Origin of the sequence: Rhodopseudomonas sp. BR0G17, from assembly GCF_010907025.1 — a bacterium.
Taxonomy (GTDB): Bacteria; Pseudomonadota; Alphaproteobacteria; order Rhizobiales; family Xanthobacteraceae; genus Rhodopseudomonas; species Rhodopseudomonas palustris_H.
Genome location: NZ_QUML01000018.1, coordinates 1 through 57,671, shown reverse-complemented (window position 1 = coordinate 57,671; position 57,671 = coordinate 1). Strand labels below are relative to the sequence as shown.

General features: G+C 65.4%; 50 protein-coding genes, 1 tRNA gene, 1 pseudogene and 1 riboswitch. Of the genes and pseudogenes, 35 read left to right on the top strand and 17 right to left on the bottom strand.

Going from position 1 to position 57,671, the window contains the following annotated elements; all coding sequences use genetic code 11:
- The first annotated feature begins 174 nt into the window (after positions 1-174).
- Entirely contained in the window at positions 175-594 is a 420-nt protein-coding gene (locus DY467_RS15230; RefSeq protein ID WP_011156011.1) for a helix-turn-helix domain-containing protein, read from the top strand.
- Positions 595-820: 226 nt separating this feature from the next.
- Positions 821-1,501, top strand: coding sequence for a tRNA (guanine(46)-N(7))-methyltransferase TrmB (locus DY467_RS15225; protein WP_234820199.1), 681 nt, complete (start codon positions 821-823; stop codon positions 1,499-1,501).
- A gap of 12 nt (positions 1,502-1,513) precedes the next feature.
- Here the strand turns inward: DY467_RS15225 and DY467_RS15220 are convergent, their stop codons facing one another.
- Both DY467_RS15220 and DY467_RS15215 read right to left on the bottom strand, forming a co-directional pair.
- A complete protein-coding gene (locus DY467_RS15220; protein WP_164637190.1) occupies positions 1,514-2,359 on the bottom strand; it encodes a phytanoyl-CoA dioxygenase family protein in 846 nt (281 codons plus the stop codon).
- A gap of 122 nt (positions 2,360-2,481) precedes the next feature.
- The gene (locus DY467_RS15215; RefSeq protein ID WP_107342661.1) at positions 2,482-3,567 is read right to left on the bottom strand and encodes a DUF2336 domain-containing protein; all 1,086 of its coding nucleotides are present in this window, start codon (positions 3,565-3,567) and stop codon (positions 2,482-2,484) included.
- A gap of 339 nt (positions 3,568-3,906) precedes the next feature.
- On the opposite strand from DY467_RS15215, the gene rimP reads away from it, so the two are divergent.
- From rimP to DY467_RS15170, 9 genes are all read left to right on the top strand, one after another.
- On the top strand, positions 3,907-4,686 hold the full coding sequence (rimP, locus tag DY467_RS15210) for a ribosome maturation factor RimP (RefSeq protein ID WP_107342660.1): 780 nt from the start codon (positions 3,907-3,909) through the stop codon (positions 4,684-4,686).
- Between the two features lie 2 nt (positions 4,687-4,688).
- Positions 4,689-6,302, top strand: coding sequence for a transcription termination factor NusA (gene nusA, locus DY467_RS15205; RefSeq protein ID WP_107342659.1), 1,614 nt, complete (start codon positions 4,689-4,691; stop codon positions 6,300-6,302).
- A gap of 61 nt (positions 6,303-6,363) precedes the next feature.
- Positions 6,364-7,143, top strand: a complete 780-nt coding sequence (locus DY467_RS15200; protein WP_107342658.1) for an RNA-binding protein — start codon at positions 6,364-6,366, stop codon at positions 7,141-7,143.
- Positions 7,136-9,790, top strand: a complete 2,655-nt coding sequence (gene infB, locus DY467_RS15195; RefSeq protein WP_164637188.1) for a translation initiation factor IF-2 — start codon at positions 7,136-7,138, stop codon at positions 9,788-9,790. Before DY467_RS15200 ends, infB begins: the two co-directional genes overlap by 8 nt.
- A gap of 174 nt (positions 9,791-9,964) precedes the next feature.
- Positions 9,965-10,378: a 30S ribosome-binding factor RbfA gene (gene rbfA, locus DY467_RS15190; RefSeq protein ID WP_107342656.1), complete on the top strand. Its 414-nt coding sequence runs from the start codon at positions 9,965-9,967 to the stop codon at positions 10,376-10,378.
- Positions 10,378-11,478 (top strand): tRNA pseudouridine(55) synthase TruB, encoded by a 1,101-nt coding sequence (truB, locus tag DY467_RS15185; RefSeq protein WP_164637186.1) that lies wholly within the window; start codon positions 10,378-10,380, stop codon positions 11,476-11,478. Before rbfA ends, truB begins: the two co-directional genes overlap by 1 nt.
- 2 nt (positions 11,479-11,480) lie before the next feature.
- Positions 11,481-11,750: a 30S ribosomal protein S15 gene (gene rpsO / locus DY467_RS15180; RefSeq protein WP_107342654.1), complete on the top strand. Its 270-nt coding sequence runs from the start codon at positions 11,481-11,483 to the stop codon at positions 11,748-11,750.
- 340 nt (positions 11,751-12,090) lie between these two features.
- Complete coding sequence (gene pnp / locus DY467_RS15175) at positions 12,091-14,259, top strand: polyribonucleotide nucleotidyltransferase (protein ID WP_164637184.1); 2,169 nt, start codon at positions 12,091-12,093, stop codon at positions 14,257-14,259.
- A 291-nt stretch (positions 14,260-14,550) separates the two neighbouring features.
- On the top strand, positions 14,551-16,233 hold the full coding sequence (locus DY467_RS15170) for a methyl-accepting chemotaxis protein (RefSeq protein WP_164637182.1): 1,683 nt from the start codon (positions 14,551-14,553) through the stop codon (positions 16,231-16,233).
- A gap of 11 nt (positions 16,234-16,244) precedes the next feature.
- Here DY467_RS15170 and DY467_RS15165 read toward each other — a convergent pair whose 3' ends face one another.
- Entirely contained in the window at positions 16,245-17,183 is a 939-nt protein-coding gene (locus DY467_RS15165; protein ID WP_164637180.1) for a LysR substrate-binding domain-containing protein, read from the bottom strand.
- Between the two features lie 270 nt (positions 17,184-17,453).
- Here DY467_RS15165 and katG point away from each other — a divergent pair, with 270 nt between their 5' ends.
- Positions 17,454-19,652: a catalase/peroxidase HPI gene (gene katG / locus DY467_RS15160; protein ID WP_164637178.1), complete on the top strand. Its 2,199-nt coding sequence runs from the start codon at positions 17,454-17,456 to the stop codon at positions 19,650-19,652.
- A gap of 131 nt (positions 19,653-19,783) precedes the next feature.
- Here the strand turns inward: katG and DY467_RS15155 are convergent, their stop codons facing one another.
- The 4 genes from DY467_RS15155 to fabA all read right to left on the bottom strand — a co-directional run bounded on the left by DY467_RS15155 (position 19,784) and on the right by fabA (position 23,558).
- On the bottom strand, positions 19,784-20,353 hold the full coding sequence (locus DY467_RS15155) for a hypothetical protein (RefSeq protein ID WP_164637176.1): 570 nt from the start codon (positions 20,351-20,353) through the stop codon (positions 19,784-19,786).
- 418 nt (positions 20,354-20,771) lie between these two features.
- Positions 20,772-21,584, bottom strand: coding sequence for an enoyl-ACP reductase FabI (gene fabI, locus DY467_RS15150; RefSeq protein ID WP_164637175.1), 813 nt, complete (start codon positions 21,582-21,584; stop codon positions 20,772-20,774).
- A 158-nt stretch (positions 21,585-21,742) separates the two neighbouring features.
- Positions 21,743-22,969 (bottom strand): beta-ketoacyl-ACP synthase I, encoded by a 1,227-nt coding sequence (gene fabB / locus DY467_RS15145; RefSeq protein ID WP_164570870.1) that lies wholly within the window; start codon positions 22,967-22,969, stop codon positions 21,743-21,745.
- A 61-nt stretch (positions 22,970-23,030) separates the two neighbouring features.
- Positions 23,031-23,558 carry a bifunctional 3-hydroxydecanoyl-ACP dehydratase/trans-2-decenoyl-ACP isomerase gene (fabA, locus tag DY467_RS15140; protein ID WP_107342648.1) on the bottom strand — a complete coding sequence of 176 codons (528 nt, stop codon included), beginning with the start codon at positions 23,556-23,558 and terminating at the stop codon, positions 23,031-23,033.
- A 257-nt stretch (positions 23,559-23,815) separates the two neighbouring features.
- On the opposite strand from fabA, the gene irrA reads away from it, so the two are divergent.
- Positions 23,816-24,307: an iron response transcriptional regulator IrrA gene (irrA, locus tag DY467_RS15135; RefSeq protein ID WP_107342647.1), complete on the top strand. Its 492-nt coding sequence runs from the start codon at positions 23,816-23,818 to the stop codon at positions 24,305-24,307.
- 109 nt (positions 24,308-24,416) lie between these two features.
- Here the strand turns inward: irrA and DY467_RS15130 are convergent, their stop codons facing one another.
- Positions 24,417-24,941 carry an SH3 domain-containing protein gene (locus DY467_RS15130; protein WP_164637174.1) on the bottom strand — a complete coding sequence of 175 codons (525 nt, stop codon included), beginning with the start codon at positions 24,939-24,941 and terminating at the stop codon, positions 24,417-24,419.
- 234 nt (positions 24,942-25,175) lie between these two features.
- Between DY467_RS15130 and DY467_RS15125 the strand changes: the two genes are divergently transcribed.
- From DY467_RS15125 to DY467_RS15095, 7 genes and pseudogenes are all read left to right on the top strand, one after another.
- Positions 25,176-26,177: a 2-hydroxyacid dehydrogenase gene (locus tag DY467_RS15125; RefSeq protein WP_107342645.1), complete on the top strand. Its 1,002-nt coding sequence runs from the start codon at positions 25,176-25,178 to the stop codon at positions 26,175-26,177.
- A gap of 119 nt (positions 26,178-26,296) precedes the next feature.
- Positions 26,297-27,682, top strand: a complete 1,386-nt coding sequence (locus DY467_RS15120) for a cytochrome P450 (RefSeq protein WP_164637173.1) — start codon at positions 26,297-26,299, stop codon at positions 27,680-27,682.
- A gap of 136 nt (positions 27,683-27,818) precedes the next feature.
- Positions 27,819-28,346 (top strand): tellurite resistance TerB family protein, encoded by a 528-nt coding sequence (locus DY467_RS15115; RefSeq protein WP_107342643.1) that lies wholly within the window; start codon positions 27,819-27,821, stop codon positions 28,344-28,346.
- 182 nt (positions 28,347-28,528) lie between these two features.
- A complete protein-coding gene (locus tag DY467_RS15110) occupies positions 28,529-29,308 on the top strand; it encodes an SDR family NAD(P)-dependent oxidoreductase (RefSeq protein ID WP_164637172.1) in 780 nt (259 codons plus the stop codon).
- A 118-nt stretch (positions 29,309-29,426) separates the two neighbouring features.
- The gene (locus tag DY467_RS15105) at positions 29,427-30,224 is read left to right on the top strand and encodes a glutamine amidotransferase (protein WP_164637171.1); all 798 of its coding nucleotides are present in this window, start codon (positions 29,427-29,429) and stop codon (positions 30,222-30,224) included.
- Positions 30,225-30,327: 103 nt separating this feature from the next.
- A pseudogene (locus tag DY467_RS15100) lies at positions 30,328-30,825 on the top strand (nuclear transport factor 2 family protein); the annotation flags it as partial.
- Between the two features lie 83 nt (positions 30,826-30,908).
- Entirely contained in the window at positions 30,909-31,721 is an 813-nt protein-coding gene (locus tag DY467_RS15095) for an enoyl-CoA hydratase (RefSeq protein WP_107342639.1), read from the top strand.
- A 200-nt stretch (positions 31,722-31,921) separates the two neighbouring features.
- Here the strand turns inward: DY467_RS15095 and DY467_RS15090 are convergent.
- A tRNA-Ala gene (locus DY467_RS15090) sits at positions 31,922-31,997 on the bottom strand.
- A gap of 200 nt (positions 31,998-32,197) precedes the next feature.
- Here DY467_RS15090 and DY467_RS15085 point away from each other — a divergent pair.
- From DY467_RS15085 to folD, 3 genes are all read left to right on the top strand, one after another.
- Positions 32,198-32,488 (top strand): YggT family protein, encoded by a 291-nt coding sequence (locus DY467_RS15085; RefSeq protein WP_012494137.1) that lies wholly within the window; start codon positions 32,198-32,200, stop codon positions 32,486-32,488.
- 25 nt (positions 32,489-32,513) lie between these two features.
- On the top strand, positions 32,514-32,840 hold the full coding sequence (locus tag DY467_RS15080) for a DUF167 domain-containing protein (RefSeq protein ID WP_012494136.1): 327 nt from the start codon (positions 32,514-32,516) through the stop codon (positions 32,838-32,840).
- Positions 32,841-32,946: 106 nt separating this feature from the next.
- On the top strand, positions 32,947-33,834 hold the full coding sequence (gene folD, locus DY467_RS15075) for a bifunctional methylenetetrahydrofolate dehydrogenase/methenyltetrahydrofolate cyclohydrolase FolD (protein WP_107342638.1): 888 nt from the start codon (positions 32,947-32,949) through the stop codon (positions 33,832-33,834).
- A gap of 177 nt (positions 33,835-34,011) precedes the next feature.
- On the opposite strand, the gene DY467_RS15070 is transcribed toward folD, so the two are convergent.
- The 5 genes from DY467_RS15070 to typA form a co-directional block, all read right to left on the bottom strand.
- A complete protein-coding gene (locus DY467_RS15070; RefSeq protein WP_283811801.1) occupies positions 34,012-35,532 on the bottom strand; it encodes a M20 family peptidase in 1,521 nt (506 codons plus the stop codon).
- A complete protein-coding gene (gene ppa, locus DY467_RS15065) occupies positions 35,529-36,068 on the bottom strand; it encodes an inorganic diphosphatase (RefSeq protein ID WP_107342636.1) in 540 nt (179 codons plus the stop codon). The genes DY467_RS15070 and ppa overlap by 4 nt, the downstream gene beginning before the upstream one ends.
- A 76-nt stretch (positions 36,069-36,144) precedes the next feature.
- A complete protein-coding gene (locus DY467_RS15060) occupies positions 36,145-36,654 on the bottom strand; it encodes a GNAT family N-acetyltransferase (RefSeq protein WP_011155978.1) in 510 nt (169 codons plus the stop codon).
- Between the two features lie 175 nt (positions 36,655-36,829).
- Positions 36,830-38,098 (bottom strand): flavin monoamine oxidase family protein, encoded by a 1,269-nt coding sequence (locus DY467_RS15055; RefSeq protein ID WP_164637169.1) that lies wholly within the window; start codon positions 38,096-38,098, stop codon positions 36,830-36,832.
- 223 nt (positions 38,099-38,321) lie between these two features.
- Positions 38,322-40,145, bottom strand: coding sequence for a translational GTPase TypA (gene typA / locus DY467_RS15050; protein WP_107353966.1), 1,824 nt, complete (start codon positions 40,143-40,145; stop codon positions 38,322-38,324).
- 427 nt (positions 40,146-40,572) lie between these two features.
- Positions 40,573-40,768: riboswitch (cobalamin riboswitch) on the top strand.
- A gap of 109 nt (positions 40,769-40,877) precedes the next feature.
- On the opposite strand from typA, the gene DY467_RS15045 reads away from it, so the two are divergent.
- Positions 40,878-43,154 carry a TonB-dependent receptor gene (locus DY467_RS15045; RefSeq protein ID WP_164637168.1) on the top strand — a complete coding sequence of 759 codons (2,277 nt, stop codon included), beginning with the start codon at positions 40,878-40,880 and terminating at the stop codon, positions 43,152-43,154.
- A 3-nt stretch (positions 43,155-43,157) separates the two neighbouring features.
- Positions 43,158-44,603 carry a PepSY-associated transmembrane domain-containing protein gene (locus tag DY467_RS15040; RefSeq protein WP_164637166.1) on the top strand — a complete coding sequence of 482 codons (1,446 nt, stop codon included), beginning with the start codon at positions 43,158-43,160 and terminating at the stop codon, positions 44,601-44,603.
- Positions 44,604-44,606: 3 nt separating this feature from the next.
- Here DY467_RS15040 and DY467_RS15035 read toward each other — a convergent pair whose 3' ends face one another.
- Positions 44,607-46,052: a TAXI family TRAP transporter solute-binding subunit gene (locus DY467_RS15035; RefSeq protein WP_164637164.1), complete on the bottom strand. Its 1,446-nt coding sequence runs from the start codon at positions 46,050-46,052 to the stop codon at positions 44,607-44,609.
- A 130-nt stretch (positions 46,053-46,182) separates the two neighbouring features.
- Between DY467_RS15035 and DY467_RS15030 the strand changes: the two genes are divergently transcribed.
- Positions 46,183-46,485 carry a 4a-hydroxytetrahydrobiopterin dehydratase gene (locus tag DY467_RS15030; RefSeq protein ID WP_164637162.1) on the top strand — a complete coding sequence of 101 codons (303 nt, stop codon included), beginning with the start codon at positions 46,183-46,185 and terminating at the stop codon, positions 46,483-46,485.
- Between the two features lie 85 nt (positions 46,486-46,570).
- Entirely contained in the window at positions 46,571-46,945 is a 375-nt protein-coding gene (locus DY467_RS15025) for a YkvA family protein (RefSeq protein WP_164637160.1), read from the top strand.
- Between the two features lie 21 nt (positions 46,946-46,966).
- Here the strand turns inward: DY467_RS15025 and DY467_RS15020 are convergent, their stop codons facing one another.
- A complete protein-coding gene (locus tag DY467_RS15020) occupies positions 46,967-47,566 on the bottom strand; it encodes a TetR/AcrR family transcriptional regulator (RefSeq protein WP_349627645.1) in 600 nt (199 codons plus the stop codon).
- A 159-nt stretch (positions 47,567-47,725) separates the two neighbouring features.
- Here DY467_RS15020 and DY467_RS15015 point away from each other — a divergent pair, with 159 nt between their 5' ends.
- On the top strand, positions 47,726-49,861 hold the full coding sequence (locus tag DY467_RS15015; RefSeq protein ID WP_164637156.1) for a phytoene desaturase family protein: 2,136 nt from the start codon (positions 47,726-47,728) through the stop codon (positions 49,859-49,861).
- A 61-nt stretch (positions 49,862-49,922) separates the two neighbouring features.
- Here the strand turns inward: DY467_RS15015 and DY467_RS15010 are convergent, their stop codons facing one another.
- A complete protein-coding gene (locus DY467_RS15010) occupies positions 49,923-50,897 on the bottom strand; it encodes an NADPH:quinone oxidoreductase family protein (RefSeq protein ID WP_107342626.1) in 975 nt (324 codons plus the stop codon).
- Between the two features lie 231 nt (positions 50,898-51,128).
- Between DY467_RS15010 and DY467_RS15005 the strand changes: the two genes are divergently transcribed.
- The 7 genes from DY467_RS15005 to argG all read left to right on the top strand — a co-directional run bounded on the left by DY467_RS15005 (position 51,129) and on the right by argG (position 57,391).
- Positions 51,129-51,965: an SDR family oxidoreductase gene (locus DY467_RS15005; protein ID WP_164637154.1), complete on the top strand. Its 837-nt coding sequence runs from the start codon at positions 51,129-51,131 to the stop codon at positions 51,963-51,965.
- A 154-nt stretch (positions 51,966-52,119) separates the two neighbouring features.
- Positions 52,120-52,695 (top strand): invasion associated locus B family protein, encoded by a 576-nt coding sequence (locus tag DY467_RS15000; protein ID WP_107342624.1) that lies wholly within the window; start codon positions 52,120-52,122, stop codon positions 52,693-52,695.
- A 185-nt stretch (positions 52,696-52,880) separates the two neighbouring features.
- Positions 52,881-54,080, top strand: coding sequence for a dual-specificity RNA methyltransferase RlmN (gene rlmN / locus DY467_RS14995; protein WP_164637152.1), 1,200 nt, complete (start codon positions 52,881-52,883; stop codon positions 54,078-54,080).
- A 3-nt stretch (positions 54,081-54,083) separates the two neighbouring features.
- A complete protein-coding gene (locus DY467_RS14990) occupies positions 54,084-54,677 on the top strand; it encodes an HD domain-containing protein (RefSeq protein WP_164637150.1) in 594 nt (197 codons plus the stop codon).
- Positions 54,677-55,177 (top strand): hypothetical protein, encoded by a 501-nt coding sequence (locus tag DY467_RS14985; protein ID WP_164637148.1) that lies wholly within the window; start codon positions 54,677-54,679, stop codon positions 55,175-55,177. Before DY467_RS14990 ends, DY467_RS14985 begins: the two co-directional genes overlap by 1 nt.
- Positions 55,174-55,953 (top strand): phosphatase PAP2 family protein, encoded by a 780-nt coding sequence (locus tag DY467_RS14980; RefSeq protein ID WP_164637146.1) that lies wholly within the window; start codon positions 55,174-55,176, stop codon positions 55,951-55,953. The genes DY467_RS14985 and DY467_RS14980 overlap by 4 nt, the downstream gene beginning before the upstream one ends.
- A 100-nt stretch (positions 55,954-56,053) precedes the next feature.
- On the top strand, positions 56,054-57,391 hold the full coding sequence (argG, locus tag DY467_RS14975; protein ID WP_164637144.1) for an argininosuccinate synthase: 1,338 nt from the start codon (positions 56,054-56,056) through the stop codon (positions 57,389-57,391).
- Positions 57,392-57,671 lie beyond the last annotated feature (280 nt).

Here is a 57,671-nt window from a genome sequence, read left to right as displayed (position 1 = left end):
GAGATTAAGTTCGAGAAAATTCGCACTCGCGTAGCCCGCGAATTTTCCTCGGCGTAAATTAACGCCGAATCCCCGTTGGATTCCAAAGACATTTGACGACTCCAATATTTGAGGCGTATTCCAACCCGCATGCGCTAACTGTTGGCGTATGCACGTGCCTGAGGAGTGAGTGAGATGTCGACTAAAGCGCCCAATCCTGTTGACAAATACGTCGGCAGCCGTGTGCGCATGCGACGCATCATGCTGGGCATGAGTCAGGAGAAACTCGGCGAAGCGCTGGGTCTGACTTTTCAGCAAGTGCAGAAATACGAGAAGGGGACCAACCGCGTCGGCGCCAGCCGCATTCAGCAGATCGCTGAAGTCCTGCAGGTCCCGGTGTCCTTCTTGTTCGAAGGCGGCCCCAGCGGCGGCCTCGCTAACGGCAACGGCTTCAGTGAGGCGCCGTCGCCTTCATACGTGTCCGACTTCCTCGCGACTTCCGAAGGTCTGGCGCTCACCCGCGCCTTTACCAAGATCACCGATGCCAAGCTTCGTCGCAGCATCGTCGATCTCGTCGAACGGATCGCCGCGCGCGAAGCGGACGAGACGAACTGATCGATCGACCTCCGTCGCGCCGGCCTCCGCAAATGATATAAGCGGGGCCGGTTTTTCGTTCACGGTCGAAACAAGATGGCGGTCCTGTATGCAGGGCAGCCTGTCGAAGAAGTGCGAGCGCGGTCGCTTGATGTTCAATATTGATCACCCAGACTCGGCGCCGGACACTGAAGATCACCCGGACACTGAAGATCACGATGGCGAAGATCACGATGGTGACGTCGTGATGCACGGCCAGGGATCGTTCTTCGGCCGCCGCAAGGGCCACAAGCTGCGCGCCCATCAGGCCGACCTGATCGAAAACCTGCTGCCGCATTTGTCGCTGCAGATCGACGCTCCGGCGCCCGAACCGCTCACCAATTTGTTCGATCCTCCGGTCGAGCACATGCGGCTCGAAATCGGTTTCGGCGGCGGTGAACACCTGATCGCCGAAGCGCTTGCGCATCCAAACACGGGCTTCATCGGCGCCGAGCCTTACGTCAACGGCATGGCGAAGATTCTGGCGCGGATTGAGGCCGAGAACATCCGCAACATCCGGCTGTTTGCCGGCGACGCCTCGGAGCTACTGGCCTGGGTGCCGGCCGGCTCGCTGGCGCGGATCGACCTGATCCATCCCGATCCGTGGCCGAAGCGCCGACACTGGAAGCGTCGCTTCGTGCAGGACGCCACCGTCACGGCGATGGCACGCGCGCTGACGCCGCACGGCGAATTCCGCTTCGTCAGCGACATCGACGGCTACAACGCCTGGACGCTGGCGCATCTGCTGCGTGCGCCGAGCTTCGACTGGCTCGCCCAGCGCGCCGACGATTGGCGCAAGCCGTGGCCCAACTACACGATGACGCGCTATGGCCGCAAAGCCGAACGCGAGGGCCGGCGCGCCAACTATCTGCGTTTCGAACGACTCTAATCTCTCCGGCGATTAGTTCGTCTGCGCGGCGAGCCTGGCGTTCCGCACGTCGGTCGCCTCCCACACCATTCGCTTGCCGCGTTCGCGTCCGAGCAGTTCGATCGGATCGTGATTGTCGATGTGGCCGAACTGACCTTTATACACGCTGTAGCCGCACAGCTCCTGCAGCCGCCGCGGAAAGCGCTGCGCGATCTCCTGCGGAATCCCGAGCTGCAGGTTTTCCTGCTGCCGCATCCAACCCCAGCAATAGGCGCAAGAGAATGCGAAGCGGCGAGCCTCCGAGGTGTTGGGGCCGCCGCCGTGCCACAGCGCGCTGTCGAACAGCATCACGCTGCCGGCCGGCATCGTCGCGGTGAGCGCGTCGTAGTCCTGGCCGTACACCGGCGAGGTCGCGTACTTATGACTTCCAGGAATGATCCGGGTCGCGCCGTTGGTTGCGGTGAAATCCGACAGCGCCCAGATCGCGTTCAGCGTGATCGGAATGTGCGGCCGCGGCAGCGGAATGAGTTGCGTATCTTCGTGGATCGGCTGCGCGTCCTGGCCGGGCCCGAGCACCAGCGAACAGAACGACGATAACAGGCACTCCTTGTCGAGCACGGCCTCGACGATCGGCAGCACGCTGCTATGCAGCGGCACGTCCCAGAACACCTCGTCGTAAGTGAGCAGGTTGTTGACCCGGAGCGTCTTGAAGCCTTCGAACGACGTCTTGGCGCAACCAAGCTGATGGTCACGCTCGATCCGTTCGACAGCGCTGATCAGCGCCGCAACCAATGCTGAGTCCGCGGCCCGCTCGATCACGGTGTAGCCGTCGTCGCGGATACGCTGGGCATGCGTGGTGATGTCAGCTTCGCTGAGCATAATCATCCTCCCTTGTCGGCGCTGTTGGCGCGCCGTTGAGGCAAGCATAGAGCGATTTTGACCGAAGTGGACACTGCTTTGCGCGGGAAGAAGACGCGCGAGCTGGCAGCCGCGCGGGCGGCTCAGGCGTCGGCCTGCCGCATCTTCCAGAAGCCGAGCACGCGCTGCGCCGTCGACAGCGCCAGACGCTCGAAATTGTGCTGCGCTTCTTCAACGTCCGGGCAGGCCACCGAGCGGTCCGGCCCGAGCCGTAGCCCGATCAGGGCACGCACCGTCGCCCAGCCGAAGCCGAGCGCCTTGCCGAGGATCAGCACCGGGTCGTGCCGCTCGCCGGACATCATTTGATCAAGGGTGGAGATCCGCGTGCCGGTCATCGCAGACAGCGCCGCCACCGTCTCCTCGTATTGATGCGCCCGCGCGAAGCCGAGCACGGTCGCTTCGTTGAGTTCGCCCTTGTTGTGCAGCTCCACCACCGAGCGCTGCGCGGCGTCGAAGTCGCGCTGCACCGACGGCTGCCGCGACTCGCCGGCGAGCTCGCGCATTGCCCGGTTGATCGCAATCCGCGCACTCGGCCTTGCGCTTTCGAACAGGCGCCGGCGCACCAGATCGGTCGAGCACGCCAAAAGATCCTTCAGCCGCGGCGGTGACAGATCGTCCCGCGTGCCGACCGCGATCGCCAGCACGCCGTCCTGCGCAGCGCGGCGGATCAGACCGTTGAAGCCGGTCGCGGAGAATTCGGCACCCGCATTGCTGGCGACCTTGCGCACCACGTCGCGGTCGCCGCGACGCACGATCACGTCGGTGACCGGCGGCGAAATGCTCGGCCGCTCTGAGATAGCGAGCAGATGCGTTTGGCCGCGCAGCCTGGCGAGCTCGACCAGCGTCGGATCATCGAGCATCATCGAGCGCCGCAGCAGCGGTCCGGCGATGCCGATGTCTTCATCGTGCACGAGCTGCCGGACCAGTTCGGGCGGCGCATTGCTGATTTCCGAAAACCGCCGCGCCAGTTCGCTGCGAACTTCAACATCGATCTCCGGCACCAGCGTCAGCAGGATGCCGTCGAACAGCGCGACATGATCGGGCTGGAAGCTCTCGGCGCCCCGAATGTACAGGTCGGAAATCCGGCGCACGGCATCGGCGCGCCGGACGGGATCGCCCTGCCTGACAATGTCATCGAGTTCGGGAAGCAGAGATGTAGCGGCAGGCATCCATCGTTCTCGCGGGCGGGCCGCATTGGTACGGCTGGAACCTAAAGGCGCTGCATGAACGAAGAGTTGAGCTGCGGCGTCGCATTTGCTGCGGGCTGCCCCGAGGATCGGCCCAGGGCGGGCACTCTGCACGGCTCTTGTCGCTGGGCCAAAAAAGCGCTATATCGGCGCTACTTCGAAATTCTCATACGATCCGTATCGAGAGTGGGCCCTGCGGGACCCGCTCTTTTTTATTACCTGGATCGTGGGACGCGGACCGTCGCACCTTCGGGCGCGAGACCTCATTCACCACCTTGATACCGTTTATCGGCGAGACGTTATAACGCTTTGACCCAGGACATGACCGAGCCGACCACAGCCGTTCCGGAAACCGATGCCTTGGCCGAACCGCGCCTGGTGATCGAGCCCGGTGTCGCGGCGCGGTTCAGCGCCGTCGCGGAGCCGGTCTTGCTGGCAATGGGTTACCGCCTTGTTCGGATCAAGGTGTCAGGCGACGCCGGCTGCACGGTGCAGATCATGGCCGAGCGGCCCGACGGCACCATGCTGATCGACGATTGTGAGGCGGTGTCGCGAGCGCTGTCGCCGGTGCTCGACGTCGCTGATCCGATCGACCGCGCCTACCGGCTGGAAATCTCCTCGCCCGGCATCGACCGTCCGCTGGTGCGCCGCTCCGATTTCGCCCGTTACGCCGGGCACTTGGTCAAGATCGAGATGGCCGTGCCGCACCAGGGCCGCAAGCGGTTCCGCGGCCTGCTCGACGGCGTCGAGGGCGACGCCGTGCGGGTGCAGCGCGAGGGCGGCGCCAAGGACGAAGATCCGCTGGTGCTGCTGCCGATGCACGACATCGGCGATGCCCGGCTGGTGCTGACTGACGAGCTGATCGCCGAATCGATGCGCCGCGGCAAGCAGGCCGAGCGCGACCTGAAGCAGAGCCTCGGGCTCGCGCCGGAACCGCCGCCGCATGCCAAGCGCAGCGATCCGACCAAGAGCCAGGCGCCGAAGCGCGGCGCCAAGGCCGCCAAAGCGGCCGCCAAGCCGACACCGCAGAACACCAAGAAACACCGCCTTGCCGCCGAACGGGCGCGGCGTGGCGAGATCGACACCTCTGAGGGAGACTGACCATGGCCGTCAGCGCCAATAGGCTGGAACTGCTGCAGATCGCCGATGCGGTGGCTCGCGAGAAAACCATCGACCGCGGCATCGTGATCGCCGCGATGGAAGACGCGATCGCCAAGGCGGCGCGTGCCCGCTACGGCTCGGAGACTGACGTCCACGCCGAAATCGACCCGAAGAAGGGCGAGCTGCGGCTGTCGCGCCATATGCTGGTGGTCGAGCAGGTCGAAAATCCCGCCAACCAGATTTCGCTGAAGGATGCGCAGCGCGCCAATCCGGGCGCGCAGATCGGCGACACCATTGCCGACACCCTGCCGCCTCTGGAATACGGCCGTATCGCCGCGCAGTCGGCCAAGCAGGTGATCGTGCAGAAGGTCCGCGAGGCCGAGCGCGACCGCCAGTATATGGAATTCAAGGATCGCATCGGCGACATCGTCAACGGCGTCGTCAAGCGCGTCGAATATGGCAGCGTGATCGTCGACCTCGGCCGCGGCGAAGCGATCATCCGCCGCGACGAGATGCTGCCGCGTGAGTCGTTCCGCAACGGCGACCGCGTCCGCGCTTATGTGTTCGACGTCCGCCGCGAGACCCGCGGCCCGCAGATCTTCCTGTCGCGCACCCATCCGCAATTCATGGCCAAGCTGTTCGCGCAGGAAGTGCCGGAAATCTACGACGGCATCGTCGAGATCAAGGCGGTGGCCCGCGATCCGGGCTCGCGCGCCAAGATCGGCGTCGTCTCGCGCGACTCGTCGGTCGATCCGGTCGGCGCCTGCGTCGGTATGCGCGGCTCGCGCGTCCAGGCCGTGGTGAACGAGCTGCAGGGCGAGAAGATCGACATCATTCCGTGGTCGCCAGACATCGCCACCTTCGTGGTCAATGCGCTGGCGCCGGCCGAAGTCTCGAAGGTCGTGATCGACGAAGATCGCGAACGCATCGAGGTTGTGGTTCCGGATACCAATAACCAACTATCCTTGGCGATTGGTCGCCGCGGTCAGAACGTGCGGCTCGCTTCGCAGCTCACCGGCTGGGATATCGACATCCTGACCGAGAGCGAAGAATCCGAGCGCCGCCAGGCCGATTTCGAGAAGACCACCCGGGCCTTCATGGACGCGCTGAATGTCGACGAGGTCGTCGGCCAGCTGCTCGCCTCCGAAGGCTTCACCTCGGTCGAAGAACTCGCTCTGGTCGACCCGCGTGAACTCGCCTCGATCGAAGGTTTCGACGAGGAAACCGCCGCCGAACTGCAGATGCGCGCCCGCGAATATCTCGACCGGATCGAATCCGAACTCGAGGCGCGCCGCGTGGAACTCGGCGTCGAGGACGCCCTGAAGGACGTCCCCGGCGTCACCTCGAAGATGCTGGTGAAGTTCGGCGAGAACGACGTGAAGACGGTCGAGGATCTGGCCGGCTGCGCCACCGACGATCTGGTCGGTTGGACCGAGCGCAAGGACGGCGCCGAGCCGGTGAAGTATCCTGGCATTCTCGACGGCCTGGAGATGTCGCGCGAGGACGCCGAGCACCTGATCATGCAGGCCCGCGTCAAGGCCGGCTGGATCGACGAGTCGGAGCTCGCCTCCGAAGAAGAACCCGCGGACGAAGCGTCCGACGAGTCGGCGGACTGAACCGCCGATGCGTTGCGACCCGAACCCGCGCAGCACGTGAGATGAAAGGCCCGCTGCACCCATGCTCGCTGCCGAACCCGGCGCAGATCTCGACGACGGACCGCGGGCCAAAACGCCCGCGACCGAGCGGATGTGCGCGGTCACGCGGCAGGTGCGGCCGACCGGAGAACTGATCCGGTTCGTGGTCGGCCCCACCGGCGAAGTGGTGGCCGATCTCAAGCGCAAGCTGCCGGGCCGCGGCCTCTGGGTCACGGCGTCTCGGGAGATGGTGACGCAGGCGGTTCGCCGCCGCGTCTTCGCCAAAGGTTTCAAGCGCGACGTCAAGGCGCCGGCGGATCTCGCCGACGCGATCGAACGCCTGTTGGTGCGGTCGGCCCAGGATGCGCTGGCGATCGCCGCCAAGGCCGGCCAGGTGGTCAGCGGTTTCGGCAAGGTCGAAACCGCGCTGAAGAACCGCGAAGCCGTCGCGGTGATCCATGCCACCGACGGCGCGGCCGATGGAATCCGCAAGCTGGACGGGCTTTGTCGGCAAATCGACGGAGATGCGACCGCGGGCCGCAATTTTCCTCGCTTGGCCGCACTCAGCTCTGCAGAATTGGATTTGGCATTAGGGCGGTCAAATGTGATACATGCTGCCCTGCTTGCGGGCCCGGCCGGACAAACATTCCTGTCGCGCTGCCAGATCCTGGTCCGATACCGGCTGGCGGGCGATGGCGATGCCGATGCGGCCACGGCGGAAACGCCGATCGACACGCCGAAAGACGCTGCTGACCAAGACGCCGCTGACGAAGTCCGTGCGAACGCGCACAACGTTGAGAGATTGGGACTACTGAATGGTTGATACGAAAACTCCTGGCGACAAGACTCTGACGATGCCGACCAAGACTTTGACGCTGAAGCCGCGCGTCGAGCAGGGCGTCGTGCGCCAGAGCTTCAGCCACGGCCGTAGCAAGCAGGTGGTGGTCGAGAAGCGCGGCAAGCGGCGCATCGGCGGCGACGAGCCGGCCGCGCCCGCAGCGCCCGAAGTTGCGAAGAAGCCCGCCCCGGCGCCCGCCGCGCCGAGCCGGCAGCAGTCGCGCCCAGCGCCGCAGCAGTCGCGCAGCGGTATGGTGCTGCGGACCCTGACCGAGGACGAGCGCACCGCCCGCGCCACCGCGCTGGCCGACGCCCGCGTGCGCGAGATCGAAGAGCGCAAGCAGGCCGAGATCGAAGCCCAGCGCCGCGCCGAGCAGGAAAAGATCGAGAAGGCCGAGCGCGAAGCCGCCGAGGCCCGCCGCAAGGCCGAGGAAGAGCGTCACCGCCAGGAAGACGAAGCCAAGCGCAAGGCCGAGACCGAGGCCAAGAAGCGCTTCGGCGACGCCGAGCCGGCCAAGAAGCCCGCCGAAACCTCGACGACGACCACCACCACGAGTGCTGCGCCGGCCCGTCCGGCGACCACGACGACGCGCGCCCCGACTCCGGCCGGCCGTCCTCCGGCCGTTGCGGCCGAAGCTGGCGACGACGATGAAGCCCCGCGGATGATCCGCCGTCCGGGCGGCCCCGCCCGTCCGGCGCCGGCGCCGAAGCAGCCGGCCGCCAAGCCGGGCGCGTCGAAGCAGCGCGGCCGTCTCACCGTCGTCACCGCGCTCAATGCCGATGACGTGCGCGAACGTTCGATCGCCTCGTTCCGTCGCCGCACCCAGCGGCTGAAGGGCCACGCCTCGAACGAGCCGAAAGAAAAGTTGGTGCGTGAAGTCGTTATTCCCGAAGTGATCGCCATCCAGGAACTCGCCAACCGCATGTCCGAACGTGCGGTCGACGTGATCCGCCTGCTGATGAAGCAGGGCGCGATGCACAAGATCACCGACGTGATCGACGCCGACACCGCGCAGCTGATCGCCGAAGAGCTCGGCCACACCGTCAAGCGCGTCGCCGCGTCGGACGTGGAAGAAGGCCTGTTCGACGTCGTCGACGATTCCACCGATACCGAGCCGCGTTCGCCGGTCGTGACCGTGATGGGCCACGTCGACCACGGCAAGACCTCGCTGCTCGACGCGCTGCGCCACGCCAACGTGGTGTCGGGCGAAGCCGGCGGCATCACCCAGCACATCGGTGCCTATCAGGTGACCTCGCCGGAAAGCGGCAAGAAGATCACCTTCATCGACACCCCCGGCCACGCCGCGTTCACCGCGATGCGTGCCCGCGGCGCCAAGGTCACCGACATCGTGGTTCTGGTGGTCGCCGCCGACGACGGCGTGATGCCGCAGACCATCGAGGCGATCAATCACGCCAAGGCGGCCGGCGTTCCGATCATCGTGGCGATCAACAAGATCGACAAGCCGGACGCCAAGCCCGACCGTGTTCGCACCGACCTGCTGCAGCACAACGTGCAGGTGGAATCGATGGGCGGCGACGTCGTCGACGTCGAGGTGTCGGCCAAGAACAAGATCAACCTCGACAAGCTGCTCGAGATGATCGCGCTGCAGGCCGAAATCCTGGAGCTCAAGACCAACACCCAGCGTCCGGCCGAAGGCACCGTGATCGAAGCCAAGCTCGATCGCGGCCGTGGTCCGGTCGCCACCGTGCTGGTTCAGCGCGGCACCCTGCGGGTCGGCGACATCATCGTGGCCGGCGCCGAAATGGGCCGCGTCCGCGCGCTGATCTCCGACCAGGGCGAGACCGTGCAGGAAGCCGGTCCGTCGGTTCCGGTCGAAGTGCTCGGCTTCAACGGTCCGCCGGAAGCGGGCGACCGCCTCGCGGTGGTCGAGAACGAAGCCCGCGCCCGCCAGATCACCGATTACCGTGCGCACCAGAAGCGCGAGAAGTCCGCAGCCTCGGTTTCCGGCATGCGCGGCTCGCTCGAGCAGATGATGACGCAGCTGAAGACGTCCGGCCGGAAGGAATTCCCGCTGATCGTCAAGGCGGACGTGCAGGGCTCGCTCGAAGCGATCCTCGGCTCGCTGGAGAAGCTCGGCACCGACGAAGTCGCCGCGCGCATCCTGCACGCCGGCGTCGGCGGCATCAGCGAGAGCGACGTCACGCTGGCCGAAGGCTTCAACGCCGTCATCCTCGGCTTCTCGGTCCGCGCTAACAAGGAGGCCGCTGCGGCCGCCAAGCGCAACGGCATCGAGATCCGCTACTACAACATCATCTACGATCTGGTGGATGACATTAAGAAGGCGATGAGCGGCCTGCTCGCGCCGACCCTGCGCGAAACCATGCTCGGCAACGCGCAGATCCTGGAGATCTTCAACATCTCCAAGGTCGGCAAGGTCGCCGGCTGCCGCGTCACCGACGGCACCGTCGAGCGCGGCGCCAATGTTCGCCTGATCCGCGACAACGTCGTGGTGCACGAAGGCAAGCTTTCGACCTTGAAGCGCTTCAAGGACGAAGTGAAGGAAGTCGTCGCCGGCCAGGAATGCGGCATGGCGTTCGAGAACTACACCGACATGCGGGCAGGCGACATCATCGAGTGCTACCGCGTCGAGACCATCCAGCGCTCGCTGTAAGTCCGATTCTTACAGTCGAGACGCACGGATTGAACTGAGGCGTCATGGCCGGGCCAAAGCGCGAAGCACGTCTTCGCGACTAAGTCCCGGCCGTCCACGTCTTGCTTTGCCCCATCGAAGACGTGCATGCCCGCGGCCAGGCGCGGGCATGGCGGCAGTATTTGAGAGAACATCATGTCTCGCCAAAACCAGAAGAGCTCCCCGCCCGGCGGCTCGACCCGCTCGCTGCGCGTCGGCGAGCTGATCCGCCACGCCGTGGCCGAGATCCTCGCCCAGGGCGGCGTGCACGACCCGGTGCTCGAAAGCCACCTCGTCACCGTGCCCGAGGTCCGGATGTCGCCCGATCTCAAGCTCGCGACCATCTACGTGATGCCGCTCGGCGGCCGCGACGAGAAGCTCGTGCTCGACGCGCTCGAGCATCACAAGCGCTTCCTGCGCGGGGAGATCGCCCACCGCGTCAATTTGAAGTTCGCCCCCGAACTCCGCTTCCGCATCGACGAACGTTTCGCCGAGGCCGAGCGGATCGACAAACTGCTGCGCTCGCCGGCAGTCCAGAAAGACCTCGAACCGAATTCGGACCAGGATTAATGACCGTGACCACCCCCGACGCCCTGCTCGCCCCGCACGACGTGCAGCACGCCGGCGCCGACGAATCCGCCGCGCAGATCCGTAAGCCGCGCGACAACAACGACCCGCGCAACGCCAATCGCGGCGGCGGCAATGGCAAGCCGCGACGCGACAAGCGCGACGTCCATGGCTGGGTGGTGCTGGACAAGCCGATCGGCATGACCTCGACCCAGGCGGTCGCGGTGCTGAAGCGGCTGTTCTCGGCCAAGCGCGCCGGCCATGCCGGCACCCTCGACCCGCTCGCCTCCGGCGGCCTGCCGATCGCGATGGGCGAAGCCACCAAGACGGTGCCGTTCGTGATGGACGGCCGCAAGCGCTATCGGTTCACCGTAGCGTGGGGTGAGGAGCGGGATACCGACGACACCGAGGGCCGCGCGGTCGCCACCAGCCCGGAGCGGCCGACCGCCGACGCGATCATGGCACTGCTGCCGCGGTTTACCGGCGTGATCGAGCAGGTTCCGCCGCAATATTCGGCCGTGAAGATCCAGGGCGAGCGCGCCTACGATCTGGCGCGCGATGGCGAGGTCGTGCCGCTGGTCCCGCGGCCGGTCGAGATTCACGAATTAACCCTTGTGGAACATGGAGATGACGGTCGCTCGGTGTTCGAGGCCGAGTGCGGCAAGGGCACCTATGTGCGAGCGCTCGCGCGCGACATGGGCCGGCTGCTCGGCTGCTACGGTCATATCTGCGCACTGCGCCGCACCGTGGTCGGGCCGTTCGACGAGTCGGACATGATTCCGCTGGAAGAACTACAGGCTTTGTGCGATAGAGCGGCGTCCGGCGAGGGTAGCCTCGCCGACGCGCTACTGCCCGTTGAGACCGCGCTGGACGACATCCCGGCGCTGGCCGTCACTCGGGCTGATGCGGCAAGGCTCCATCGGGGCCAGGCCGTTTTGTTGCGCGGACGGGATGCGCCTCATTGTAGCGGCACAGTCTATGTCACGGTGGCAGGCCGGCTTCTGGCCCTCGCCGAAGTCGGCAATGGCGAGCTCATCCCCAAGCGCGTTTTCAACCTCACCGGGCTGACTGCCAGCTCGGTTGTTCGCAAGGAAAGTATCTGACGATGTCGATTACCGCAGAACGCAAAGCGGAAGTCATCAAGACCAGCGCCACCAAGGCCGGTGATACCGGCTCGCCCGAGGTTCAGGTCGCGATCCTGTCGGAACGCATCAACAACCTGACCACGCACTTCAAGACCCACACCAAGGACAATCACTCCCGCCGTGGGCTGTTGAAGCTGGTGTCGACGCGCCGTTCGCTTCTCGACTACATCAAGAAGAAGGACGAAGCGCGCTACAAGGCGCTGCTCGAAAAGCACAACATCCGTCGCTGAGGCGTCGGAAACCCGGCCAAAGCGGATGTGCCACGACACGTCCGCGACGGCCGAAGCAAGATGTTCGCACGGGCGAGTCTTCCATCCGCCCGTGTCAGTCGGCTCAGTCGCATTCCGGCGGTTGAGCTCGTCAACGGGCCTCCAGCCCGCCGTGCGGGACCGAAGACCGATGCGTCTTCCCCGCAGCCGGGAGGAATGAACGCCATTTCCCAACTGAAGACCATGGCAGGATCGCCGGACGCTGTTTGTGCACTCGCGCAGTCAGCGTCTCGCCATCTTGCGCATGGTCTTTTGGTATTTGGCGTCCGGTCTTCCCGACAACCGATGAAAGAAAGACCCGATGTTCAATATCCATTCCGTGGAAATCGATTGGGGTGGCCGTCCCCTCAAGCTTGAAACCGGCAAGGTCGCCCGCCAGTCCGACGGCGCCGTCGTCGCGACCTATGGCGAGACCGTCGTGCTCGCCACCGTGGTGGCCGCCAAGGCGCCGCGTGAAGGCGTCGACTTCCTCCCCCTCACCGTCGACTACCAAGAGAAGGCCTACGCGGCCGGCCGCATTCCCGGCGGCTACTTCAAGCGTGAAGGCCGTCCGACCGAGAAGGAGACGCTGGTCTCCCGTCTGATCGACCGCCCGATCCGTCCGCTGTTCGCCGACGGCTGGCGCAACGAGACCCAGGTCATCGTCACCGTCCTGTCGCACGACATGGAGAACGATCCGGACGTGCTGGCGATGGTCGCCGCCTCCGCGGCGCTGACGCTGTCCGGCGTGCCGTTCAAGGGCCCGATCGGCGCCGCCCGCGTCGGCTTCATCAACGACGAATACGTGCTCAACCCGGTGCTCGACGAGATGGCTGAAACCCAGCTCGAGCTGGTGGTGGCCGGTACCGCCGACGCGGTGCTGATGGTCGAATCCGAGGCCAAGGAGCTGTCGGAAGAGATCATGCTCGGCGCCGTGATGTTCGGTCACCGCCACTTCCAGCCGGTGATCGACGCGATCATCGACCTCGCCGAGAAGGCCGCCAAGGAGCCGCGCGAACTCACCGTCGTCGACGACAGCGAGATCGAAAAGGAAATGCTCGGCCTCGTCGAGCAGGAGCTGCGTGCCGCCTACGCCATCCCGGTCAAGCAGGATCGCTACGCCGCGGTCGGCAAGGTCAAGGAGAAGGCGATCGCGCACTTCTTCCCGGAAGGCCAGGAGCCGAAATACGACAAGCTGCGCATCGCCGGCGTGTTCAAGGAGCTCGAGGCCAAGATCGTTCGCTGGAACATCCTCGACACCGGCAAGCGCATCGACGGCCGTGACAGCAAGACCGTCCGCAACATCCTGGCCCAGGTCGGCGTGTTGCCGCGGACCCACGGTTCGGCGCTGTTCACCCGCGGCGAAACCCAGGCGATGGTCGTGACCACGCTGGGCACCGGCGAAGACGAGCAGTATGTCGATTCGCTGTCCGGAACGTACAAAGAGACGTTCCTGCTGCACTACAACTTCCCGCCCTACTCGGTCGGCGAGACCGGTCGCCTCGGTGGCACCAAGCGCCGCGAGATCGGCCACGGCAAGCTGGCGTGGCGCGCGATCCATCCGGTGCTGCCGCCGCATCACGAGTTCCCCTACACCATCCGCGTCGTCTCCGAGATCACCGAGTCGAACGGTTCGTCCTCGATGGCGTCGGTGTGCGGTGCCTCGCTGGCGCTGATGGACGCGGGCGTGCCGCTGAAGCGGCCGACCGCGGGTATCGCGATGGGTCTGATCCTGGAAGGCGAGCGCTTCGCCGTGCTGTCCGACATCCTCGGCGACGAGGACCACCTCGGCGACATGGACTTCAAGGTGGCGGGCACCGAGGCGGGCATCACCTCGCTGCAGATGGACATCAAGATCGCCGGCATCACCGAAGAGATCATGAAGGTGGCGCTCGGTCAGGCCAAGGACGGTCGCATCCACATCCTGGGTGAGATGTCCAAGGCGCTCGATCGCGCCCGCGCCGAGCTCGGCGAACACGCGCCGCGGATCGAGACCTTCAAGATCCCGACCGACAAGATTCGCGAAGTGATCGGCACCGGCGGCAAGGTGATCCGCGAGATCGTCGAAAAGACCGGCGCCAAGGTCAACATCGAAGACGACGGCACCGTGAAGGTGGCTTCGTCGGACGGCGAGTCGATCAAGGCCGCGATCAAGTGGATCAAGTCGATCGCTTCCGATCCGGAAGTCGGCGAGATCTACGAAGGCACCGTCGTCAAGGTGATGGAGTTCGGCGCCTTCGTGAACTTCTTCGGCGCCAAGGACGGTCTGGTACACATCAGCCAGCTCGCCGCCGGCCGCGTGCAGAAGACCTCCGACGTCGTCAAGGAAGGCGACAAGGTCAAGGTCAAGCTGCTCGGCTTCGACGACCGCGGCAAGACCCGGCTGTCGATGAAGGTGGTCGATCAGACCACCGGCGAAGACCTCGAAGCCAAGCAGAAGGCGGAAGCCAAGGCCGAAGGCGAAGCGCCCGCGCAGGCTGCGGGCGAGTAAGCTCATCGGCGCGACGCTACGTCGCAGCAAGTAATCACCATCAAGGGCGGCCTCACCGGGCCGCCCTTTTTGTTTGGCAGCACCTTCCGTAGGGCAGCGGATGTCGGTCGCTACCAGTGCGCGTGTTGTTAGTTCTCCGTACGAATCCTGGGTTGCAATAAATTCGGTAATTGAGTGCAGCCTGCTTCCCTGGGGCTAGGCCAACCTTAACGACGTCTTCACCAAAATGGCGACCAGCTTCTGCCTCGTGGTCGCGCCATCGTGCGAGGCCGTATCAGAGAAAGGTCTGGAATGTTCTCCTTCACCCGCTCGGCCGGTCATGACCACGCGGCAGCAATGCTCGCGGCGCTCAATCGCTCCCAGGCGGTGATCGAGTTCGATCTCGACGGCAAGGTCATTGATGCCAACGATAACTTCCTGGCCGCGCTCGGCTACTCGCTGCCCGAGATCAAAGGCAAGCATCACAGCATGTTCGTCGATCCGAGCGAGCACGACAGCCCGGCCTATCGCGAGTTCTGGACCGCGCTGCGCGCCGGTCAGTATCAGTCCGGCGAATTCCATCGCATCGGCAAGGGCGGCCGTGAGGTCTGGATCCAGGCGTCCTACAATCCCATCCTCGACAAGAACGGCAAGCCGACCGGTGTGGTGAAGTTTGCAGCCGACATCACCGCGGCGAAGACCCACTCGCTAGAAGACGCCGGCAAGCTCGCGGCGATCGGCCGCGCCCAGGCGGTGATCGAGTTTGCGATGGACGGCACTGTCCTCACAGCCAACGATAATTTTCTCGCCGCGATGGGGTACTCATTGGGCGAGATCAAGGGCAAGCATCACAGCATGTTCGTCGAGCCATCGGTGCGCGACGGCAGCGACTACCGTGAATTCTGGTCACGGCTCAACCGCGGCGAATACTTCCCGGGCGAGTTCAAGCGGATCGGCAAGGGCGGCAAAGAGATCTGGATCCTGGCGTCCTACAACCCGATCCTCGATGCTCGCGGCAAGCCGTTCAAGGTGGTGAAATACGCAACCGACGTCACGGCGCAGAAGCTGAAGAACGCCGACTTCTCCGGCCAGATCGACGCGATCCGCAAGTCGCAGGCGGTGATCGAGTTCGGCATCGACGGCACGGTGCTGGACGCCAACGACAACTTCCTGCACGCGCTCGGCTACTCGCTGGGCGAGATCAAGGGCCGCCACCACAGCATGTTCGTCGATCCCGCCGAGCGTGAGGGGGCGGCCTATCGGGCATTTTGGGCGGCGCTCGGACGGGGCGATTACCAAGCCGGAGAGTATAAGCGGATCGGCAAGGGTGGCAGGGAAGTCTGGATCCAGGCGTCGTACAACCCGATCCTCGATCTCAATGGACGTCCGTTCAAGGTGGTGAAGTACGCCACCGACACGACGCGCCAGGTGCTGACCCGCATGGGCAATGAACGCGTCCGCGCCATGATGGAGTCGGTCGCGGCCGGGGCGGAAGAACTCAACGCCTCGGTGCGCGAGATTTCCGAAGCAATGACCAAGTCGCGGCAGACGGCGATGAACGCGGTCGGCGAAGTCGATGCCGCCGACTCGCAGGCCAACCAGCTCAACGATGCGGCTCAGGCGATGAGCGGCATCGTCGAACTGATCAATCACATCACCGGGCAGATCAACCTGCTGGCCCTCAATGCCACGATCGAATCGGCGCGCGCCGGCGAAGCAGGCCGAGGCTTCGCCGTGGTGGCGGCGGAGGTGAAGAACCTCGCCAATCAGGCCAAGCAGGCGACCGACAAGATCGGCGCCGAGATCGGCAATCTCACCAGCATTTCCGGCGATGTCGTCGGCGCGCTCGGCAAGATCAAGACAGCGATCCAGAACGTCAGTGAATACGTCAGCTCGACGGCTGCGGCGGTCGAGGAGCAGAGCACGGTGACCAGCGAGATGTCGTCGAGCATGCAGCGCGCCGCCGCCGAAGCCGCCGCGATCGCGGCCGGCTGAACGGGCCCACCTCAGGCGACCGCGGTCTCGGGCCGCGCGCCGGAATTGATGCCCTGCTTCACCACCTCGCCGAAGGCCTCGAAGTCGGCGCGGCGCGGCGAGGTTTTGCGGAAGACGAGGCCGACGCTGCGACCAGGCTGCGGCCGGCGCAGCCGCAGAAACTTCACCCGCGAATCACGGCGCTCCACCTCGGCGGCGATCTGCGGGATCAGCGTGATGCCGTAGCCGCCCGCGACCATCTGAATCACCGTCGTCAGGCTGGACGCACCGAAACTGGCGGTGCCGGCGCTGCCGATCTGAATGCCGCGATTACGCGCAGTGGCGCAAAACGCCAGTGCCTGGTCGCGCAGGCAGTGACCGTCCTCCAGCAGGATCAGCCGCGATTGGTCGATCTCTTCGACCCCGATCGGCGTCTGTTCCGAGCGCGGATCCTCGGCCGGCACGGCGAGCAGGAACGGGTCGTCGAACAGCGGAATCGCGTCCAGATCGGAATGGCCGGCAGGCAGCGCCAGCAACGCGGCATCGAGCGCGCCGCTCACGACGTCGGCCACCAGCGGGCGGGTCTGGCTTTCCCGCAGCTCCAGCCGCAGCTCGGGGAAGCGCTGTTGCAGCAGCGGCAGCACCTTCGGCAGCAGATACGGCGCCAGCGAGGGAATCACCCCGAGGCTCAGCCGGCCGGTGAGCGGCTTGGCCCGGTGCCGGGCGAAATCCACCAGATCGCGAGTCGCAGCCAGCACCTCTTCGGCACGCCGGGCGATCTCGCGGCCGATGTCGGTGAGAAACACCTCACCGGGCCGGCGTTCCACGACTTTCACCCCCAGCGTGCGCTCCAGCTCGGCGATCTGCATCGACAATGCCGGCTGGGTCACCGAACAGGCATCGGCGGCACGGCCGAAATGGCCGTGCCGGGCCAAGGCCGACAGATAGCGAAGCTGCCTCAAGGAGATCATGCGATCAGATTATCTGATCGCGGAGCAAAATCAATTCGACTGGACCTGATGATAGAACTGATCCAAGGTCTGCATGCCGGACCTGGAACACAACTTCCGGGGGGTGAACGGCCAACACACACCCTTCACTCCAGGAAGCAACGCCGCGGGCGATCCCCCACGCTCGCGGCGTTCAATTCGATCCCGGCCCTGGCCGGCGTCATGAAACTTTCCAAAGACGCCAGCACATTGCGCCGGGAAAACACTGCAACGCGAGATCGGAGAGACACCATGGACGCAAAGACGGATGACAAGGGCGCAGGCAAGTGCCCGTTCTCAGGCGGCAGCCACGGCCACCGCAACCGTGATTGGTGGCCGGATCAGCTCGACATTTCGGTGCTGCACAACAACTCGAAAAAGTCCGACCCGATGGGCGAGGCGTTCGACTACGCCGAAGAATTCAAGAAGCTCGATCTGGAGGCGGTGAAGAAGGACCTTCACGCGCTGATGACGGATTCGCAGGAATGGTGGCCGGCCGACTTCGGCCATTATGGCGGCCTGTTCATCCGCATGGCCTGGCACTCGGCCGGCACCTATCGCATCACCGACGGTCGCGGCGGCGCCGGCGCCGGCCAGCAGCGCTTCGCGCCGCTGAATTCGTGGCCGGACAATGCCAACCTCGACAAGGCCCGCCGCCTGCTGTGGCCGATCAAGCAGAAATACGGCCGCAAGATCTCCTGGGCCGACCTGATGGTCCTCACCGGCAACGTTGCGCTGGAGTCGATGGGCTTCAAGACCTTCGGCTTCGCCGGTGGCCGCGCCGACGTCTGGGAGCCGGAAGAGCTGTATTGGGGCCCGGAAGGCACCTGGCTGGGCGACGAGCGCTATTCGGGCGAGCGTCAGCTCTCCGAGCCGCTGGGCGCCGTGCAGATGGGCCTGATCTACGTGAACCCGGAAGGCCCGAACGGCAACCCCGATCCGGTCGCCGCCGCCAAGGATATCCGTGAGACGTTCTATCGCATGGCGATGAACGACGAAGAGACCGTGGCGCTGATCGCCGGCGGCCACACCTTCGGCAAGACCCACGGCGCCGGCGATCCGTCGCTGATCGGGCCGGCTCCGGAAGGCGGGCTGCTCGAGGAGCAGGGTCTCGGCTGGACCAGCAAGTTCGGCACCGGCTTCGGCGCCGACACCATCACGGGCGGCCCGGAAGTGATCTGGACCACCACGCCGACCAAGTGGAGCAATAACTTCTTCTGGAATCTGTTCGGCTACGAGTGGGAGCTGGAGCAGAGCCCGGCCGGCGCCAAGCAGTGGCGCGCCAAGGGCGCGGGCGCGACCATTCCGGATCCGTTCGATCCGGAGAAGAAGCACGTGCCGAAGATGCTCACCACCGACCTGTCGCTGCGCTTCGATCCGATCTACGAGAAGATCTCGCGCCGCTTCATGGAGAATCCTGATCGGTTCGCGGACGCGTTCGCCCGTGCCTGGTTCAAGCTGACGCATCGCGACATGGGACCGCGCGTGCGCTACCTCGGCCCCGAAGTGCCGAAGGAAGAGCTGATCTGGCAGGATCCGATCCCGGCGGTCGACCACGAGCTGGTCGGCGATGCCGACATCGAAGCGCTGAAGGCGAAGATCCTCGGCTCCGGCCTGTCGGTGTCGCAGCTGGTCTCCACCGCGTGGGCGTCGGCCTCGACCTTCCGCGGCTCGGACAAGCGCGGCGGCGCCAATGGTGCGCGCATCCGCCTGGCTCCGCAGAAGGACTGGGAGGTCAACCACCCGGCCGAGCTGGCGCAGGTGCTGAGCAAGCTCGAAGCGATCCAGGGCGAGTTCAACGGCGCACAGAAGGGCGGCAAGAAGGTCTCGCTCGCCGACCTGATCGTGCTCGGCGGCGTCGCTGCGATCGAGAAGGCCGCCAAGGATGCCGGCACCACCGTCAAGGTGCCGTTCACCCCCGGCCGGATGGACGCGTCGGCCGAACAGACCGACGTCGAGTCGTTCAAGGTGCTGGAGCCGCGGGCCGATGGCTTCCGCAACTACATCAACACCAAGCGGCATCAGTTCATGCATCCGGAAGAGGCGCTGGTCGACAAGGCTCAGCTCCTCAGGCTGACCGGCCCTGAACTGACGGTGCTGGTCGGCGGCCTGCGTGTGCTCGGAGCCAACTACGAACACGCCACCCACGGCGTGCTCACCGAGCGGCCCGAGAAGCTGACCAACGACTTCTTCGTCAACCTGCTCGACATGGGCACCAAGTGGACCAAGGCGAACGGCGAGGTCGAGATCTACGAAGGCCGCGACCGCAAGACCAACGAGCTGCGTTGGACCGGCACGCGCGTCGATCTGATCTTCGGCTCGCACTCCCAGCTCCGCGCCTTTGCCGAAGTGTATGCGAGCTCGGATGCCCAGGAGAAGTTCGTGAAGGACTTCGCCGCGGCTTGGGCCAAGGTGATGAACGCCGACCGGTTCGACATCGTCGCAAATTAAGGGAAGTTGCGGGCGCAACACAACAGAATCGACCACAAAGCGCGGCCGCCCAGGCCGCGCTTTCGTTATCTAGTATCATCATGCTTGCTTAGAGAAACGCCTCGCCTTCGACAAGGCTTCGATTCCACACACTACTTCATCAGCCAAGTACATTTTCGATCATCGCAAGTTGCGATCTTCGTACCGAAGCGGGCGCGGTCATTAGCCCAGCCCGTCGGGGCAAGGCCTATCGATCGAGCCCGATCGACGACTGCGACTGCATCTGCGTACGGCAGGGGACCGCTTAAAGTCACAACATTGTGGCCGTTGATTCGGTAGATTGCAACGCTGGCCGACAGCCCCATTACCTTTGCCGCCCGAACAGCATCATCAGCAGGGCTATGGAAGTTCGGGGCGTCATAGCTAGACATAGCAGCATACCACTGCTCATGGTGCTTTTGGCCATCGGTCGCCTCCGCTGCCCCCGTACGAGTATGGGACGACACCGAGGCGTCGTCACCTAAAACGACCTTTAGCTGGCTCCAGAAGGAGTTGGTACTACCCAAGAGCTTCGTCGCGGCATCTAGAAATCCCACGGAAGCAAGCATAAGGGTGGCGACGACAGCAATTTTACCACCCAACGCTGTCAAGCGGCCTCGTTCGTTTACGCGCTGAAAATTCGGGCTCTCAATCCGAGGAGCGTCACCGTTATCGTCGCTCATAGATAATCACGATCTGACAAAACAGAACAAATAATTACCTAATGATAGCGCGAGTTTCCGACGAAAGCCAGCCGGTGATAGGTCGCAGGCGAAATACCTGTGCTGACTTCCCTCCCCTCCGTCTGTTTAGACCGACGGTCGCACACATCGCACGTGAATCTCTATCCCTATAACGGCCAGCTAGGGCGATGCGCGCCCATTTGGGATTCTATTCTCGGCAAGGCGTTTTTTGCCTTGATATCGCAATCGCGTCGAGGTCCAGCTTAGCGGTTAACGCCGCCAAGATAGCACCATCTCGGCAGAGATTTCACCCCTAACCTGTCTCAAGGGCGCAGATGTTGAACACGCACGCTCTAGAACTGGATCATACGCCTTCGGTTGGATGGTGAGGCGGTCAGCAGAGAACGACGAGAGGGAGCTACTCGCCGCGCTCGGCGTCCGCCTTCAGTGCATCCGGCTTCGGCATCAGCACAATGTTGTAGCCGGAATCGACGTAGTGGGTTTCGCCGGTGACGCCGCCGGAGAGGTCCGACAGGAGATACAGCGCCGAGCCGCCGAGTTCTTCCAGCGTCACGCCGCGGCCGAGCGGCGAGTGCTTTTCCATAAAGCCGAACATCGCGCGGGAATCGCCGATGCCGGCGCCGGCCAGCGTCCGCACCGGACCGGCCGAGACGGCGTTGACGCGGATGCCCTTCGGGCCGAGGTCGCAGGCGAGATAGCGCACGCTGGCTTCCAGCGCCGCCTTGGCAAGACCCATCACGTTGTAGTTCGGCATCGCGCGCTCGGAGGCGCCGAAGGTCAGCGTAATCATTGCGCCGCCATCCGGCATCAGCGCGGCGGCGCGCTTGGCGACCTCGGTGAACGAGAAGCAGGAGATCACCATGGTGCGCGAGAAGTTCGCGCGGCTGGTGTCGATGTACTGACCGCGCAGCTCGTTCTTGTCGGAGAAGCCGATCGCATGGATGACGAAGTCGAGCTTGCCCCACTTGTCCTTGAGCGTGTCAAACACCGCATCGACGCTGGCGATGTCTTCGACGTCGCAGGGCAGCACCAGATCGGAATTCAGCGACTGCGCCAGCGGCTTGACCCGCCGGGCCAGCGCGTCGCCCTGATAGGTGAAGGCGAGTTCGGCGCCGTGCGCGTGCAGCGTCTTAGCCATGCCCCAAGCGATCGAATGGTCGTTGGCGACGCCCATGATCAGCCCGCGCTTACCCTGCATCAGTTGTTGCATGTCGTTGTTTCCCTCTGCGTCATGCCCCGGTCCGTCCCGGGCATCCACGACCCGCGGCTCGACCGTGCTTCAAAAACGTGGATGGCCGGGACAAGCCCGGCCATGACGATCATCCTAACACTTCGATTGTCCGGCATCAGCACGCCGAACACCGGCGATCACGCCTCCAGCCGCTTGAACACCAGCGTCGCGTTGGTGCCGCCGAAGCCGAACGAGTTCGATAGCACGGCGCCGAGCTTGGCGTTGTCGACGCGCTTGCGCACGATCGGCATGTCGGCAAAGGCCGGATCGAGTTCGGTGATGTGAGCGCTCTCGCAGATGAAGCCGTTCTGCATCATCAGCAGCGAGTAGATCGCCTCCTGCACACCGGTGGCGCCGAGCGAGTGGCCGGTCAGCGCCTTGGTGGCCGAGATCGGCGGACACTTGTCCTCGTTGCCGAACACGTTGCGGATCGCGCCAATTTCCGGCGGATCACCGGCCGGCGTCGAGGTCGCGTGCGGATTGATGTAGTCGATCTTGATGCCGCCGGTGGTTGCCAGCGCCATCTTCATGCAGCGCTCGGCGCCTTCGCCCGACGGCGCCACCATGTCGTAACCGTCGCTGGTCGCGCCATAGCCGATGATTTCGCCGTAGATCTTGGCGCCGCGCGCCTTGGCGTGTTCGAGCTCTTCCAGCACCAAGACGCCGGCGCCGCCGGCGATCACGAAGCCGTCGCGCGACACGTCATAGGGACGCGAGGCGGTGGCCGGGGTGTCGTTGTACTTCGACGACATCGCGCCCATCGCGTCGAACAGCACCGACAGCGACCAGTCGAGTTCCTCGCAGCCGCCGGCGAACATCACGTCCTGCTTGCCCCACTGGATCAGCTCGTAAGCGTTGCCGATGCAGTGGTTGGAGGTCGCGCAGGCCGACGAGATCGAGTAGTTGACGCCCTTGATCTTGAACCAGGTCGCGAGCGTGGCCGACGCCGTCGAGCTCATCGCCTTCGGCACCGCGAACGGACCGACGCGCTTCGGGCCCTTGGTGCGAGTGATGTCGGCGGCTTCGACGATGGTACGGGCCGACGGGCCGCCGGAGCCCATCACGATGCCGGTGCGCTCGTTCGAGATATCGGACTCTTCCAGCCCGGAGTCGGCGAGCGCCTGCTCCATCGCGACGTGGTTCCACGCCGCGCCTTCACCGAGAAATCGCATCGCGCGACGATCGACCACATCGGCCGGATTCAGCGTCGGTGCGCCCTGGACCTGCGAGCGGAAGCCGAGCTCGGCATGCTTTTCGGCACGCGAAATACCGGACTTGGCGTCGTACAGGCTCGCCAGAACTTCTTGGGTGTTGTTACCAATCGACGAGACGATCCCCATCCCCGTCACAACAACTCGTCTCATGTGATCGCCTCGTTCACTCCAGGGTCGTTCGCGGCTGAAGACACGGCTCGGCTAGCACTCGCTAGCCGCCGACCGGCTGCGCCGTCTGCTTGAACAGACCGACTTTCAGATCCTTTGCGCGGTAGATGATCTCGTCGTCGGCCGAAAGCCAGCCATCGGCAATGCCGAGCCAAAGCTTCGAGCGCATCACCCGCTTGATGTCGACATTGTAAACGATCTTGCTGATGTGCGGCAGCACTTGGCCGGTGAACTTTAGTTCCCCGAGGCCGAGCGCGCGGCCCGGGCCTTCGCCGCCGACCCAGCCGAGAAAGAAGCCGACCATCTGCCACATCGCGTCGAGGCCGAGGCAGCCCGGCATCACCGGATCGTTCTTGAAGTGGCAGGCGAAGAACCACAGGTCCGGCTTGACGTCGAGCTCGGCGCGGACCTGGCCCTTGCCGAACTCGCCGCCGTCCTCGGTGATGATGGTGATACGGTCGAACATCAGCATGGGCGGCAGCGGCAGCTGGGCGTTGCCCGCGCCAAACAGTTCGCCCCGGCCGCAGGCCAGCAGATCTTCATATTCGTAGCTGGAGCGACGGTCCCGCATGCGACGATGCCTTCTTCTTGATTCGATCGTGAGGTTTTTGGCTGCCCACGCGGCCGATTCGGCGCGTGCGCGAAGCGCGCTCGGTGAATGCGCGGGTCTGTAACATAGGCATATTGCCCCGCCTAGCGGCACCTCCGTGATCTTACTTAAGCAAATCGACCGAGCTTCGCTAGTTGCGAAGCGCTTGCACCAACAAGGAATGCTTCCTATAATCAGACGGTCGAGTTTCCAACAGGCGCGCATTAGGGGTTGCGGAAGTGGACATCGGTGAACGAGTGGCATTTTTGCAAGAGGAACCGGCGCACGAGGCGCACTCGCACGCAGAACCTCGGCTGAACGGCTGCCCGTGGCATGATGTCAACGAGATGCTGCAGTCGGTCGGCCTGCGTCCGACCCGTCAGCGCATGGCGCTGGGCTGGCTGCTGTTCGGCAAGGGCGACCGCCATCTGACGGCGGAAATGCTGTACGAAGAGGCCAGCCAGGCCAAGGTCCCGGTGTCGCTGGCGACCGTCTACAACACCTTGAATCAGCTCACCGAAGTCGGTCTGCTGCGTCAGGTCAGCGTCGACGGCACCAAGACCTATTTCGACACCAACGTGTCGGCCCACCAGCACTTCTACCTCGAGAACAACCACGAGCTGATCGACATTCCCCATGCCGAGCTCGAGCTCAAGGCGACGCCGGATGTTCCCGATGGCTACGAGATCGCCCGGGTCGACGTCGTTGTGCGGCTGCGAAAGAAGGGCTGAACGCCGTCTTTCGAGTTATTCTTGGTGATGGTTCTGGCCCGAGTGCAGCATGCCCTCGGGCTTTTTTACGCGCCCTTGCCGCGACCGTCAGGCATCGGCTACGGCGCGATCAGTTGACCTGCTCGTCGGCGTAAACGCCCCACAGCTGCAGCTTCTCGATCCAGCCGTCGAAGCCACTGCCGACGATCCGGCACCATTTCATGTCGCAGCGCTTGACCTGCGCCACCACGCCGGCCTGCAGCCGGGCCACCACGGCGCTGCCGGAGCTGGCGCTCTCATACAGCGGCGCCAAGCCGTCTTTGTCCTTCATGGTGACAACGGCAGTGCGCCGGCCGGACAGCAGCGAGTGGTACACCCAACCTTCGGCGCCCTCGGAATCCCGAACCCGCCGCCAATTTTCGAACTCGGCGGTGACTTCGACCGGCAGGCCCGCGCGGGTGTAGACCCAGGCGACGTCATTGTCCTTGGTTGGTCCGACCCGGACATTGACGTGATCAGACTTAAGACTGACGTATCGCGGCACCGGCAGTCCGCTCGCCGACAACGGTGACTCCTTGCCGGCGTGCGCGAAGGTCGCAGCGCAAATCATCGCAGCTGCGAACGCCGTTACCGCCATCAGGTATTTCATCGACATCGACACGCCTCTTCGTCGCGGGATTTGCGGCGCGGCCGTCTCCGGCGAAACCCAGGGGTCCTTGTCTTGGCGCGGTCTTCTGCTAGAGAAGGCCGGAAGGCATCCGGTAACCCAAGGAACGGAAGGGACCTTATGGTCGGGACCGGCCCCTGTGGTCACGCTGCTGCGGGAGTGTCGAACAGCTGAGTTAACGGGGACTAAACGATCTCGTTAAGCTCGTCAGAGAGCGTTGGAATGTCGGTTAAGAAAAAGCCTCTGGTCGTCGTCACCCGCAAGCTTCCGGACTCGATCGAAACCCGGATGCGTGAGCTGTTCGACGCCCGGCTGAATCTCGACGATGTCCCGATGACCGCCGAGCAACTCGCCGAAGCTGCCCGCACCGCCGACGTCCTGGTACCCACGGTGACCGACGAGATCACCGCCGCGATGGTCAACCAGCCCGACTGCAAGCTGCGGCTGATCGCGCATTTCGGCAACGGCATCGACAACCTCGACGTGGCCGCAGCGCATGCGCGCGGCATCACCGTCACCAACACCCCCAAAGTTCTGACCGAAGACACCGCCGACATGACCATGGCGCTCATCCTGGCGGTGCCGCGCCGGATGATCGAAGGGGCTGCGCTCCTGACCGACGGCGGCGAATGGCCCGGCTGGTCGCCGACCTGGATGCTCGGCCGACGGCTCGGCGGCAAGCGGCTCGGCATCATCGGCATGGGCCGGATCGGCCAGGCGGTGGCGCGCCGCGCCCGCGCGTTCGGGCTGCAGATCCACTATCACAACCGCAAGCCGGTCGCCCCGCGGATCGCCGACGAACTCGGCGCGACCTACTGGGATTCGCTCGACCAGATGCTGGCGCGGATGGACATCATTTCGGTGAACTGTCCGCACACCCCGGCGACGTTCCATCTGCTGTCGGCGCGGCGGCTGAAGCTGATCCGCAAGGACGCCTTCATCGTCAACACCGCCCGCGGCGAAGTGATCGACGAAGAAACCCTGACCAAGCTGATCGAAGCCGGCGACATCGCCGGCGCCGGCCTCGACGTTTACGAGCACGAGCCGGCGGTCAATCCGAAGCTGGTGCGGCTCGCCAAGCATGGCAAAGTCGTGCTGCTGCCGCACATGGGCTCGGCCACCATCGAGGGCCGCGTCGAGATGGGCGAGAAGGTGATCATCAACATCCGCACCTTCCTGGATAATCACAAGCCGCCGGATCGCGTCCTGCCCGGCATGCTCTGAGCCCGGTTTGGGCCGCCACGCTGCGGCCGAACGCCTCGCTTGCGGGTTCCGCCGGCGCCTTCTCCCTGCCTGTTTCCCACACTACCTTCGTTGGACAACGACGAGGGAGTGGGTTCGAGGTGAGCATCGCCGCAATCGACGACCGCCCGGCATCCCGTGCGCCGCTGATCCCGCCGACGCCGCCGCGCGCGCCGGAGAATCTCTCGGCGCTCGGCCGGCTCGCCGCGATCCGCCACAACGCGATCGCGAGCTGGGGCGACCGCGCCTACCAGGACGATGTCGTCAGGGGCCGGTTCTTCGCCCACTCAAGCTACATCCTCAACGCGCCGGACGCGATCCGCCACGTGCTGGTCGACAATGTCGACAACTATCACCGCACGGCGACCGGAATCCGCGTGCTGCGGCCGATGCTCGGCGAGGGCCTGCTGCTGGCCGAAGGCCGCGCCTGGAAGCATCAGCGCCGGACGCTGGCGCCGGCCTTCACCCCGCGCGCCGTCGCGACGCTGCTGCCGCATATGGCATCGGCCACCGACGAGGTGGTCGAGGCGCTGCGTCGCAAGACCGGCGCGGCCGTGGACTTGCGCGAAACCATGCAGCATTTGGCGCTGGAGATCGCCGGGCGGACGATGTTCTCGTTCGAGATGGGAACGCACGGTCACACGCTACGCAGCTTCGTGATCGACTACGGCACCCGGCTGGCGAGCCCGCGGTTTCTCGATCTGTTGCTGCCGCTCGGCTGGCCGACGCCGCAGGATGTTTCGCGCGCATTGTTTCGCCGGCGCTGGACACGCTTCATCGGCGAACTGATCGCCGCGCGACGTGCAGCCGGCAAGGCCGAAGGCGCGCCGCCGCGCGACCTGTTCGAACTGATGCTGGCGGCGCGCGACCCGGAAACCGGCGAAGCGTTCTCCGACGCGCAGCTCGGTGATCAGGTCGCCACCATGATCCTGGCCGGGCACGAGACCACCGCCACCGCGCTGTTCTGGGCGCTGTACCTGTTGGCGCTCGATCCCGACGCTCAGGAGCGGTTGGCCAGTGAAGTTCGCCGGGTCGGTCTTGGTGGCACCGAGATCGAGCGGCTGCCGTTCACACGTGCGGTGCTCGACGAGACGTTGCGACTGTATCCGCCCGCATTCCTGATCGTGCGGGAAGCCGCGGGGCCCGACCAGGTCGCGGGCTTTGCGGTTCGTCGGCACGATGTGATGCTGATCGCGCCGTGGCTGCTGCACCGACACGAGAAGCTCTGGAGCGATCCGAACGCGTTCGTGCCCGAGCGCTTTCTGCCGGGCCCACCGCCGCCCGACAGGTTCGCCTATCTGCCGTTCGGCGTCGGCCCGCGGGTTTGTATCGGGGCGCATTTCGCCCTGGTCGAAGCCACGCTGGCGCTGGCCAAGGTCGTCGGCAACTTCCGGATCGAGCTGATCGATTCCGAGCCGGTGGTCCCGATTGGGGTCGTCACCACCCAGCCTGATCGGTCGCCGCGGTTCCGGCTCACCGCCCGGTGAGCCTTGCGGCACCAACGAAGCCCGTTCGCATTGCCAAACCGTCATGGAACTCCCCGGAACCGGGGCAGGATTGCGGGCGTTCCCTTTCCACGTCATAGAGCGACGAGCCGTCGCCCCCATCGAAAGACGAGAGACGATGCTGGACAAACTGCGCCAATTCATCACCGACGTCGTCGCCCCGAGCGCCCCGGATGAGCTGACGCTCGACGAGGGTGGCTATCGCCTCGCCGCGACGGCCCTGCTGATTCATGTAATTTCGATCGATGGCGACCCGTCAGAGGTCGAAAAGCAAAAGCTGCACGCTTTGCTCGAACAGCGTTTCGGTCTCGACGCAGCGACCGCGTCCCGGCTGATTGCCTCGGCGACGCTGATCGAGGGCGAAGCCGTCGACCTTTACCATTTCACCAGCGTGATCATGCGTTCGGTCAATGAGCAAGGCCGGCTGCGGATCGTCGAAATGATGTGGGAGCTGGTCTACGCCGACGGCACCGTTACCGAATTCGAAGAAAACGTGGTGTGGCGTGCAGCCGATCTGTTGGCGGTCTCGACCCGCGACCGCGTCACCCTGCGCCAGAAGGTAGCTGCCGAGGCCCCGGTCGCGCCCAGTGCCGCCGCCCAGGGCGGTACGATGGGGAGTATGCCTGAGGTCGATCCCGCCAACTAACCGGAAATCCGGCGAAACCTCGGGTAACGGGAACCCGTATTTGTCCCGCCACGCCTCGCAGCATCAGCGTGCGTTTCGGCTCTGCGAGCCGCATCGGCCCTTGCACGCTGCTTGCTTCCCGCATAAGGCCATAGCTGTTCCCCGGAGGCCGTTCGGCCCATTTGAAACATGAGTTTCCTGTCGTGACTGAACGAGTGACGTTGATTACAGGCGCATCGGCCGGGATCGGTGTCGAACTGGCGCGAATTTTTGCAGACAATGCTCATCGCGTGGCACTGGTGGCGCGACGCGGCGACCGCCTCGAATCCCTTGCGGCGGATATTCGCGCCAAGGGCGGACCAGAGCCGATCGTGATCGCGTGCGATCTCGGCCAGCCGGGAGCCGCCGAACAGATCATCTCGACTCTGAACGCGGCGGGCGTCGAGGTCGAGTACCTCATCAACAATGCCGGCTACGGTCTGTTTGGCCGCGCGGTCGAGCTCGATCGCGAAAGCCAGCTTGGTATCATCGACCTCAACATCAGGGCGCTGACCGATCTGACGCTGCGGTTTGCCGACAGCATCGCCCGCCTGCGCGGCGGCATCCTCAATGTCGCGTCGATCGCCGGCTTCCTGCCCGGCCCCGGCATGGCGGTGTACTACGCGTCGAAAGCCTATGTGCTGTCGTTCAGCGAAGCGCTGCATCAGGAGCTCGGTCCTAAAGGCGTGCGCGTGACCGCGCTCTGTCCGGGCCCGGTGCAGACCGAGTTCCAGGACCGCGCCGGCTTCGAGCCCGGTTTCGACAGCGCCGTGCTCAACGTGTCGCCCGCAGAGGTCGCGCGTCAGGCCTATCAGGGCCTGATGGACAACAAGCGGATCGTGCTGCCGGGCCTGGGCGTGAAGATCGTGCCGTTCCTGCTGCGCTTCTTCCCGCGCGGCTTCATCGCCGCCGCAGTCAGCGGCTTCCAGTTGCGCCGTCGCTGATATTTCGCAGGGCCATGATCTGGCCCGAGCCTTGCTTTAAGAATTTGTCATCTTCCGCCGGACATCCTGATCGGCGGTGCGGCAATTCTGTTCGGCGCGGCTCTGGACTGACCCTCCCATGCTTGTTCGACTGACCGATTGCGGCCGGGCATCTTCGCCTGCGCTGCAGCCTGCAAAGACCAATGATCCGAGACCGGTGCTGATCGTTCTGCACCAGGAGACCTCGATGCCCGGCCGCGTCGGCAATGCGCTGCGCGCGCTCGGCCATCCGCTGGACATTCGCCGGCCGCGGTTCGGCGATTCCCTTCCGCCGTCGCTCGACGAACACGCCGGCGCAGTGATCTTCGGCGGACCGATGAGCGCCAACGATCCGGACGATTACATCCGCCGTGAGATCGATTGGATCGCCGTGCCGCTGAAGGAACGGCGGCCGTTCCTCGGCATCTGCCTCGGCGCGCAGATGCTGGCCAAACAGCTCGGCGCCCGTGTGGCACCGCATCCTCACGGCCGTGCCGAAGTCGGCTACTACGACATTCGCCCCACCGCCGCGGGCCGCGCGATGTGCCCGCACTGGCCCCGGCAGGTGTATCACTGGCACGTCGAAGGTTTCGAGCTGCCGGCCGGCGCCGACCTGCTGGCGGAAGGCGGCGACTTTCCGGTGCAGGCGATCCGCAGCGATACGGCCTTCGGCTTTCAATTCCATCCCGACGTGACCTGGGCGATGATGCATCGCTGGACCACCAAGGGAGAGGAACGACTGTCGCTTCCCGGCGCGCGGCCGCGGCGCGAGCATTTTGCCGAACGCGCCGTGCACGATCTCGCTGAGCGGATCTGGCTCGAACACTTCCTCGACCATTGGCTGTCGCGCGCGCCCCTCGGCGCGCCGGTGACGGCGCTGCGTGAGGCCGCGGAATAGCGCCGGGCTCCCCGCCGCAAATCCGCTTCCCTCGCGGCTGCGGCGGTTGCTAAGCTCCCTGCCAAGCTTCGGCGGCCATGACCGGGGCAGCAAGGGAGTGCGCATGACGAGCGAGGAATTCGCGCGGCTGCTGGAGAGTTTGACTCGCGCGGCGGAATCCGGCGACGGCGCAAGGTTCGCCAACCATTTCACCGAAGACGCGACGTACCACGACTACATCTACGGCCCGCACACCGGACGCGCCGAGATCGCCGCGATGATGCAGGACCTGTTTCATCGCGACGCCGCCGATTATCGCTGGGAGATGTTCGACCCCGTCTGCAACGGCGACCTCGGCTACGCATGGTCGCTGTCGAGCTTCACCTCGACCGTACCTGACTTTGCAGGCCAGCGCGTGGTGATCGACGGCATCAGCCGCTTCGTGCTGCGCGGCGCGCTGATCGCGGAGTATCACGAATCGGTCAATGGCGGCGTGGCGATGGCGCAGCTCGGCGTCGCGCCTGAGCGGATGGCCAAAGTCTTCCGCAAATGGAGCGGCTGGCTGCAGCAGCGCCCCGAAACCCAGGACTATGTGGCCCGGCCGAAGGGCTCGCGCCGCGCCCGACATCTGTCGCCCACGGCGGGCGACGACGCGCACGACGCTGGTTATGCGCCCAACAACAATCAACAAAGGGAGAAACGCCGTTGAGCTACCAGGACATCCTCTATGAGGTCGCGGATCGGATCGCGACCATCACGCTGAACCGGCCGGACCGCATGAATGCGTGGACGCCGGTGATGGAGCGCGAGGTACGGGCTGCGATGCAGCAAGCAGCTTCGGACGGCGACGTGCGCGTCATCGTGCTGACCGGCGCCGGCCGCGGCTTCTGCGCCGGGGCCGACATGGAGGTGCTGCAGAACATCGATCCATCCGACGTTCGCCGCGCCGCCGATCTGCCGCCGTTCGACATGAATCGCAGGGCCGACTGGCAGACCCGCTACGCGTTCTATCCCTCGATTCCCAAGCCGATCATCGGCATGCTCAACGGCGCCACGGCCGGGATCGGCATGGTCCACGCGCTGTATTGCGACGTTCGCTTCGCCGCCGACTCTGCCGTGTTCACCACTGCCTTCGCGCGGCGCGGACTGATTGCCGAGCATGGCATCTCCTGGATGCTGCCGCAGATCGTCGGGCACGCCAACGCGCTCGATCTGTTGCTGTCGGCCCGCCGTGTGTCGGCCGACGAGGCGCTGCGGATGGGACTGGTGAACCGGCTGTATCCGGCCGATCAGCTCCGCGAGCAGACCTACGCCTATGCCCGCGACCTCGCCGATAACGTCGCGCCGGCCTCGATGCGGGTGATCAAGCGCCAGCTCTACGACGTGCCGTTCCAGACCCTGGCGGAAGCGACCATCGAGGCCAATCGCGAGATGGCGATTTCGCTCGCCAGCGCCGACTTCAAGGAAGGCGTCGCCAGCTTCGTCGAAAAGCGCCCGCCGCGCTTCAGCAGCGTGTGATCGGCAGCGTGTGATCGAGAGTCGATCGCCGGGCGTCTCGATGGGGACGCTCGGCGGCCGTCAGCCGGCTGTCGGGCAATCAAAGGTTCAGACGCGAGAAATCAGCGGTCGAAGACCGAGGGTTCGTCCTGTTTTTCAGAAAAACCGTGCTGGGATCGTGTCGCGAAGGTCGCCAACTTTCCGTCTTGGTCTCGGAAAGTTGGTGGAGCCAGGCGGGATCGAACCGCCGACCTCATCATTGCGAACGATGCGCTCTCCCAGCTGAGCTATGGCCCCTTGCGCGGTCAGGACATATCGTCCCGGCCAGCGAACGCCGCCATTTACAGTGCAGGTCGCGGCCAAGTCAAGGACGACAGGGCGGATCGAAATCGGCCGGCCGCGGCTTTATTGCCGCCGAGTTCCCTTGTTTGGACGGGGGTGAACCGATATCTACGGCTCGAGCTTTCCGCGACCGAAACCGCGAGTTTTCCCCCGCCATGCGCGCCATTCTCGACATCGTTCTCATCATCCTCGATCTCTACATCTGGCTGCTGATCGCCTCCGCGATCCTGTCCTGGCTGATCGCCTTCAACGTGGTGAACACGCGCAACCAGTTCGTCGGCGCGGTGTCCGAGTTCCTGTACCGAATCACCGAGCCGCTGCTGGCGCCGATTCGTAATCTGCTGCCCTCGCTCGGCGGCCTCGATATCTCGCCGATCATCCTGATCCTTCTGATCATGTTCCTGCAGCGCGTGATCACCTATTACATCTACCCGGCAGTGTTCTAACCGCGCCGGGCAGGCGGAGGCCGGCATGGCGGAAGCTTGGCGGTATTCGGCTCAGGGCGTCGCGGTAGCGGTGCGGGTGACCCCGCGCGGCGGCCGCGACGACATCGACGGGCTGGAAACGCTGTCCGACGGACGGCCGGTGGTCAAAGTGCGGGTTCGGGCGATCGCCGATGGCGGCGAGGCCAACCGGGCAGTGACGGAGCTGCTGGCCAAGGCGGTCGGCGTGCCGAAGCGCAATGTAAGGCTGCTGTCGGGCGCGACCTCGCGGCAGAAACAGATCGCGATCGACGGCGATCCAAAACAGCTCGGCGAGGCGTTGCGCCGCCTGGTGGCGGCCAAGCCCGCCGAATAATCACCCGGGAGGCCCGCGAGGGCGATCCACCGTTCGCCTCTCCGCTCCGGGGAGGCGTTGTCATTTCGATGCGGACGCATCGGCTGGGACAGGCAAAGAGGACGACATGACAGCCCGGATCATCGATGGAAAAATCATCTCGGCCGAGCTACGCGCCCGCGTCGCCGCCGAAGTCGCGCGGCTGAAGACCGAGCACGGCATCACGCCGGGCCTGGCGGTGGTGCTGGTCGGCAACGACCCCGCCTCCGAGGTCTATGTCCGCAGTAAGCACAAGCAGACCCAGGAGGCCGGCATGGCCTCGTTCGAACACCGGCTGCCGGCCGATGTCCCGCAGGCCGAGCTGATGGCGTTGATCGCAAAGCTCAATGCCGATCCGGCCGTGCACGGCATCCTGGTGCAATTGCCGCTGCCGAAGGGGCTCGACAGCAACGCGGTGATCGACGCGATCGATCCCGCCAAGGACGTCGACGGCCTCAACCCGACCAATGCCGGCCGGCTGGCCTCCGGTCTGTTCGCGCTGACGCCGTGCACGCCGCTCGGCAGCATCATCATGGCCAAGACCGTGCACGCCTCGCTCGAAGGCATGAACGCGCTGGTGATCGGCCGCTCCAATCTGGTCGGCAAGCCGCTGGTGCAATTGCTGCTGAACGAGAACGCCACCGTGACGATCGCGCATTCGCGCACCCGCGACCTGCCGGCGCTGTGCCGCCAGGCCGATCTGGTGTTCGCGGCGGTCGGCAAGGCCGAGATGGTAAAGGGCGACTGGATCAAGCCGGGTGCCACCGTGATCGACGTCGGCATCAACCGCACGCCGGGCAAAGACGGCGGCAAGGACAAGCTGCTCGGTGACGTCGCGTTCAACGAGGCCAAGGAGGTCGCCGGCGCGATTACGCCGGTCCCCGGCGGCGTCGGCCTGATGACGGTGGCGTGCCTGCTGGTCAACACCGTCCGCGCCGCCTGCGCGATCCACGGCCTGCCGAAGCCGGCGGTGTAAGCGGGCGCGGCTATAGCCGCGTCTCCGCATTCGTCATACGCGGGCTTGACCCGCGTATCCATCGCGCGGAAGCGCGCGAAAGAAGCGTTTCGCGACAATGATGGATTGCCGGGTCGAGCCCGGCAATGACGATGCGCGTTAAGTCACGCACGGTGCAGTGACCGGAGGCGCGGTGCTTCAGCCCGCCGTGCTCTGCATCAGCCGCACGTAGAACCGGATCATGTCCGCGTAGTTCTTGATGCTGATACGCTCGTTGGTGCCGTGGAAGCGCTTGAGGTCTTCGGGCGTGGCGCGGACCGGCGAGAACCGGAAGATATTGTCGGCGACCTGGGCGTAGTGGCGCGAGTCGGTTGCGGCGATCATCAGGCCCGGCGCCACGATCACATCCGGAAACACCTCGCGGATGGTGCGGTTCAGCGCCTGATAGGATGGGCTGCTGGTGCCGGTCACCGGCGGCGGATCGAAATTGCCTTCGAAGCCGCTCACCGCGATCTTGTCGTTGGCGACCACGCTGCGGACATGATCGGTGACGCTGGTCTGGGTGTCGCCCGGCAGCAGGCGGAAATTGACGCTGGCCTCGGCGACGCCGGGCAGCACGTTGTCCTTGTCGCCGGCGTTGAACACGGTGAGCGCCGTCGTTGTCTGCACCATCGCCGCGGTGGTGCCGCTCTTGGCGAATTCCCGCAGCAGCAGCGGCCGGAACAGCCAAAGGTTCGACAGCGCGACCCGGCTGAAGCCGCTCATCTCCGGCGCCAGGGTGTCGAACATCTCGGCCACCGAGCCGCGGATCCGCATCGGCAGCCGGTTGTCTTCGAGATGGGTCAGCGCCGCCGCCAGCATCCCGATCGCGGTGTCGCGCGGCGGCATCGACGAGTGGCCCGGGGTGCCGCGGGCGGTCAGCACCAGCGTGGCGTAGCCCTTTTCGGAGACGCCGATCAGCGCGGCGGGCTTGTCGAGGCCCTTCATCACCCCGTCGGTGATCAGGAGCCCTTCGTCGAGCACGAAATCGAGCCGGACATTTCGCGAGGCCAGCAGCTCGGCGATCTTGGCGGCACCACGCAGGCCGGAGACTTCCTCGTCATGGCCGAACGCGAAATAGATCGTGCGCTTCGGCCGGAAGCCCTGCTTGGCCATCAGCTCGGCGGCCTCCAGCATCGCGTAGAGGTTGCCCTTGTCGTCCCACGAGCCGCGGCCCCAGACGAAGCCGCCTTCGATCGCGCCGCTGAACGGCGGCTGCTGCCAGTCTGCTTCGGTCTTCGGCGCAATCGGCACCACGTCCTGATGCGCCAGCAGCGCGATCGGCTTGGCCTGCGGGTTGCTGCCTGCCCAGGTGTAGAGCAGGCTGTGACCGCCGACGACCTCCTGCTTGGCCGCCGCGTGGAACGCCGGGAAGCTGGCTTCGATGTGCGCGCGCAAGCCGCGCAGCGCCTCGGCGTCCTGCTCGGGATTGAGGAAATTGGAGATGGTCTGAAAGCGGATCGACTGCGACAGCCGCTGCGCGGCGCCCTGCTCGTCGATCGCGATCGGCGGCACCGCGGCGACATCAATCTGCCGCGAGCCGTTCCGGAAGGTGTTGTAGGCCAGCACCCCGGCCAGGACCGCGACCGCCAGCACGGCGATCGCGACCAGGTTACGAATCCATCGAAGCAGCCGGCGCATCAGAACTCCTGTTCGCCGGCGTTTCGTCCGGCCGCTCAGCCCTTCTTGGCTTGCTTGGCTCGGTCGAGGCCTTCGAGGATCAGCTTATGAGCCTCGTCGGCACCGCCCCAACGCACCACCTTGACCCACTTGCCGGGCTCGAGGTCCTTGTAGTGCTCGAAGAAGTGCTGGAACTGGGCCAGCGTGATCTCCGGCAGGTCCGAGTAGGTCTTGATGCGGTCGTAGCGCTGGGTCAGCTTCGACGACGGCACCGCGATGATCTTCTCGTCGTGGCCGGCTTCGTCGCTCATGTACAACACGCCGACCGGCCGCACGCTCATCACCGCGCCCGGCACGATGCCGCGGGTGTTGGCGACCAGCACGTCGCAGGGGTCGCCGTCGTCCGACAGGGTGTGGGGGATGAAGCCGTAATTCCCCGGATAATGCATCGAGGTATAAAGGAACCGATCGACCACCAGGGTACCGGCAGCCTTATCCATTTCGTACTTGATCGGCTCACCGCCGACCGGCACCTCGATGATGACGTTGACGTCATACGGAGGGTTCACGCCGACGGGGATTGCGTCGATGCGCATCAAGAGCTCCAGACTGATTTGATTTCAGGAACCACCCGAATAGCCTGCGCTGGCGGCGTTCGCCAGCGCAAAAAGCTTAGTTGCTCCAGGCAAACGCAACCTTGTCGAGCGACTTCGGCCCGAACCGCTCCGACGATCGGGCGACCATCCGGCCGCCGAGAGCGCGATAGAATTCGGTCGCCGGCTCGTTATCCGACAGCGCCCAGATCACCATGCTCTTCAGGCCGCTCTGCACCAGATCGCGCCGGGCGGCGGCGAACAGGCGGCGGCCGAAGCCGAGCCCCTGGAACTCGGGGCGCAGATAAAGCTCGTAGATCTCGCCTTCGAACTGCAGGCTGCGGGCGCGGTTACGACCGTAATTGGCGTAGCCGGCAATCTTGTCGCCGAAGCACAGCACGCTGATTCGGCTGCCCTTACGGATCGCCGAGTCCCACCAGGTCGGACCGCGGCGGTTGATCAGCTTTTCCAGCTCCGCACCCGGGATGATGCCCTGATACGCGGAACGCCAGGCTTCGTCATGGGTGGCCGCGACCGCGGACGCATCCGCTGCCCTTGCCGCTCGTACCTCGATCAGGGTCGTGCTCATGACGGTGATCAAAGCAAGTCGCGGGGCCGGCTTCAAGCTCCAACGTTAATTATCGGTTAACGTGTGGATTTCCTGCACCAGACGCCGCCTGCGCTGTGCCGGAATCGGACAACTCACAGGACGACCTACGTATTTCCGCGCCGATTTGCGGCAGTCGCGACACTTTAGGTGGAAGTTAGTTCGCTGCGAAACCTGCACCGCTGCGACAATCGATCGCTTGTCGCGCTGCACGCTCGCCCGAATCACGCGCGCCGTGGGCGGTCGAGAAGAACTGCGGCGAGGTCGCCTCCCCGGCAAAGAACAGCCGGCCATCGACCGGCGCCGCCAAGACGCCGCGGGCACCGGCATGGCCGGGCAGCGCGTGCGAATAGGCGCCGCGCGCGAACGGATCATGGGCCCAGCGCGATTCCGCCAGCGGCGACAGCTTGCGGCGAATGTCGTTGCCGAGCAGATCGGCGATCTCGTCGATCGCCTGCGTGGCGAACGCCCCCTCGCCGGCGTCTTCCAGCTCACGCGCGTAGCGGCCGCCGAAGAAGCCCTCGATACAATCACGGCCGAACGGGCGCAGATGATACGTCCCCATCGCGCTCCGCATCGTGGCAGCGCGTAAGTTGCCGTCGGCGGGAAAGCCGTTCGGATCTGACAGTTTCAGCATCACCTTGTCGTCGACGCCGAGCGGCAGATGGCGCGCGGCCTCGACCTTGCCGGGCAGCGCCGGCGCGAACCTGATCGCCTCGTCGGCGAGCAGATTAGTCGGCACCGTGATGATGACCTGACTGGCACTGAGCGTGCCGAGCGAGGTCTTGATTTTGATCTGCCGCTCGGAGTGATCGATCAGCTCGACCACGCAGTTCAGCGCAACCGGACATGGCGCACCGTAGGCCGCAATCAGCGTGCCGTAGCCTTCGCGAACCCGCCAATTGATGCCGGTGTCGCGATAGGATTCAAGATCGTGCACCGAGATGCGATCAAGCTCGGCGCCGTTGACGTAGGTCGACACCGCATCGATCATCGGATTCCAGCGGTTACCCGGCTCGAGCAAGGTCGCTGCAGCCACATCGGTCTTGTGTTTCGCCGCGCGCCAGACCCGCTCGTAGAACGCGTCGAGCGCCTTGCCGAAGGCGGCGCGGTCGCGCTTGGGAAACACATCGCCAAAGCTCGCCTCGCCCCACGGCGGGTGCGTCTTGTCGATGCCGATGCCGAGCTGCTCGGCGATGCCGACGAATGAGTTCTCGTCCGCCGAATGCAGCCAGCCGCAGCCGACGTCGAATGCGATCTCCGGCGTCACCATCCGGGTCCAGGCCCGGCCGCCGATCCGGTTCCGCGCTTCCAGCACGATCACCGACAGACCCGTCCTTTCCAGCGTGCGCGCCGCACCGAGGCCGGCCGCGCCGGCGCCGATGATCGCGATGTCCACCGAGGACGGAAAGCTGGATGACGGCATGCGCGATCCTACCACGGCGCTGACGGCGGTTCGATGTCAGAGGCCTTGAAACGACGATGCCCGGCACGAAGGCCGGGCATCGAGTATCGAAACCGCGTCAAGTTCTAGCGTTGAAATCGATCACCGACCTCTCACCGTCATTGCGAGGAGCAAAGCGACGAAGCAATCCAGCGCCGTGCAGGGGGCTGGATTGCTTCGCTTCGCTCGCAATGACGAACGGAGATCAGGCGACCGCCTGCTTGCTCTTCTCGGCGCGCTTGCGCTCGTTCGGGTCGAGCAGGCGCTTGCGCAGCCGGATCGACTTCGGCGTGATCTCGACCAGCTCGTCGTCTTCGATATAGGCCAGCGCCTTTTCCAGCGTCATCCGGATCGGCGGCGTCAGGCGCACCGCTTCGTCCTTCGAGGTGGTGCGGATGTTGGTGAGCTGCTTGCCCTTGAGGACGTTGATCTCGAGGTCGTTGTCGCGGGTGTGCTCACCGACGATCATGCCCTTGTAGACCTTCCAGCCCGGCTCGATCATCATCGGGCCGCGATCTTCCAGCTTGAACATCGCGTAGGCGACCGCTTCACCCTGATCGTTGGAGATCAGCACGCCGTTGCGGCGGCCCTGGATCTCGCCGCGATACGGCAGGTAGTTGTGGAACAGCCGGTTCATGATGGCCGTGCCCTTGGTATCGGTCATCAGTTCGCCCTGGTAGCCGATCAGGCCGCGGGTCGGCGCGTAGAACACCAGCCGCAGACGATTGCCGCCCGAGGGCCGCATCTCGATCATCTCGGCCTTGCGTTCGCTCATCTTCTGCACGACGACGCCGGAGAACTCCTCGTCGACGTCGATCACGACTTCCTCGACCGGCTCGAGCAGCTGGCCGTTCTCGTCGCGGGTCAGCACGACGCGCGGACGCGACACGCTGAGTTCGAAACCTTCGCGGCGCATGTTCTCGATCAGGATCGCGAGCTGCAATTCGCCGCGGCCCGACACTTCCATCGCGTCCTTGTCGGCGGATTCGACGACGCGCAGCGCGACGTTGCCCTCGGCCTCGCGGAGCAGGCGGTCGCGGATCAGGCGGCTCGTGACCTTGTCGCCTTCGGTGCCGGCGAGCGGCGAGTTGTTGACGATGAACGACATCGACACCGTCGGCGGATCGATCGCCTGCGCCTGGATCGGGGTATCGACGGCCGGATCGCAGAAGGTGTCGGCGACGGTCCCCTTGGTCAGGCCGGCGATCGCCACGATGTCACCGGCTTCGGCGATATCGAGCGGCACGCGCTCGAGGCCGCGGAAGGCGAGGATCTTGCTGATGCGGCCCTGCTCGACCAGCTTGCCGTCGCGCGACAGCACCTTGACGGCCTGGTTCGGCTTCACCGTACCCGAGGCGATGCGGCCGGTGATGATGCGGCCGAGATAGGGATTGGCTTCGAGGATGGTGCCGAGCAGGCGGAACGGACCTTCTTCCACCACCGGCGGATGAACGTGCTTGAGCACCAGCTCGAACAGCGGCTTCATGCCTTCGCTCGGATCGCCGTCCGGCTTGTCCGACATCCAGCCGTTCTTGCCGGAGCCGTACAGGATCGGGAAGTCGAGCTGCTCGTCGGTGGCGTCGAGCGCGGCGAACAGGTCGAACACCTCGTTGACCACTTCGGTGACGCGGGCGTCGGAGCGGTCGACCTTGTTGATCGCGACGATCGGCTTGAGGCCGAGCTTCAGCGCCTTGCCGACCACGAACTTGGTCTGCGGCATCGGGCCCTCGGCAGCGTCGACCAGCACGATCACGCCGTCGACCATCGACAGGATACGCTCGACTTCGCCGCCGAAGTCGGCGTGGCCGGGCGTGTCGACGATGTTGATGTGGGTGTCGCCCCAGACCACCGAAGTACACTTCGCCAGAATGGTGATGCCACGCTCGCGTTCGAGATCGTTGGAGTCCATCGCCCGTTCGACCTGGCGCTGGTTGTCGCGATAGGTGCCGGACTGCTGCAGCAGTTTGTCGACAAGAGTAGTCTTGCCGTGGTCGACGTGGGCGATAATGGCGATGTTACGGAGGGTCATGGCTCTTCTGTCGGTCCTGCGGGCGTTGCCTGATCAGCGAGATCATAGGCACACCGCGGGATGCGCCGAAGGGCGCGCCGAAGCCAGCCTATGTCTGAAACGCGCCGGGCAATCGCAATCTGAAATCGCAAAAAACAGGCCCGGCCGAATAGGACCGGGCACCAGCACGCGTTGCGACGCAATATACGCAGAAATCGCGAAATAACAATGACGGTTGCGGATGGACAGACCAGCTTCGGCGCGGTGGCCGCCGGAGCGTGCCCCGGAGCGCCTCCGGCTTTGTTCCTCAGACTGCTTGACCTAATGATGTAATGTTATAACATTACGTACATCGTCACTGCGATTGGTAATTTCATAGTGCAGCCGTTGTCCCTTGGACTGATTGGATTTTTCCCGCTCGGTTCGTTGACACCGCTGCCGTATGTCCAATACCGTGACCAGCGACGGTTCCCGAAAGGGATCAATAGGGAACGCGGTGCGGGTCTTCGGACTCTATTCCGCGGCTGCCCCCGCAACTGTAAGCGGCGAGCCATTCGCCACACGCCACTGGGCTTTCGTCCTGGGAAGGCGGTGAACGGCAACGACCCGCGAGCCAGGAGACCTGCCGTCAGTCGTGGTCACACGCGAGCACATCGGGCGGGGTGTCCTGGTGCGAGTCGAACCGTAGCCCACAAGAAGGCTGCGGCAGACCTGTTTCGCGGTGACGTGCCACGTTAGCCGCGAGCCAAGAAAATGACTCCCGCCGTTCTGCCTCTCGGGCGCAATCGTCGCCTGCTGTCCTCTGTCGCCCTCGTCCCTCTGCTCTGGCCGGTCGACGGCCTGGCGCAAACCGCCTCGGCCAATCCGCGCGGTCTCGACCCGATCGTGGTCGAGGGCCAGACCGCACGTGCCGCCAAGCCGCGCGCGACGGCAAATGCCGGATCGTCGCGCCAGCGCCGTGCCGCCGCGCGTCCTGTCGCGACGCCCGCGCCCGCGCCCACTCAGCCGACGACCACCACGTCGACCGCCCCTACTTTCAACCTCGGCACCCCCTCCTCGACCGGCAGTCGGCTCGGCCTGACGCCGCTGCAAACACCGGCCAGCGTGGAAGTGATTCGCGCCGAGACCATCGCCGAGCGCGGCCAGCACAACGTCATCGACGCGGTGACGCAGAACGCCACCGGGTTCACTGCGAGCCCGCGTCCGGGAAATGGCGGCCTCGCCTTCACCACGCGCGGCTTCACCGGCAACGGCACGGTGATGTCGCTCTACGACGGCACCCGGCTGTATGTCGGCTCCGGCACCATGACGTTCCCGTTCGACACCTGGACGGCGCAGACCATCGAAGTGCTGCGCGGCCCGGCCTCGGTGATGTATGGCGAAGGCGCGATCGGCGGCGCCATCAACGTGATCTCCAAGAAGCCGCTCGACGTGCAACGCAACGAAGCCGAGATCTCGCTCGACACCAACCTGACCCGGCGCCTCGCGGTCGACTCCGGCGGCCCGATCAATCCCAATGTCAGCTATCGGCTGGCGGCGATCGGCAACATGTCGGACGGCTGGGTCGACCGTGACAAGACATCGAACGTCGCGGTGTCCGGTTCGGTCCGGGTACAGGCCGCCGACAATCTCGCCTTTACGCTGAGCGAAGACTACGCCGACCGCAGCCCGTCGCGCTATTTCGGCACGCCTCTGGTGAACGGCCGGCTCGACGAGTCGCTGCGCTTCCAAAACTACAATGTCGGCGATGCCTCGATCCGCTATCGCGACAACTGGACCCAGCTCAAGACCGAGTGGGACGTTGCCGAAGGCGTCTCGGTGAAGAACGTCACCTACTATCTCAGCACGCACCGGCACTGGAAGGACGTCGAGAGCTACGCGTTCAGCCCGACCACCGGAAATATCAACCGCAGCTCCTATATCGAGATTTTTCACGACCAGGAGCAGATCGGCAACCGCTTCGACACCACCTTCAAGGGCCATGTCTTCGGCCTCGCCAACGAATTCGTCGCCGGTTTCGACGTCAACCGCATCGCCTTCACCCACACCAACAACTCGCCTTACGCCGGCACATCCTCGGTGCCCACGTACAATTTCGATCCAGGCACTTTCCTGCCGGTGAGCCCGACACGGCCGAGCTTCCATACGCTGACGACACAGTATGGCGTGTTCGCCGAGAACCGGCTCAGCCTGACCGACCAGCTTTCGTTGATCGGCGGCATCCGCTCTGACAATCCGACGGTGCAGCGCACCGATTTCCTCTCGCCTTCGAACAGCTTCGAGAAGACCTACTCGGCGCCAAGCTGGCGGGTCGGGGCGGTGTACAATCCGATCGAGAACCTCTCGATCTACGGCCAGTATTCGACCGCGGTCGATCCGGTCACCAACCTGATCACGATGACGGGCGTGAACCGCGACTTCTCGCTCTCGACCGGCAAGCAGGTGGAGGTCGGCATCAAGCAGCAGCTTGCCGGCGGCCGCGCCGAGTGGACGCTGGCGGCGTATCACATCGTCAAGAACAACCTGCTGGCGCGCGATCCGCAGAACCCCGCCAACACCAATCCGCTGCAGATCGGCCAGCAGTCGTCGCGCGGCATCGAAGCCTCGGCCGGCCTCAAGGTCACCGAAACCATCCGGCTCGACGCCAACGTCGCGTGGCTGCGGGCCAAATACGACGACTTCACTCAAGTCGTCGGCGGCCGGGCGGTGAACTACGCCGGCAACGTCCCCAACAACGTGCCGCAGATCGTCAGCAACATCTGGGCGACCTGGGCGTTCGCGCCGGGCTGGTCGGCCAATGCCGGCATCCAGCTCGTCGGCGACACCTGGGCCGACGACGCCAACACGCTGGTGCGGCCCGCCTATAACGTCGTCAATGCCGGGCTGATGTGGAAGCCGGACGCCCGGCAGACCTTCGCGCTGCGCGTCTACAATCTGTTCGACACCGTCTACACGACATCGGGCAACACGACCATGTGGCAGCTCGGTATGCCGCGCACCGCGGAACTGTCCTACAATGTGAAGTTCTAGGCGATGCGAAGCGTCGTCAGGCGCGCGAAGCGGTGGCTGTATCTCGGCCACCGCTGGCTCGGCATTGCCGGATGTCTGCTGTTCGCGATGTGGTTCATCTCCGGCGTGGTGATGATGTACGTCGCGTTTCCGCATTTCGACAAAGAAGAACGCTGGGCGGCATTGCCCGACCTCGCCTGGCAGCGCGTCGCGCTGCCGCCCGATCAGGCGATGCAGGTGGCCGGCGTGACGCACTATCCGCGCGACCTGCGGCTGGTGATGCTCGATACCGAGCCGGTGTACCGGCTGCTCGACTGGAACGGCCGGCGCACCACCGTCTCGGCGGTGGACGGCCGCAAGATCGATCAGGTCAGCGCCGATCAGGCGCTGGGGATCGCGCGGCATCATCCGGCCGCCGTCGCGCCGCGGCTGATCGAGACGGTCGATCGCGACCAATGGAGCGTGACGTCGCGCTACGATCCGTTCAGGCCGCTGTACCTGATCGGGCTCGGCGACGCCGCCGGGACAGAGCTCTATGTCGCGTCGCGCGGCGGCGAGATCGTGCTCGATACCACGCGGCAGGAGCGGATCTGGAACTGGTTCGGCGCGATCCCGCACTGGATCTACTTCACAGTGCTGCGCCAGGACGGCCCGCTATGGCGGCAGGTGGTGCTGTGGGTCTCTGGCATCTTGATGACGGTCGCGGCGAGCGGCATCTGGATCGGACTGCTCCGCGCCGGCCTGCGGCGACGCTACGCATCGGGTCGGATCACGCCGTATCGCGGCTGGATGGCGTGGCACCACATCACCGGGCTGATCGGCGGCGTGGTCGTGCTGACCTGGATGGTCTCGGGCTGGCTGTCGATGAACCCGGGCGAGGCCTTCGCCCGCCGCGGCGAAAGCCGCGACATGCTGCAGCGCTATGCCGGCCACGATGCTCCGACGATCGATGCCAAGCTTCCCACCACGCTCCTCCCGGGTGTCGTCGAAGCCCGCTTCACTTGGATCGGCGGCACGCCGCTGTTGCTGCTGGGACATCGTGACGGCCGGCAGACTGCCGCCGATCCTGAAGACGGCACGGCGAAACGGCTGCCGGAGGAAACGATCATCGCTGCCGCAGCCACGCTGCTCACGGACGCCACGATGGTGTTGCGGCAGCGGCTCGAACGGTACGACGCCTATTGGTACCAGCATCATCGGCAGCGCGTGCTGCCGGTGCTCCGGGTCGGCTTCGACGATCCTGCTTCGACCTGGTTCCACCTCGATCCTGCGACTGGTGAGCTGCTCGGGCGCAGCGACACCAGCGCGCGGAGCTATCGGTGGCTGTTCAATGCACCACACAGCTTCGACTTCCCGGTGCTGCTGGCGTATCGGCCGGCCTGGGATCTGGTGGTGATCGTGCTGTCACTCGCCGGCCTGGTGATCTCGGTCAGCGGCGTGGTGATCGGCTGGCGGCGGTTGGTGCGCTGAGCGCTACACCGCCTGCGGCCGGGCGCCACGCACCGGCGGCAGCGACGTCACGTCGGCGAGCAGCAGCTTGCGGTCGGTGACGGCGTTGTGGAACTGCTCCAGCGCGATGCTGAACGCGGTCAGCGCCGCGCTGTCGATCGCGCCGTTCTCGTAAGCCGTCAGCGTGTCGCGCAGGATCGCGTCGGCCTCGGTCTGCATCGCGTCGAGTTCTTCGGCCGAACTGCAGCGCCGCGCGGTCGCCAGCATGTCGAGCAGCCGCTCGCGCTGCGACGCCGTGCTGGTGCGCTCATCCTTGCGCAGGAAACTGGCGAACCACGCGCCGGCCGACCCCATCAGCGACAATCCCATCAGCGACAACCAGATCAGGTCGCTGTAGCGATCGAGGAAGCTCTTCTCTTCGCCGTCCACATAGGCGGCGGCGCCCGGCTGCACCGGAATCACCGCATCCTTGTCGGTGTCGGGCGTTTCGATCTTCGCGGCGAGCGGCACTTCGCCCATCACGATCTGGCGGGCGGTGAACAATTGCTCGGTGAACGTCGCGATCGTGGTGTCGGAGGCGCCTTCGCGCGCCACGATGTAGTGCGAGAAGCTGACCGTCTTGATCTCGTTGTCCGGCCGCGCCGGTGCGCCGCCGAACGCGCCGGCCGGAATCGACGCCGCCTCATAGGACGGGTGATTGGCTGCCAGCGCTTCGGAGGATTCGATCGACAGGAACACCGGTTCGCGCCCGGTGTGAGCGGTGGCCGCCACCGCATCGCCGATGATCTTGCTGTTGAGCGGACCGGCGGCCAGCAGCGCATCGACCTTGCCGGTGCGGACCGCGTCGGCGACTTCGGCCACCGGTACCGCCAGCGTCTGAACTTTCGACGGATCGACGCCGTATTGCTGCAGGATCACGGTGAGCAGACCGGCGTTGGCTTCGGTGCGGCCGACGACGCCGACCCGCTTGCCGGTCAGATCGGTGATGGCGGCCATGCCCGCCGCCTTGCTGCCCTTGCGTTTGCCCTTCGGCTCAGTGCCTGCAGGCGCCCACAGCACCGCGACGTTTTTATGCAGCACGGCCACCGACTGGGCCTGCTTCGGAACCGGCAGGTCGCCGCGGATCACCGCGAGATCGACAGTGCCGGACTTCAACGCCAACGCGCTCGCGGCCGGACCATCGGTCACCACCGGCCGCAACCGAACGGTATTACGCTCGCGCGCAAACACTTGGGCGAGCGCCTGGATCAGCTTGTAATCGTCGCCGGCCTGCGGCCCGACTGCGATCTTCAGGGTGACGGGCCGCATCGCGAAGTAATAACCCGCGCTGGCGATCCCGATCAGCGACAGAATCGTCGCCAGCACGACCAACAGCATCCGGCGCCAGGGCGAGCGCAAAGACGGCTGCAGCATCGTCTCCATGGAGTCGGAACCGTCCGCCAGCCGTGACAATCGCTGCGTGCTGCTCATCCGTGATCCGAACCCGTCCCGTTCAGCAGTTCCCAGCGGACGCTGGTTCCGCCGCCTGCTGCTTCGCTAGCCGAGCGGTTTGGCTGCATTATGGTGGCCAGGTGGCGACGGGCACTGGGAGACAGACGGCATGAAGCAATTATCTGAAGCCGACCGACGGACTGCGCTCGCGGACCTCCCCGGCTGGCGCGAGGTCGAAGGCCGCGAGGCAATCGGCCGCAGCTATCAGTTTCGGGACTTTGGCGAAGCGTTCGGTTTCATGACGCGGGTCGCGCTGGTTGCCGAAAAGGCCGATCATCACCCCGAATGGCGCAACGTTTACAGGACGGTGGACGTTGTGCTGACGACTCATGATGCCGGCGGCGTCACCGAGCGTGACATCCGGCTTGCCAAGGCGATGGACGCGATTGCCGCGCAATCCGGCGCGAAGTGACGGCGCAGTCTTGCGAGCACGCCGGCCGATCACCAAATCCGGCGGGACCAATCAATTGTTCCGCCGCGCGCGCGGGAGTGCTTCGATGACGACTGATCACAGCGTGGGGTTCGAACCTGCCGACCGCTTGGCGCAGGACCCGGAACAGGTACGCCGGCGGTTCTGGCGCAAGATCAAAAGCGTCGCGGTCCAGCTGCCGTTCGTCGAAGACATTCTGGCCGCGTATTACTGCGCGTTCGACCGGCAGACGCCGCGGCACGTCCAGATCGCGCTGCTCGGCGCGATCGCTTACTTCATCCTGCCGTTCGATTTCCTGCCCGATATCCTGCCGGTGCTGGGCTTCACTGACGACGCAGCGATCCTCGCCACCGCGCTGCGGATGGTCGCCAGCAACATCACGCCGGAGCATCGCGAGGCCGCGCGCGCCGCGATGCAGCGTGGGCTGGAAGAAGAAGCGTAACGGCGCCCTGCCGCATTCCGTTTAAGCCGGCTCCAGCATCCGCGCCAAAACCCGCGTGGCGAGTGCGGCACGCTGCGCCATCGCGTCCGTGCTGATCGGCGGCTCGCCGAGCAGGGCCTGCAGCGGCGCGATCCCGATCAGCACTGAGAAGAACACGCTGATCAGCGTCACGACCTCTTCGCAGCGGATGATGCCGCGGTCCGCAGCTTGCTCGAAGAACCGGGTCGCGGCCTGCGTCACCGGTGCCCGGCCGCTGGCTTCCAGCTCGCGCGCGACCGAACCGCCGCCGCGCCCCGCCTCGGCGATCGCCAGCCGATACATCGCGGTCCGCTCCGGATGCAGCAGCTCGCTGAGGAAGATCCGGCCGAACTGCTCAAGCACGACGAGAAACTGCTGCCGGTTTTGCGGCTCCGGCAGCTCCGGCGACGGCTGCATCTTGGCGGCGCCATAGCGGATCAACGCCGTCAGGATCTCCTGTTTGCTGGCGAAGAACTCGTACAGCGTCCGCTTCGAGGTGCGAGCCCGGCGGACGATCTCGGCGGTGGTCGCCGCCTCGAACCCCTTCTCGACGAAAACATCGAAGGCGGCCTGCAGGATCGCGGCGCGGCGCGGGTCGCCCACTGATTCTTGTTGTTGTTCCATGACTTAGCGACCGATCCGGTTGGCGCGCAGATTCCGGTACCAAACGGTACCGGATGTGATAGGCTCTGGTACCGAATGGTACCGCAAGCCCGACCGACGTCAAAGCCGGTGTTTGGCGGACCTGAGCCCGGAGGCAGCATGAAGACCTTCCTGACGGTGAAACTGGTTCTGGTTCCGTTTGCGGTGTTCTGGGCGTTGCTGGCGCTGCATCAGCCAGCGATGGCGATGTGGTCAGGCCTCGCACTCTCGCTCGCGGGCAATACCTGGCGGGCCTATCGGCGCGAGCTGTTCGTGCTCGAAGTCGGCGGTTTGGTGCTGTTTACCGGCCTCGCGACCCTGCACCTGATCGATCCGGCGACCGCGGCCGCCAACGCACTCTGGCTGTCGTTTGCGGGGCTGGCAGTGGTCAGCGCGCTCAGCCTGGCGGCCCGACGGCCGTGGACATCGGACTATTCGCGTGCCGCACACCCGGATAACGCCGAGACGCCGCAGTTCTTCCTGGTCAATGCTGCGATCACCGGGCTCTGGGCAGTGCTGTTCGCCGCGATCGCCGCCTGCCGCTATGTCGCCGCGCCGGGCGAGGTGATCACCGCGATCGTCAGCGTCGGCGCGGTGATCTCGATCTTCGGACCGAAGCTGGCCATTCACCTGATCCTGAACCGGATGGCGGCGTCGCGGGAAAGCTACCGCTGGCCCGCACCGTCGTTCACGCCGGCCGAAGCGCAGGACTGCGACGTCGTGATCATCGGGTCAGGCATCGGCGGCCTCACGGCGGCGGCACTGCTCGCCGACGCCGGGCTGAACGTGCAAGTGTTCGAGCAGCACGTCGTCGCCGGGGGCTATTGCCATACGTACTTGCGCAAGGCGCATCATCACGGCCGGCCGGTGCTGTACCGGTTCGATGCCGGCCCGCACGATTTCTCCGGCGTGCAGCCGGGCGGCCCCTTCGCCACGCTGCTGCAACGCCTCGGCGTCGCCGATCGCATCATTTGGGAGCGGGTGACGCACAGTTTCAACACTGAGGCCGGCGCGATCGACGTGCCGCCGGATTGGCTCGACTACGTCAGGCTGCTCGGCGAGCGGTTTCCCGGCAGCGCCGCCGGCCTCACGGCGCTGTTCGACGAGATCAAGGCGATCTTCGACGACATGTTCGCGACCGCTGCCGGCCGCGGCGGTGTACCCGGGATGCCGTCGAGCATCGATGAGCTGCTGGCGTTTCCGCGCAATCACCCGCACGCCTATCGCTGGATGAACCGGCCGTTCGCCGACCTGGTCGCGGCGCATGTCCAGGATCCCGCGGCGGTGGCGTTCATCAACGGCCTCGCCGGCTATATCGGCGACGGCAGCGAGCCGCCGACCTGCGCCCGGATGGTGCCGATCTTCGGCTATTACTTCCACGGCGGCTACTATCCGCGCGGCGGCTCGAGCGTCGTCTCCGACGCGCTGGTCGCGGCGATCGAGGCGCGCGGCGGCGAGGTGAATCTCAAGACGCCGGTGGCGCGCATCCTGATCGAGAACGAAGCGGCTGCCGGCGTGGTGCTCGGCAACGGCGGGGCGGTGCGGGCCCGCGCGGTGATCTCCAACGCCGACCTCAAACACACACTACTCGACTTAGTCCCGGCCGAGGCGCTCCCACGGGATGCCCACCGCTGGATCACCGAAGCGGCGCCGGCGAATTCCTGCTTCAGCGTGCATCTTGGGCTCGACTGCGTGCCGGACATCCGCCCGTCCGTGCATCTGCACGCGCCGATGCGGGTCGGGCTGGCGATGATGTCGAAGCTCGACCCTTCGGCCGCGCCGGCCGGACACTCGATCCTGTCACTGATTCATTTGGTGCCGCACGCGGAGGCGAAAAGCTGGTTTCCGCCTGAGCCCGAACACGATTGGAAATCCTGGCGGCGATCGGAGGCGTATCTGCGCCGCAAGCAGGAACTCGGCGACCGCATGATCGCGGCGGCCGAAACCGTGATCCCGAACCTGTCGCAGCACATCGTGTACCGCACCGACGCCAGCCCGGTGACCTACGCGCGCTACGACGGAGCGAGCTTCGGCTCGATCTACGGCATGTCGTGCGCCGGCCAGCTCAAAGGCTCGAAATCGCCGCTGCGCAATCTGGTGATCGCCGGCGGCGGCAATATCGGCGCGGGCATCGAGGCTGTGGTGATATCAGGTGCCGAAGCCGCCGAAGCGCTGCTGCCCGGGCTACTGGCGCGCACGCAACCGGTCGCCAGCGAGCCCGCCGCCGCTACGAGGCCGGAGTTGATGCCGGCGTAATGCGATCAGTCCTAGGGTGGGTTACGCACTGCGCGCTAACCCACCCTAGGATTCAGCATTCTCACGGATGCAGGATCACCTTGCCCATCGCCTGACGGCCGGCGAGCACCTTCAGCGCGTCGGCGGTTTGGGCGAGCGGGAAGGTGCGGTCGACGTGCGAGGAGATCTTGCCCTCGGCCGCCCACTGCACCAGCTTCTCGAGATTGGCGCGGTTCTTCTCCGGGTTGAGCCGCGTCCACGCCCCCCAGAACACGCCGCGGATATCGCAGCCTTTCAGCAGCGCGAGGTTGAGCGGCATCTTCGGAATGTCGCCGGCCGCAAAGCCGATCACCAGGAAGCGGCCTTCCCAGGCGATCGAGCGCAACGCGGCTTCAGCGTACGTTCCGCCGACCGGATCGAAGATGATGTCGACGCCCTTGCCGCCGGTCAGTTTCTTCAGACCCTCTTTCAGATCTTCGGTCGCGTAGTTCAGCGTCAGCTCGGCGCCGTGCTGCTTGGCGAACGCCAGCTTCTCCTCCGAGGAGGCACAGGCGATCACCTTGAGACCCATCAGCTTTCCGAGTTCGCACGCCGCAAGGCCGGTGCCGCCGGCGGCGCCGAGCACCGCGAGCGTCTCGCCCGGCTTCGGGCTGGCACGGTCTTCCAGCGCATGCAGAGCGGTGCCGTAGATGATGATGATGCCGGCAGCGCGATCGAAATCGAGATTGTCGGGAATCTTGACGATCATCTGCGCCGGCAGCGCGATCTTTTCGCGCGCACCGTTGTGACCGCACGACGCCACCACGCGATCGCCGACCTTGAGGTCGGTGACGCCTTCGCCGACGCTTTCGATCACGCCCGCGACTTCCGCGCCCGGCGAGAACGGGAACGGCGGCTTGATCTGGTACTTGCCCTGGATCATCAGGATGTCGAAGAAATTCAGCGCCGCCGCCTTGATCGCGATCACGGCTTCACCGGGGCCGGCGACCGGATCGGGCACGTCGGCGTAAACGAGATCGTCGGGACCGCAATATTGCTGGCAGAGAATGGCCTTCATGTATCCACCCAGGTGCGAGGTTTGTGATTGCCTGCCCTTCTGCCGGATTTGCACGCGAGGGACAATCGGATTCGGCCCGCGCGCCCAGCCGCATCGTCATTGCCGGGCTTGACCCGGCAATCCATCCGTTCTCGAAAGATGATGGATGCCCGGATCAAGTCCGGGCATGACGCTGCGTGCGGGACTAATTCCGCACGAATTCCGCTTCGCGGTTAATCAAGGAGGCGCGCGATGTTCGAGGCTGGTCTGCTCGCGAACAAACGGATTCTGATTACCGGCGGCGGTTCCGGACTCGGTGCTGCGATGGCGGCGCGCTTTGCCGAACTCGGTGCGTCGCTGGTGCTGTGCGGTCGACGCGCCGTGGTGCTGCACGAAACCGCGGAGCAACTCCGGTCACGCGGCAGCCAAGTCGACACCCTCGTGTGCGACGTGCGCGATCCGCAAGCGGTCGAAACCATGCTCGATGAGATCTGGCGCGCAGCGCCGCTCGACGTGCTGATCAACAATGCCGCCGCGACCTTTATCGCACAGACCGAGCGAATGTCGGCGCGCGCAGCGGACGCGATCCTGGCACCGACGCTGCACGGCGCGATGTACTGCACGCTCGGCGCCGGCCGGCGCTGGATCGACGGCGGCCGCGCGGGCGTCGTGCTCAGCATCCTGTCGACCTCGACGATCACCGGGCGCGCCTTCACGGTGCCGTCCGCTATGGCGAAGTCGGCGGTGCTGGCGATGACCAAGAGCCTCGCGGTGGAGTGGGGGCCGAAGCAGATCCGCCTGGTGGCGATCGCGCCCGGTGCCTTTCCGACCGCGGGTGCGACCGCGCAGCTCAGGCCGAACGGGCGCGCCGCCGATCCGGCGGACCGGGTGCCGCTCGGCCGCGTCGGCCGCCACGACGAGCTTGCTAATTTAGCGAGCTTCCTGATCTCCGATCAGGCCGGCTACATCACCGGCGAGATGGTGGTGCAGGACGGCGGCACCCATCTGCGCAGCTCCGGCGCCGAGGACCTGCTGCAATGGAGCGATCAGCAATGGGCCGCGCATCGGGCCGGGCGCGCCAAATCCTGAAGGTACGCCAGCTACATGCCGAGGCCACATCGACGGTGAGCAACGCCCGCTGACGGCTTTCCAGAATCGACCGTCCCGGCTATTCCGGGCGTCGTGATCAGCGGACCCCCGCGAGCCATTTTGCAGTCACAATGATGAGGGACCAGACTTGCCCATGATCATGAGGCGAATGCTGATTGCCGCGTTGGCGGGTTCATTGATGGTTGCGGCGGGCAACGCTGCGGTGGCGCGCGAAGCCAAGGGCAAACCGGCCGCGACGCCGGCGGCTGCCTCGGGCGGCGCGGAGCCGACGCTGATCGGCCAGTTCGGCAGCTGGGGCGCCTATACGGCAGCGCCCGGCGGCAAGAAGGTGTGCTTCGCGCTGGCCAAGCCGTCCTCCTCCAAGACCACCCCGCCGAACCGGCCGCGCGATCCGGCCTATGCGTTCATCTCGACCCGGCCGTCCGAAAAGGTGGTCAACGAGGTCTCGGTGATGGTCGGCTATCCGCTGAAGCCGGGCTCGGAATCGGCCATCGAGGTCGCCGGCAGCTCGTTCGCGATGTACACCCAGGGCGACGGCATCTGGATCAAGAACGCCGCCGAGGAAGAACGCCTGGTCGAAGCGATGCGCCGCGGCGCCGAAATCACGGTCAAGGGGGTCTCGGCCAAGGGAACCGCCAGCACCGACGTGTTTTCGCTGAAGGGGCTGGCCCAGGCGCTCGACAAGGTCGCGCAGGCCTGCGGCAGCTGAGAGCCCGCCCCGCGGGCCGCCGCTATTGAGGCCGGCCGCCCCGTTCGGTAAAGCATTCCGGTACAGACGACCCGCCAGCCGGCGACAACCGGGCGGCGGGTTCTTATATGCATGGCGACCGGCGGCTTGTGCCCCGCTCTGCACGCCCGCCGCGGATGGCCGGCCACCAACCTGAACGTGATGCGATGACGCCTTCTGCCGCCTCGGCCCTGGTCGAGAAGACCCCGCTGGAAACCTATGTGCCGCCGGCCAAGCCGTCGCTGATCGGGCTGTCGCGGGCGCAATTGTGCGACCGGCTCGGCGAAGTCGGCGTGGCGCCGCCCCAGCGCAAGATGCGGGCGCAGCAACTCTGGCATTGGATCTATGTCCGGGGCGCCCGCGACTTCTCCGAAATGACCAACGTGTCCAAGGAGATGCGGGCAACGCTGGCGGAGCATTTCACGGTCGACCGGCCCGAAGTGGTGGCCGAGCAGATTTCGGCCGACGGCACCCGCAAATGGCTGCTGCGACTGCCGAGCGGCGGCGACGGCCAGAAGGCCCACGAGGTCGAGTGCGTCTATATCCCCGAAACCGACCGCGGCACGCTGTGCGTCTCCAGCCAGGTCGGCTGCACCCTGAATTGCGCATTCTGCCACACCGGCACCCAGCGCCTGGTGCGCAACCTCACCGCCGGCGAGATCGTCGGCCAGGTGATGGTGGCGCGCGACCGGCTCGGGGACTGGATCGACCGCGAGACCCCGAACGGCAATCGCCTGATCACCAACATCGTGATGATGGGGATGGGCGAGCCGCTCTACAATTTCGACGCGGTGCGCGACGCGCTGCTGATCGTCTCGGACAACGAAGGCATCGGCATCTCGCGGCGGCGGATCACGCTGTCGACCTCCGGCGTGGTGCCGAACATCAAGCGCACCGGCGACGAGATCGGCGTGATGCTGGCGATCTCGCTGCACGCCGTGCGCGACGAACTACGCGACGAACTGGTGCCGCTGAACCGCAAGTACCCGCTGAAGGAATTGCTGCAGGCCTGCCGCGACTATCCGGGCGCGTCCAACGCCCGCCGCATCACCTTCGAATATGTGATGCTGAAGGGCGTCAACGACTCGCTCGACGATGCGCGCCGCTTGGTGCAGCTGCTCAAGGGCATTCCGGCCAAGATCAATCTGATCCCGTTCAATCCGTGGCCGGGCTCGAAATACGAGTGCTCGGACTGGGACCAGATCGAGAAGTTCTCGGAATACATCTTTAACGCCGGCTACTCGTCGCCGGTGCGCACCCCGCGTGGCCGCGACATTCTGGCCGCCTGCGGACAGCTCAAGTCCGAGACCGAAAAGCTGTCGGTGCGCGAACGCAACGCGCTGCGCGCGATGGCGATGACGGACTGATCCATGTTGCCCGCCGACGAGATCAAGGGCGTGCTGGCCTTCCTGCGGGAAGCCGAGCGGCTCAAAAGCGTGATCCGCAGCGGGTACACGTCGACCGGCCGCCCCGAGAGCACCGCCGAACACACTTGGCGTTTGTGCCTGATGGCGATGCTGCTCGCCGACGGGCTCGGCAATATCGATATCGCGCGCCTCTTGAAGATCTGTGTCGTCCACGACCTCGGTGAAGCCCTGCACGGCGATGTGCCGGCGGTCGCACAAGTGGAAGGCGACGACAGAGCCGCACGGGAGCGCGCCGATATCGAAACTCTGACGCAGCCGCTCGACGATAGGCGCCGCGCCGAGATTTTGGCTCTATGGCACGACTACGAGACCGGGGCCTCGCCGGAAGGGCGGCTCGCCAAGGGGCTCGATAAGCTGGAAACCATTCTGCAGCACACGCAGGGCCTCAACCCGGCCGACTTCGACTACGCGTTCAATCTCGATTACGGCACCAAGCACACCGCGGTGCACCCGCTGATCGGTGCGATCCGCGCCGAACTCGACAACGACACAAGGGCGCGGATGACAGCTCAGCAAGCTTCCGGAGCACCCGACTAATGGCATTGCTCGGCCGCCTGTTCGTGATTGCGATCGGCTTTCTGTTCGCCTCGATCGCCGCCGGCCTGGTGGTGGTCGGGATGCTGCTGTTTCCTGAGCTCAGCCAGATCACCGACGGACCGATCGACACCGATGCGCTGAACATCGTGATGGGCTTCGGCTTCATCTTCGTGTCCGGCTTTGCGCTGCTGCCGGCGCTGGTGGTGGTGCTGATCACCGAGGCGTTCTCGATCCGCAGCGCGCTGGCCTATGCGATCGGCGGCGCGCTGGTCGGGGTCGCATGCTATCTCGGCCTGGTGCCGTTCGATCCGGCGACCCTGCATTTCGATGGCATCATCCGCCGCCACCTCGAAATCATGACCGGGGCCGGCATCGTCGGCGGCATGGTGTATTGGCTGGTCGCCGGCCGCAACGCCGGTGCCTGGCGCGATCCGCCCCGCCGGCGCGCGCCCTTGCCGCCTTCCCAACCCGCACCGCCTCCGGTAAACCGCGCCCCATGAACCGCAACGGACTTCTCATCGCGCTGGCGCTGTTCGCCGGCATCGGGCTGGCGTTCGGTCTGTTTCCGGGCCTCGACCTGTGGCTGGCCGGCCTGTTCTACGACACGGCCGCCAAGACCTTCCCGATGCGCGCGATGCCGGATCTCGAATTTGCCCGCGACTTTGCGATGTGGATCGCCTGGGCGATCGCGGCGCCGTCGATCTTCGCGCTGGTCTATAAGATGATCCGGCCGGACCGGCCGCTGGTGATGCCGGGCCGCACGGTCGCGTTTCTGCTGATCAGCATCACGCTGTCGGCCGGCGTCCTCACCAACATGACCTTCAAGAGCCATTGGGGCCGGCCGCGGCCGGCCGCGGTGACCGAATTCAACGGCCCGTGGCAGTTCAAGGCGTGGTGGGACAATTCCGGCGCCTGCCCGAAGAACTGCTCGTTCTTCTCCGGCGAGGGCGCCACCGCCTATTGGACCTTCGCGCCCGCCGCCCTGACCCCGCCGGCGGTGCGTCCTTACGCCTATGCGGCGGCCTTCACCTTCGGCACCGTCACCAGCGGCCTGCGGATGGCGTTCGGCGGGCATTTCTTCACGGACGTCGCGATCGCCGGTCTCGTCACCTTCCTGGTGATCTGGCTGCTTTACGCACTGATCTACCGCTGGGCCTGGAGCCGGACCTCGGACGAGGCGATCGACGCGGCGCTGACCCGCGCGTTCTGGCCGCTGTACCGGCTGCGGCTGAAGAAATGGCGCGGCCAGGACATCGGCCCGGCGCCGGCCGCCTGAGCCGCATCCGCAGCCCCACCGCGATTAAACGCGTGCCGCTGGCCGCGAAGTTTGATATGCGCGCAGCAACCGCAACTGCTTCAACCGATTGGGACTTCCAATGACTACGATCTTGAAAAGCCTGCCCAAGGGCGAAAACGTCGGCATCGCTTTCTCAGGGGGTCTCGATACCAGCGCTGCGCTGCTGTGGATGAAGCAGAAGGGCGCCCGCGTGTTCGCCTATACGGCGAACCTCGGCCAGCCCGACGAGGCGGACTACGACGCAATCCCGCGCAAGGCGATGGAGTTCGGCGCCGAGAAGGCCCGCCTGGTCGATTGCCGCACCCAGCTGGTGCACGAAGGCATCGCGGCGATCCAGGCCGGCGCCTTTCACGTCTCGACCGGCGGCATCGCGTACTTCAACACCACTCCGCTCGGCCGCGCCGTGACCGGCACCATGCTGGTGTCGGCGATGAAGGACGACGGCGTCAACATCTGGGGCGACGGCTCGACCTACAAGGGCAACGACATCGAGCGGTTCTACCGCTACGGCCTGCTGACCAACCCCGCGTTGCGGATCTACAAGCCCTGGCTCGACCAGCAGTTCATCGACGAACTCGGCGGCCGCGCCGAGATGTCGGCGTTCATGACCTCGCACGGCTTCGCCTACAAGATGAGCGCCGAGAAGGCGTATTCGACCGACAGCAACCTGCTCGGCGCCACCCACGAGGCCAAGGATCTCGAACACCTCGACAGCGGCATCAAGATCGTCAACCCGATCATGGGCGTGCCGTTCTGGCGGGACGACTGCGCGGTCAAGTCCGAGGCCGTCACGGTGCGGTTCGAGGAAGGCCAGCCGGTCGCACTCAATGGCCAGACCTTCACTGATCCGGTCGCGATGTTCTACGAAGCCAATGCCATCGGCGGCCGCCACGGCCTCGGCATGAGCGACCAGATCGAAAACCGCATCATCGAAGCCAAGAGCCGCGGCATCTACGAAGCGCCCGGCATGGCGCTGCTGCACATCGCCTATGAGCGGCTGGTCACCGGCATCCACAACGAAGACACTATCGAGCAGTACCGCATCAACGGCATGAAGCTCGGCCGGCTCTTGTATCAGGGCCGCTGGTTCGATTCGCAGGCCCTGATGCTGCGCGAGACCGCGCAGCGCTGGGTCGCCCGCGCCGTCACCGGCGAGGTGACGCTGGAGCTGCGCCGCGGCAACGACTACTCGATCATGAACACTCAGAGCCCCAACCTGACCTATGCGCCGGAACGGCTGAGCATGGAGAAGGTCGAGGACGCACCGTTCACGCCGGCAGACCGGATCGGCCAGCTCACCATGCGCAACCTCGACATCACCGACACCCGCGCCAAGCTCGGCCTCTACGCCAAGACCGGCCTGCTGTCGTCCGGCGAAGGCACGCCGATCCCACAACTGGAAAACGACAAGGGGTGAGGACCTTTCACGGTCATTCCGGGGCGCTCACGGAAGTGAGCGAACCCGGAATCCCGAGGTTCGGGGCACCCGGCGGTCGGACGCAGAACAGGTCGGGATTCCTGTATCTGCGATGTGCTGGTGCATAGTCAGCACGACGGAGGCCGCTCGGTGGATTCCCGGCCGATCATCTCGCCGTAACCCGGTGCGGGCGCCTCTGTCGGTGTTGCTTGATCGAACAGTCGCACGGGCATTGCCGTTGCGGTGATCGCCCGCATACAGGACCGATCCCATGACGATT

Bases quoted from the DNA above. Each gene is read 5' to 3' on its own strand.
- DY467_RS15230 (WP_011156011.1), top strand. From the start codon at position 175: ATGTCGACTAAAGCGCCCAATCCTGTTGACAAATACGTCGGCAGCCGT.
- DY467_RS15225 (WP_234820199.1), top strand. From the start codon at position 821: ATGCACGGCCAGGGATCGTTCTTCGGCCGCCGCAAGGGCCACAAGCTG.
- DY467_RS15220 (WP_164637190.1), bottom strand. From the start codon at position 2,359: ATGCTCAGCGAAGCTGACATCACCACGCATGCCCAGCGTATCCGCGAC.
- DY467_RS15215 (WP_107342661.1), bottom strand. From the start codon at position 3,567: ATGCCTGCCGCTACATCTCTGCTTCCCGAACTCGATGACATTGTCAGG.
- rimP (WP_107342660.1), top strand. From the start codon at position 3,907: ATGACCGAGCCGACCACAGCCGTTCCGGAAACCGATGCCTTGGCCGAA.
- nusA (WP_107342659.1), top strand. From the start codon at position 4,689: ATGGCCGTCAGCGCCAATAGGCTGGAACTGCTGCAGATCGCCGATGCG.
- DY467_RS15200 (WP_107342658.1), top strand. From the start codon at position 6,364: ATGCTCGCTGCCGAACCCGGCGCAGATCTCGACGACGGACCGCGGGCC.
- infB (WP_164637188.1), top strand. From the start codon at position 7,136: ATGGTTGATACGAAAACTCCTGGCGACAAGACTCTGACGATGCCGACC.
- rbfA (WP_107342656.1), top strand. From the start codon at position 9,965: ATGTCTCGCCAAAACCAGAAGAGCTCCCCGCCCGGCGGCTCGACCCGC.
- truB (WP_164637186.1), top strand. From the start codon at position 10,378: ATGACCGTGACCACCCCCGACGCCCTGCTCGCCCCGCACGACGTGCAG.
- rpsO (WP_107342654.1), top strand. From the start codon at position 11,481: ATGTCGATTACCGCAGAACGCAAAGCGGAAGTCATCAAGACCAGCGCC.
- pnp (WP_164637184.1), top strand. From the start codon at position 12,091: ATGTTCAATATCCATTCCGTGGAAATCGATTGGGGTGGCCGTCCCCTC.
- DY467_RS15170 (WP_164637182.1), top strand. From the start codon at position 14,551: ATGTTCTCCTTCACCCGCTCGGCCGGTCATGACCACGCGGCAGCAATG.
- DY467_RS15165 (WP_164637180.1), bottom strand. From the start codon at position 17,183: ATGATCTCCTTGAGGCAGCTTCGCTATCTGTCGGCCTTGGCCCGGCAC.
- katG (WP_164637178.1), top strand. From the start codon at position 17,454: ATGGACGCAAAGACGGATGACAAGGGCGCAGGCAAGTGCCCGTTCTCA.
- DY467_RS15155 (WP_164637176.1), bottom strand. From the start codon at position 20,353: ATGAGCGACGATAACGGTGACGCTCCTCGGATTGAGAGCCCGAATTTT.
- fabI (WP_164637175.1), bottom strand. From the start codon at position 21,584: ATGCAACAACTGATGCAGGGTAAGCGCGGGCTGATCATGGGCGTCGCC.
- fabB (WP_164570870.1), bottom strand. From the start codon at position 22,969: ATGAGACGAGTTGTTGTGACGGGGATGGGGATCGTCTCGTCGATTGGT.
- fabA (WP_107342648.1), bottom strand. From the start codon at position 23,558: ATGCGGGACCGTCGCTCCAGCTACGAATATGAAGATCTGCTGGCCTGC.
- DY467_RS15130 (WP_164637174.1), bottom strand. From the start codon at position 24,941: ATGTCGATGAAATACCTGATGGCGGTAACGGCGTTCGCAGCTGCGATG.
- DY467_RS15125 (WP_107342645.1), top strand. From the start codon at position 25,176: ATGTCGGTTAAGAAAAAGCCTCTGGTCGTCGTCACCCGCAAGCTTCCG.
- DY467_RS15115 (WP_107342643.1), top strand. From the start codon at position 27,819: ATGCTGGACAAACTGCGCCAATTCATCACCGACGTCGTCGCCCCGAGC.
- DY467_RS15105 (WP_164637171.1), top strand. From the start codon at position 29,427: ATGCTTGTTCGACTGACCGATTGCGGCCGGGCATCTTCGCCTGCGCTG.
- DY467_RS15085 (WP_012494137.1), top strand. From the start codon at position 32,198: ATGCGCGCCATTCTCGACATCGTTCTCATCATCCTCGATCTCTACATC.
- DY467_RS15080 (WP_012494136.1), top strand. From the start codon at position 32,514: ATGGCGGAAGCTTGGCGGTATTCGGCTCAGGGCGTCGCGGTAGCGGTG.
- folD (WP_107342638.1), top strand. From the start codon at position 32,947: ATGACAGCCCGGATCATCGATGGAAAAATCATCTCGGCCGAGCTACGC.
- ppa (WP_107342636.1), bottom strand. From the start codon at position 36,068: ATGCGCATCGACGCAATCCCCGTCGGCGTGAACCCTCCGTATGACGTC.
- DY467_RS15060 (WP_011155978.1), bottom strand. From the start codon at position 36,654: ATGAGCACGACCCTGATCGAGGTACGAGCGGCAAGGGCAGCGGATGCG.
- DY467_RS15055 (WP_164637169.1), bottom strand. From the start codon at position 38,098: ATGCCGTCATCCAGCTTTCCGTCCTCGGTGGACATCGCGATCATCGGC.
- typA (WP_107353966.1), bottom strand. From the start codon at position 40,145: ATGACCCTCCGTAACATCGCCATTATCGCCCACGTCGACCACGGCAAG.
- DY467_RS15045 (WP_164637168.1), top strand. From the start codon at position 40,878: ATGACTCCCGCCGTTCTGCCTCTCGGGCGCAATCGTCGCCTGCTGTCC.
- DY467_RS15040 (WP_164637166.1), top strand. From the start codon at position 43,158: ATGCGAAGCGTCGTCAGGCGCGCGAAGCGGTGGCTGTATCTCGGCCAC.
- DY467_RS15035 (WP_164637164.1), bottom strand. From the start codon at position 46,052: ATGAGCAGCACGCAGCGATTGTCACGGCTGGCGGACGGTTCCGACTCC.
- DY467_RS15030 (WP_164637162.1), top strand. From the start codon at position 46,183: ATGAAGCAATTATCTGAAGCCGACCGACGGACTGCGCTCGCGGACCTC.
- DY467_RS15025 (WP_164637160.1), top strand. From the start codon at position 46,571: ATGACGACTGATCACAGCGTGGGGTTCGAACCTGCCGACCGCTTGGCG.
- DY467_RS15015 (WP_164637156.1), top strand. From the start codon at position 47,726: ATGAAGACCTTCCTGACGGTGAAACTGGTTCTGGTTCCGTTTGCGGTG.
- DY467_RS15010 (WP_107342626.1), bottom strand. From the start codon at position 50,897: ATGAAGGCCATTCTCTGCCAGCAATATTGCGGTCCCGACGATCTCGTT.
- DY467_RS15005 (WP_164637154.1), top strand. From the start codon at position 51,129: ATGTTCGAGGCTGGTCTGCTCGCGAACAAACGGATTCTGATTACCGGC.
- DY467_RS15000 (WP_107342624.1), top strand. From the start codon at position 52,120: ATGATCATGAGGCGAATGCTGATTGCCGCGTTGGCGGGTTCATTGATG.
- rlmN (WP_164637152.1), top strand. From the start codon at position 52,881: ATGACGCCTTCTGCCGCCTCGGCCCTGGTCGAGAAGACCCCGCTGGAA.
- DY467_RS14990 (WP_164637150.1), top strand. From the start codon at position 54,084: ATGTTGCCCGCCGACGAGATCAAGGGCGTGCTGGCCTTCCTGCGGGAA.
- DY467_RS14985 (WP_164637148.1), top strand. From the start codon at position 54,677: ATGGCATTGCTCGGCCGCCTGTTCGTGATTGCGATCGGCTTTCTGTTC.
- DY467_RS14980 (WP_164637146.1), top strand. From the start codon at position 55,174: ATGAACCGCAACGGACTTCTCATCGCGCTGGCGCTGTTCGCCGGCATC.
- argG (WP_164637144.1), top strand. From the start codon at position 56,054: ATGACTACGATCTTGAAAAGCCTGCCCAAGGGCGAAAACGTCGGCATC.